This is a genomic window from Actinosynnema sp. NPDC023587 (assembly GCF_040640215.1).
Taxonomy (GTDB): domain Bacteria; phylum Actinomycetota; class Actinomycetes; order Mycobacteriales; family Pseudonocardiaceae; genus Actinosynnema.
The window spans coordinates 55957-104508 of the sequence record NZ_JBFABG010000017.1; the positions used below are offsets into that span (position 1 = coordinate 55957).

A 48552-nucleotide genomic window follows, 5' to 3' on the forward strand; every position below is an offset into this window, starting at 1 on the left:
CAAGGGCGGGCACACCCGCACCGCCGGCGGCGGGTGGGGGCTGGACGGGCGGCCCGAGTACCTGAAGTCGGCGTGCGAAGCGTCGCTGCGCCGGCTCGGGGTGGACGCGATCGACCTCTACCAGTTCCACCGGCCCGACCCGCAGGTGCCGATCGCCGAGTCCGTCGGCGCGCTCGCCGACCTCCTGGACGAGGGCAAGATCCGACTCGCGGGCGTGTCCAACTTCGACCCCGCGCAGATCCGCGAGGCGGACGAGGTGCTGGGCGGGCGGCTGGCGTCGGTGCAGAACCAGTTCTCGCCGGCGTACCGGTCGTCCGAGTCGGAGCTGGAGCTGTGCGCGCAGCGCGGCATCGCGTTCCTGCCGTGGAGCCCGCTGGGCGGGATCAGCGCCGCCGGCGAGCTCGGGTCGCGGTTCGCGGTGTTCGGGGAAGTGGGGCGCGCGCACGACGTCAGCCCCCAGCAGGTGTGCCTGGCGTGGCTGCTGGCGAAGTCGCCGGCGGTGGTGCCGATCCCCGGCTCGTCGCGCCCGGACAGCATCCGCGACTCGGCCGCGGCGGTGCACCTGGAGCTGTCCGACGAGGAGCTCAAGCGGCTGGACGGGTGACACGCGGATGCGGAACCTGACGAAAAGCCCGAAGATCTAGGCCGGACGCATCAACCGCCTAGGCTCATTGGGGGCGTCGATGACCCATCGACTCCGCACCTTGACCGCACAACTCGGCGCGGTGGCGATCACGCTGGCGATCGCTCCGGTGGCGCACGCGCTGCCCGAGGGCTCCGCGGACCACTACGCCGGATCGCAGATCGCGAAACACGAGGGGACGACCGGCACCCGCGCGGCGCGCCTGCCCGACGGCCGCGTGCCGGGCATGGACGTGAGCAGCCACCAGGGCGACGTGGACTGGGGGCGCGCCTGGGCCGACGGCGCGCGGTTCGCGTACGTGAAAGCCAGCGAGGGCACCGGGTACCGCAACCCGCACTTCATCCAGCAGTACGACGGCTCCTACCACGTCGGCATGATCCGAGGCGCGTACCACTTCGCCCTGCCCGACCGGTCCGGCGGGTGGGAGCAGGCCGAGTTCTTCGTCAACAGCGGCGGGGGCTGGTCGGGGGACGGCAAGACCCTGCCCGGCGCGTTGGACCTGGAGTACAACCCCTACGGCGACACCTGCTACGGGTTGAGCCAGGAGGCGATGGGCGGCTGGGTGCGGGCGTTCAGCGACCGCGTCCGCGAGCGGACCGGGCGCTACCCGACCATCTACACCTCCACTAGCTGGTGGAACCGCTGCGTCGGCTGGTCGGCGACGTTCGGCGCGACCAACCCGCTGTGGGTCGCGCACTACGCCGACCAGCTCGGCGCGCTGCCGAACGGGTGGGACTACGAGACGATCTGGCAGTGGCAGGCCGCCGGCCTGTTCCCCGGGGACCAGAACCTCTTCAACGGCAACGCGAACCAGTTGCTCCAGATAGCGCTGGGGTAGCCGTGCCACCCCGCGCCGGTGCCCGGTGGCGGGCCCTCCTGGGCCGCGCGACCGCCCTCGCCGCCTGTGCCCTGATCACCGCCACGCCCACCACCGCCGCCGTCCCCGCGCGCGTCGGCGACCACGCGATGGGGTCGCAGATCGCCGCGCACGAGGGCGGCGACCGGCGGGTCGTCCTCGACCCCGCCCGGTCCACCCGCGCCGTGGTCGAGGGCATCGACGTCAGCAGCCACCAGGGCGACGTCGACTGGTGGCACTGGTGGGGGCAGGGCAAGCGGTTCGCGTACGTGAAGGCGACCGAGAGCACGACCTACCGGAACCCGCACTTCACCCAGCAGTACGACGGCTCCTACCACGTCGGCATGATCCGCGGCGCGTACCACTTCGCGCTGCCCGACCAGTCCTCCGGCACCGCCCAGGCCGACTTCTTCGTCGACCACGGCGGTGGCTGGTCGGGGGACGGCAAGACCCTGCCCGGCGCGCTCGACATGGAGTACAACCCGTACGGGTCGATCTGCTACGGCCTGTCGAAGGAGTCGATGGTGGCGTGGGTGGCCGCGTTCCACGACCGCTACCACGCCCGGACCGGCCGCCACCCGGTCGTCTACACGTCCGCGAACTGGTGGAACCAGTGCGCCGCCGGGGACTTCAGCGCCACCAGCCCGTTGTGGGTGGCGCGTTACGCGTCCGGTGTCGGTGCCCTGCCCCACGCGTGGGGCTACCACACGTTCTGGCAGTACACGTCGTCACCGCTCGACCAGAACCAGTTCAACGGGGCCTACGACCGGCTCCAGGCGCTGGCGAACGGTTAGACGGGCACTGGCGGGGTGGACCGGCACGGGTTCCGGGGCTTCCGCCCGCGCGAGGAAGGGGTGGTCGGGGAGCACTCCGCGCTCCCCGACCACCCGCTCCGCGTCAGTCGAACAGGGCCGGGAGGGTGCCCTCCCAGGCCGCGCGCAGCTCGGCCAGGTCGAGCTGCCCGAGCTCCTGGAACTCCAGCGCGTGCGACTCCGGGTCCACCACGCCGACCTTGCGCCACGGCAGACCGCGCGCCGTGCACATGTCGGTGAACCGCAGCTCTTCCGTGCGCGGCACGGCGACCAGCACCCGGCCCGCGGACTCGCTGAACAGCTCGGTGAACAGGTCGCCCTCCAGGAACACCCGCGCACCGGTCTCGCCGATCAGGCAGGTCTCCACCAGCGCCTGCGCCAGGCCGCCCTCGGCCAGGTCGTGCGCGGCGGACAGCATGCCGTCCCGCGACCCGGCCACGAGCACCTCGCCGAGCAGCTTCTCCCGCGCCAGGTCCACCTTCGGCGGCACGCCGCCCAGGTGGCCGTGCACGACGTGCGCCCACTCCGAGCCGCCGAACTCCGCGCGCGTCTCGCCGAGCAGGAGGAGCGTCTCGCCGGCCTCCGCGCCCACCCCGGTCGGGATGCGGCGGCGGACGTCGTCGATGACGCCGAGCACGCCCACCACCGGCGTCGGCAGGATCGCCGTCGCGCCGGTCTGGTTGTAGAACGAGACGTTGCCGCCGGTCACCGGGATGCCCAGCTCGACGCAGCCGTCCGCGAGGCCCTTCACGGCCCGCTCGAACTGCCACATCACGCCCGGGTCCTCGGGCGAGCCGAAGTTCAGGCAGTTGGTGACCGCGACCGGCGTCGCGCCGCTCGTCGCCACGTTCCGGTACGCCTCGGCCAGCGCGAGCTGCGCGCCCGCGTACGGGTCGAGCCTGGTGTAGCGGCCGTTGCAGTCCGTGGACAGCGCCACGCCCCGGTGGGTGTCCTCGTCGATCCGGATCATGCCCGAGTCCGACGGCTGCGCGAGCACCGTGCCGCCGCGCACGTACCGGTCGTACTGCTGGGTGACCCACCGCCGGGACGCCAGGTTGGGCGACGCGGCCATGGTCTTCACCAGGGCCAGCAGGTCGTCCTTCGCGGGCCTGGGCAGCGCGTCCGGGGTGTTCGCGACCAGCTCGTCCTGGTCCGCCGGGCGCTCGATCGGCCGGTGGTAGACCGGACCCTCGTGCGCGACGGTGCGCGGCGGGACGTCCACCACGACCTCGTCGTCCCAGGTGATCACCAGCCGGTCGCCCTCGGTGACCTCGCCGATCTCGGTGGCGATCACGTCCCACCTGGCGCAGACCGCCATGAACGCGTCCACGTCCTCCGGCCGCACGACCGCGCACATGCGCTCCTGCGACTCGCTGGACAGCACCTCGGCCGGCGTCATGCCGGTGGCGCGCAGCGGGACCCGCTCCAGGTGCACGCGCATCCCGCCGTCACCGGCGGAGGCGAGCTCGCTGGTGGCGCAGGACAGGCCCGCGCCGCCGAGGTCCTGGATGCCGACCACGAGGCGTTCGCGGAACAGCTCCAGCGAGCACTCGATCAGCACCTTCTCCGTGAACGGGTCGCCGACCTGCACGCTCGGCAGCTTCTTGCGCTTGCCGGCCGTGTCGTCGAACGTCTCGCTGGCCAGCACGCTCACGCCGCCGATGCCGTCCAGGCCGGTGCGCGCGCCGTACAGGATGATCTTGTTGCCGGTGCCCGACGCGTGCGCCAGGTGCAGGTCCTCGACCCGCATCGCACCCACGCACAGGGCGTTCACCAGCGGGTTGCCCGCGTAGGTGGCGTCGAAGACGACCTCGCCGCCGATGTTCGGCAGGCCCAGGCAGTTGCCGTAGCCACCGACGCCGGCCACGATCCCGGGCAGCACCCGCCGGGTGTCCGGCGCGTCGGCCGGCCCGAACCGCAGCGGGTCCATCACGGCCAGCGGGCGCGCGCCCATCGCCAGGATGTCCCGCACGATGCCGCCGACACCCGTCGCCGCGCCCTGGTACGGCTCGACGTAGGACGGGTGGTTGTGCGACTCGGCCTTGAACGTGATCGCCCAGCCGTCGCCGATGTCCACCACGCCGGCGTTCTCGCCGATGCCCGCGAGCATCTTGGCGCGCATCTCGTCGGTGGTGGTGTCGCTGAAGTACTTGAGGTGCACCTTGGACGACTTGTAGGAGCAGTGCTCGCTCCACATCACCGAGTACATCGCCAGCTCGGCGTCCGTCGGCCGACGGCCGAGGATCTCGCGGATGCGGGTGTACTCGTCGTCCTTGAGGCCCAGCTCCTTGTAGGGCTGGTCCTGCTCGGGCGTCGCCTGGGCGTTCTCGACCGTGTCCGGGGTCATGCGCTCACCACCGCGTCGAGCAGGGACAGGAACAGGCCGAGGCCGTCGTCCGTCGGGCCGGTGAGGGCGTCGATCGCGTGCTCGGGGTGCGGCATCAGGCCGACGACCCGGCCGTTCGGGCTGGAGATGCCCGCGATGCCGTTGCGCGACCCGTTGGGGTTGTCGCCGACGTAGCGGAACACCACGCGGCCCTCGTCCTCCAGCTCGCGGAGGGTGTTCTCGTCGGCCTGGTAGCCGCCCTCGCCGGACTTCAGCGGAACCAGGATCTCGGCACCCCGGTCGTAGCGCGAGGTCCACGCGGTCTCGTTGTTCTCGACCCGCAGCCACTGGTCGCGGCACACGAAGTGCAGCTTGTCGTTGCGGGTGAGCGCGCCCGGCAGGAGGTGGGCCTCGCACAGGATCTGGAACCCGTTGCAGATGCCGAGGACCGGCATGCCCTTGCGGGCGGCCTCGACCACTTCCTGCATCACGGGCGCGAACCGGGCGATGGCACCGCACCGCAGGTAGTCGCCGTAGGAGAACCCACCGGGCACGACGACCGCGTCGACGCCCTTCAGGTCGTGGTCGGCGTGCCAGAGCGGTACGGCCTCGCCGTCGGCGTACTTGACGGCACGGGCGGCGTCGACGTCGTCCAGCGTGCCGGGGAACGTGATGACCCCGACCCTCATGCGTCGAGCCGCCTGACGACGAAGTCCTCGATCACCGGGTTGGCGAGGAAGGTCTCGGCGATCTTGGCGAGAGCGGCGTCGTCGACGTCGTCGGCGACCTCCAGCTCGAAGTGCTTGCCCTGGCGGACAGTGGTGATTCCGTCGAAACCCAGACGGGGCAGCGCGTTGGCCACCGCCTGTCCTTGCGGGTCGAGGATTTCGGGTTTCGGCATGACGTCGACGACGACTCGGGCCACGACAGGCTGCTCCAAGCTAGGAGGACTGGCGGTACTGGCAAAGCCTACCTGAGCTGGGTGTTCATCGACTTCGCAGGTGGTCGGGGGCACACGGTCACCTGCGATCACCCGATCGGGAAGCGCGGTACCGCACGCACTTCTGCTAATCTTCACCCAGCTTCGGCCCGTAAGCCGAGGAAGTGAGCACGGTCCACGTCCGGACGGACGTCGGCCGTGCTTCGCGCTTTCTACGGCAAATCGAGCCGGATGATCGAACCGATCGCGGGCCCGGCGCGACGGGCCCAGTCACCACCGACTCCGTGGCACCCGACCACCAGGTCCGGAATCCACAGCAGCGGCTCCGCGACGCTGTCGACGTGCTCGTAGACGAGGGACGTCTCGACGGCCTGCTTGCCCAACGCGTCGCGGATGGTCCGCAGGTCGTGCTTGTTCCGCGCATCACGGCTGTCCAGGACGAGCCGGCCGGCGCGCACGTCGAGCAGGTCGTCCACGAGCCGCGCCAGACAGGTCTGCCGCGCCCGTTCCTCGTCCTCCCGGCAGTCCGCCCGGTAGATGTCGACCCGGACACCCGACTCGATCAACCGCGCGAGGAGGAACTTCCGCCGGGTGGGCTTCTCCCGCCGGAAGTGCAATTCGCGCTGGCCCGGGAAGAGGAGGCCGCGCAGGTGTTTGCGCAGCCGGGAGAGGTCTTTCGGTTGGACGATCGCCACCGCCAGCAGGTAGGTGTCGTTGCGGCGGGATTCGTCTACGAACGCGTGCACGGTCACGTCCGCGCATCGGCACCCGGACGTCCCGCATGGACGGACATCACTCGAACGTGTGTTCGGTATTCCTCGCCACCTGGCACCCCGACCGCAATCCTGCGCGGGACGTTCGCTGTCGGCGTACCGGCTGGCGGGCGGCGGCGATCGCGCCCAGGGTGGGGATCATGCGGATCCTGGTGCTGGGCGGGACGGTGTTCCTCGGCAAGGCGATCGCCGCCGAGGCGGTGCGGCGGGGTCACGACGTGGTGTGCGCGGCGCGCGGCGAGTCCGGACAGGTACCCGACGGCGCGGCGCACGTGCTCGTCGACCGGAACGAGGGGCTCGGGCCGCTGGTCGGCCAGTCCTTCGACGCGGTGGTCGACCTCGCCACGATGGCCGTCTCCTGGGTCCGGGACGCGCTGCGCACCCTCGACGCCGGGCACTGGACGTTCATCTCAAGCTGCTCGGTCTACGCCGACCACGCCACCCCCGGCGGCACGCGGACGCTCCCGCCCCTCGAAGACGACCCGACCGCCGAGAGCACACCCGACCGGTACGGCTCGGTGAAGGTGGCCAGTGAGAACGCGGTCCGGGAAGCGCACGACGGCGCGTTCATCGTCCGCGCCGGCCTGATCACCGGTCCCGGCGACAAGAGCGACCGGTTCGGGTACTGGGTCAACCGGCTCGCGCAGGGCGGGCGGGTGGCCGTGCCGGACGTGTCGGACCAGGCGACGCAGCACGTCGACGTGCGCGACCTGGCCGCCTGGATCGTGGACAGCGCGGAGAACCGCACCGGCGGCACGTTCGACGCCATCGGCCCGGCCGACCCGCTGAGCCTGGTGCTCGGCGAGGTCGCGGGCGCGGTCGCGCCGCAGGGCACCGAGCTGGTGCGCATCCCGGAGGCCGTCCTCCGGTCGCACGAGATCACGCCGTGGTCCGGCCCGCGCAGCTTCCCGCTGTGGCTGCCGGACTCGCACCGGGCCCTGATGCTCCGCGACGCGCGTCCCGCGCTGGCGGCGGGCCTGCGGGTGCGCCCGACGTCCGAGACCGCGCGCGACTCGCTGGCGTACGAGCGCGCCCTCGGCCAGGACCGGCAGCGCCGGGCGGGCATCTCCCGCGAGGTCGAGGAGTCGCTGCTCGCGGCACTGGGCTGAGTCGCGCGGCGAGGAGACCCGGACACCCCGGGCCGGGCGGTCGACCGGGTGCAGACTCCGGAAAACGCGACAAAGGGGAAACGAATGCGACTCGTCCACTTCGGCCACTCGTGCGTGCTCGTGGACACCGGCACGGCCCGGCTGCTGTTCGACCCGGGCACCTGGTCGACCGGGTTCGAGCAGGTCACCGGCCTGGACGCGGTGCTGATCACGCACCACCACCCGGACCACCTGGACACCGCGCGCCTGCCCGACCTGCTCGCCGGCAACCCCGACGCCCGGCTGTACTCGGCCGAGGAGCTGGAGGGCGCGACCCCCGCCCGGCCCGGCGACGTGCTCACCGTCGCGGGTGCGTCCGTGCACGTCGTCGACGCGCCGCACGAGCAGATCCACCCGGCGGTCGAGGTGCCGGTGAACGTCGGCTACCTGGTCGACCACGGCGCGTTCTACCACCCGGGCGACTCGCTGACCGTGCCCGCGCAGCGGGTGGACGTGCTGGCCGCGCCCACCGCCGGGCCGTGGATGAAGCTGTCCGAGGCGGCGGACTTCCTGGCCGCCGTCGGTCCGCGCGTCGCGGTGCCGATCCACGAGGCGATCCTGGCCCGGACGGACCTGTACTACCGCGTGCTGGCCGGCACGGCACCCGAGGGCACGGAGTTCCGGGTGCTGCCGCGCGGCGAGTCGGTGGAGCTGTAGGTCGCCGCCTCGGCCCCGTGGCCCAGGGCCAGCTCGACGGACTCCAGCAGCACGTCGCGGACCCCGGGCCGGGCCAGGTCGGCCGCGTCCACGCCGATCCGCACGAACCCGCCGCGCCGGGCCGCCCGGCCCACGGCGAGCAGGTGGCCCCGGTGCTCGCCGACCATCCGCACCCGGCCGGCCCGCACGTCCCCGGTGCGCAGGTCGCGCACGCCGACCAGGTCCGCGCACACCGCGAACCGGTGCCGGCGCAGCGCGACCACCGTGCCGGGCGACGCGAGCCACCCCGGCGGCGCGAACAGGTCCGTGGCCAACCCGAGCCGGTGCGCCGCAGCTCGCGCCGCGACCAGCCGCAACCCGGCCTCGTGCGCGGGCAGCGCGGAGAACTCGGCCCGCCGGCGCAGCGACACCGCCCGGTGGCACGGGTCCGCGCTGTGGTCGAAGCCGTGCAGGACCAGCGCGTCCCGGCCGCGCACGCGGTCGCGCACCCAGTCCAGCGCCTCCCCCGCCCCGACCTTGCGCGGGGCGAGGAGCAGCGACACCGGCACCGAGCGCCGGTCGAGCTCCCCGGTCAGGTCGGCGCACCGGGCCAGCGTGCTCGGGCCGATGCCGGACAGCGAAACCACGAGGGTCGCGACCATGCCCCCCAGTGCGCCGCACCGGTGTGTCGGCGGCCTGACGACCAGGTGACGTGCGGTGACCGGGCGCGCGAACTTACCCGCCGATCCAGTCCGCGAACGACAGCCCGGTGATCCGCTCGTACGCCTCGACGTACCGGGCGCGGGTCGCCGCCACCACGTCGTCCGGCAGCGCCGGCGGCGGGGTGTCCGACGCCCGGTCCCACCCGGAGGCGGGCGAGGTCAGCCAGTCCCGCACGAACTGCTTGTCGAACGCGGGCTGCACCCGGCCGGGCTCGTACCCGTCGGCCGGCCAGTAGCGCGACGAGTCCGGCGTGAGCACCTCGTCGCCCAGCACGAGCGCGCCCGACCCGTCCAGGCCGAACTCGAACTTGGTGTCGGCCAGGATCACACCGCGTGACCGCGCGTACTCCCGGGCCGCCGAGTAGACGGTCAGGGTCGCGTCCCGCAGCCGCTCGGCGAGCTCCGCGCCGACCTCGCCGGCGACGTGCTCGAAGGACACGTTCTCGTCGTGCGAGCCGAGCTCCGCCTTGGTCGCGGGCGTGAAGATCGGCTCCGCCAGCTCCGACGCCTCGACCAGCCCGGCCGGCAGCGCGATGCCGCAGGCCGTGCCCGACACCCGGTACTCGGCCATCCCCGACCCGGTCAGGTAACCCCGGGCGACGCACTCCACCGGCACCATGTCGAGCTTGCGCACGAGCAGCGCCCGCCCGCGCACCGAATCCGGAATCCGGGGGTCGTCCCAGGCCACGAGGTGGTGGGGCACCAGGTCCGCGAACTTCTCGAACCAGAACACGCTCATCGCGGTGAGCACGCGCCCCTTGTCGGGGATCTCCGAGGACAGCACGTGGTCGAACGCGGAGATCCGGTCCGTCGCCACGAGCAGCAGCAGCTCCGAGTCCACCTCGTAGAGGTGGCGGACTTTGCCGGCGGCGACGGGGCGGTAGTCAGCAAGCTTCGACACGGCCCGCAGCCTACTTGCCGACCCGGACCGCACCACCGGCCGCCGAAGCCGCGCGTCCCAGGTCGTGGGCGGGTCTTCCCACCTGCGGCAAGATCTGCCCCATGCGTGCACCCGCACTGGTACTCACCGTGACCGCCGCCCTGCTCGCGGTCGCCTGCGCCCCTGCCGAAGACACACCGGTCGCCCCGACCGCCGTCAACGGCGTCGCGTGCAAGAAGGACACCCTGGCGACCCTGACGCCGGGCAAGATCACCTTCGGCACCGACCAGCCCGCCTACGCGCCGTGGTTCGTCGACGACGACCCGACCAACGGCAAGGGCTTCGAATCCGCCTTGGCCTACGCCCTGGCCGAGGAGCTCGGCTACGCCAAGTCCGACGTGGTCTGGACGCGGGTGCCGTTCAACGCGGCCATCCAACCCGGCAAGAAGACCTACGACGCCGACATCAACGAGTTCTCCATCACCGAGGAGCGCAAGCAGGCCGTCGACTTCTCCGCGCCCTACTACGACGTGGGCCAGGTCGCGGTCACGCTCAAGTCGTCCAAGGCCGCGTCGGTGAAGACCCTGGCGGACCTGGAGAAGGTCAAGCTCGGCGCGCAGGTCGGCACCACGTCGTTCGAGTCGGCCAAGCGGCTGTCCACCGAGCAGGACGTGGCGGTCTACAACACCAACGACGACGCCAAGGCCGCCCTGCGCGCCGGGCAGATCGACGCGCTGATCGTGGACCTGCCCACGGCGTTCCAGATCACGTCGGTGGAGATGGACGACGGCCAGATCATCGGCCAGATCCCCGGCGCGGACCGGCGGCCCGAGCAGTTCGGCATCGTGCTGGACAAGGGCAGTGCGTTGACCGGGTGCGTGTCCAACGCCGTGGAGGCGTTGCGCTCCAAGGGCAAGCTCGCCGCGTTCGAGCAGGAGTGGCTGACTTCGGCGGGCAGCGCCCCCGCGCTGAAGTGACGATCAGCGAGGTGCAGCGGGAACGCCTGGCGTACCGGCGTTCCCGCTCCCGGCGCTCGACCCTGGTCGCCCTGCTCTCGACCCTGGTGTTCGCCGCCGTCGCCTACTTCACGGTCACCCGCGCGCCGGGCTGGCCGCGCGTCCAGGACTCGTTCTTCAACCTGGACATGGCCTGGCGCTCGCTGCCGGCGGTGCTGGGCGGCCTGTGGCTGAACCTGCGGGTGCTGCTGGTGTGCGGCGCGCTGATCCTGGTGCTGGCGCTGGGCATCGCGGCGGTGCGCACGCTGCGCGGCCCGGTGTGGTTCCCGCTGCGCGTGCTCGCCACCGCGTACGTCGACCTGTTCCGCGGTCTGCCGCTGATCATCCTGCTGTACCTGGTGGGGTTCGGGCTGCCCGCGCTGCGGCTGACCGGCGTGCCCAACGACTACGTGGTCCTGGGGGGTGTCGCGCTGGTCCTGGCCTACACGGCGTACGTGGCGGAGGTGTTCCGGGCCGGGATCGAATCGGTCCACCCGTCCCAGGTGGCGGCGGCGAGGTCCCTCGGCCTCGGCCCGCACCGGACCATGCGGCTGGTCGTGCTCCCGCAGGCGGTGCGCCGCGTCGCGCCGGCGCTGCTCAACGACTTCGTCGCGTTGCAGAAGGACTGCGGGCTGATCTCCGTGCTGGGCGCGGTCGACGCGGTGCGCGCCGCCCAGATCGAGCAGGCGAAGTCGTTCAACTTCACGCCGTACGTGGTGGCGGGCCTGCTGTTCGTCCTGCTCGCGATACCGTCCGCGCGCTTCGCCGACAGCATGGCCAGGCGCGCCGAACAACGTCAGGGGGGCCGATGACCGCACCGGTCCTCAAGGTGCGCGGCGTGGTCAAGCACTACGGCGAGAACACCGTCCTCGCCGGCATCGACCTCGACGTGCACGAGCACGAGGTGGTCGCGCTGATCGGTTCCTCGGGATCGGGCAAGTCGACGCTGCTGCGCTGCGTGAACCTGCTGGAGGAGCTGGACGACGGCCGAATCCTGCTCGACGGCGTGGACGTCTCGGACCCCCGCGTGGACGCCGACGTCGCGCGCCGCCGGATGGGCATCGTGTTCCAGGCGTTCAACCTGTTCCCGCACATGACCGTGCTGGACAACATCACCCTCGCCCCGCGCGAGGTGCACGGCGTGCCCCGGGGGCGGGCGGAAGCCCGCGCGCGCGAACTGCTGGCCAGGGTGGGCCTGGCCGACCGCGCGGGCAGCTACCCGGACCGGCTGTCCGGCGGCCAGCAGCAGCGGGTCGCGATCGCCCGCGCGCTGGCCTACTCCCCGAGGCTGCTGCTGCTCGACGAGGTGACCAGCGCCCTGGACCCGGAGCTGGTCGGCGAGGTGCTGTCCCTGGTCCGCGAGCTCGCGGCCGGCGGCGCGACCATCCTGATGGCGACCCACGAGATGGGCTTCGCCCGGCAGGTGGCCGACCGGATCTGCTTCCTGGACGGCGGCAGGCTCATCGAGTCGGGCCCGCCCGACCAGGTGCTGGGCGCGCCCGAGCACGAGCGGACCAGGCAGTTCCTGAAGAGGATCATCGACGCCGGCAGGCTGTGAGCGGACCACCCTCGTGCCGCGCGCGCGGGCCCCCTACCCTGGCTACCCGTGATGGCCCGAAAGGCAGCCCGTGCGACCGCCGCCGCGAGCCTCGGTCTCGGCCTGCTGCTCGGCGGGTGCGGGAAGCCCCAGGCGTCCCCGACCCCGGCTCCGACCCCGGTCACCACGACCTCGCCGACGCCGAGTTCCGTCCCCGCCGTGGCCTCCATCTCGGTGCGACCGGTCCCGACCACGCCCCGGCCGGCGGTCGCCCCCACCACGGCCGAGCCGCCACCCCCGGCCCCGGAACCGCCTCCGGTCCAGGTCCAGCCGACGCCGCCGCCGGTGGAGCCCACGAAGCCGGACCTCGACGACGTGGCCCTCCGGGGCTTCCCGTGCCGGGACGAGGGCGCGGCGGCGGTCGACCCCACCGGACGCCCGCTGGTGTGCGAGCGGACCCGGCGGGGCCGGCTGGTCTGGGGCAAGCCCTAGAGGATCGGCTCCGGCGCGTACCCGGCGGCGGCCGGGAACTTCGCCACCACGTCCTCGACCTGGGCGACCACCGAGGCGACCTGCTCGCCGGCGACCCCCGTGAACGACAGCCGGTCGTCGAGCAGCGCCTGGAGCTCGTCGCGGTCCAGCGGCAGCCGGGGGTCGGCGGCGAGCCGTTCCACCAGGTCGTTCCCGGCCCCCTGCTCCCGCATGGCGAGCGCCACGGCGACCGCGTGCTCCTTGATCGCCTCGTGCGCGGTCTCCCGCCCGACCCCGCGCCGGACGGCGGCCATCAACACCTTGGTCGTGGCCAGGAACGGCAGGTAGCGGTCGAGCTCCTTGGCCACCACGGCCGGGTAGGCCCCGAACTCGTCGAGCACGGTCAGGAAGGTCTCCACCAGCCCGTCGAACGCGAAGAACGCGTCCGGCAGCGCCACCCGCCGGACGACGGAGCAGGACACGTCCCCCTCGTTCCACTGGTCCCCGGCCAGCTCGCCGACCATCGACAGGTAGCCGCGGAGGACGACCGCGAACCCGTTGACCCGCTCGCACGACCGCGTGTTCATCTTGTGCGGCATGGCGCTGGAGCCGACCTGACCGGCCTTGAAGCCCTCGGTCACCAGCTCGTGGCCGGCCATCAGCCGGATCGTCTTGGCCAGGCTCGACGGCCCGGCCGCCGCCTGCACCAGGCTCGACACCACGTCGAAGTCCAGCGAGCGCGGGTAGACCTGCCCGACGCTGGTCAGCACCTTCTCGAACCCGAGGTGCCCGGCCACGGTCTCCTCCAGCTCGGCGAGCTTCGCGCGGTCGCCGCCCATCAGGTCCAGCATGTCCTGCGCGGTCCCGACCGGTCCCTTGACGCCGCGCAGCGGGTAGCGCGCGATCAGCTCGTCGAGCCGGTGGAAGGCCGCCAGCGTCTCGTCGGCGGCCGAGGCGAACCGCTTGCCCAGGGTCGTGGCCTGCGCGGCGACGTTGTGCGACCGGCCGGCCATGACCAGATCGGTGTGCTCGGCGGCGAGCCGGACGAGCCGGACGAGGACCGCCGCGACCTTGCCCCGCACCACTTCGAGCGACCGCAGGACCTGGAGCTGCTCGACGTTCTCGGTGAGGTCCCGGGACGTCATGCCCTTGTGCACGTGCTCGTGCCCGGCGAGGGCGTTGAACTCCTCGATCCGGGCCTTCACGTCGTGCCGGGTGACCCGCTCCCGGGCGGCGATGGACCCGAGGTCGACCTGGTCCAGCACCCGTTCGTAGTCACTTACGGCCTCGGCCGGCACGGCGACCCCGAGCCCGGCCTGGGCCCGGAGCACAGCAAGCCACAACTGCCGCTCCAACACGATCTTGTGCTCGGCGGACCACAGGGTGGCCAGCTCGGCAGAGGCGTAGCGACCTGCGAGGACGTTGGCGATGCGCGGCTTGCTAGTCACCGCCCAAGCCTACCCAGCGCCCCGCCCGACCCCGTCCCCGCCGCCTTCACCGCCCGGCGGTCCGCCGACCGGCGAGCGCCGACCGCAGCCTTCCGCCGCCGCGTCCCACCACCCCGGCTCACCGGTCCCGGCGCGAGTTGAGCCGCGCCGCCTGACGGGTCAGGTGGTCGCGCTCCGCGAGGGTGGCGGCCTGGTGGGCCGCCTCGGCGTACAGCCGGGCCGCGGTGTCCAGGTCGCCGTCGCGCTCGTGGAGGTGCGCCGCCACCGCCGCGTACCGGGGCAGCGAACCGTCCAGCGCCGCGAGCGCCGCCAGCCCGGCGCGCGCCCCGTCCGCCTCCCCCACGGCCACCGCCCGGTTGAGCCGGACCACCGGGCTGCCGGTCAGGCGCGCGAGCTCGTCGTACCACTCCACGATCTGCACCCAGTCCGTCTCCCGCGCCGTGGGCGCATCGGCGTGCAGCGCCGCGATCGCGGCCTGGGCCTGGAACTCGCCGAGCCGGTCGCGGGCGAGGGCCGACTGGAGGATCGCGACGCCCTCGGCGATCGACGCGGTGTCCCACCGGGTGCGGTCCTGCTCGGCGAGCGGCACCAGCCGGCCGTCCGGTGCGGTCCGCCCGGCGCGCCGGGCGTGGTGCAGCAGCATGAGGGCGAGCAGCCCCGCCACCTCGGGGTGGTCGATCGAGGCCGCGACCTGGCGGGTGAGCCGGATCGCCTCGGCCGCGAGGTCGACGTCACCGGAGTAGCCCTCGTTGAAGACCAGGTACAGCACCCGCAGCACGGTGGCCACGTCGCCGGGCCGGTCCAGCCGCACCCCGGAGACCGTGCGCTTGGCCCGGCTGATGCGCTGCGCCATGGTCGCCTCGGGCACCAGGTAGGCCTGGGCGATCTGGCGGGTGGTCAGCCCGCCGACCGCCCGCAGCGTGAGCGCCACCGCCGACGACGGCGTCAGCGACGGGTGCGCGCACAGGAAGTAGAGCTGGAGCGTGTCGTCCACCGCGGCACCGGCCGGCGGCACCTCCTCCACCGAGTCCTCGCGCCGGCGGCGGGCGGTGTCCGCCCTGGCCACGTCGAGGAACCGCCGCCAGGCCACGGTGACCAGCCAGCCCTTCGGGTCGCGCGGCGGGTCGTCCGGCCACACCCGGACCGCCTCGACCAGGGCGTCCTGCACGGCGTCCTCGGCCGCCGCGAAGTCGGCTCCGCGACGGACGAGGACGCCGAGCACGGCCGGGGTGAGGCTCCGCAGCAGCGCGTCGTCCACCGGCGAGCTCACTCCGTGATGGTGGGCGGCTCGGCCAGGAACGGCCGCAGTTCGAGCCACTCGTGAATCGGCGTCCCGCCCGCGCCGGGTGCGGCCGACAGCTCCCCGGCCAGCTCCACGGCGCGTTCGTGGCTGTCGACGTCGATCACCATCCAGCCGGCGATGAGGTCCTTGGTCTCGGCGAACGGCCCGTCGGTGATCGGCGGGCGGCCCTCGCCGGCGTACTGGACGAACATCCCCTCGGGGGCGAGCGCCTGGCTGTCGACGAACTCGCCGGTCTCCACCAGCCGCGCCGCGAAGTCGCGCATGTACTGGATGTGCGCCGCGACCTCCTCCGGCGTCCACTTGTCCATGGTCACGTCGTTGACCGGGGACGGCGCGCCGCGGTAGTGCTTGAGCAGCAGGTACTTGGCCATGGTGTCTCTCCTCGGTGCCGACGCCCCATTGTGGTCGCGTTCTGCCCCTGGGACGGAGCCGGTCCCCGGTTCTCGACATCGACGCGGGAACTTTTTTCCGGACCCGTGCCCCTGGGCGGACGACGGGCGCGGCACACGGAGCCGACGCCCGCCGCCCAGGGGGAGGAGTTCGGCGGGGGACCGAGTCGACCGGACGGGATCAGCGCAGGTCGAGGCGGGGATCGGTGGCCAGGATCAGGAGCTGGTCGAGGGTCACCGGCACGACGTCCCGGGTCTTCCCGCCCTGCGCCGGGTCGTAGTTGTAGCCGGTCACCTGGACCACCGTGCCGTCCGCCCGGAAGTGCGCCACCGAGTGGCTGACCACGTCCGGCGACGACCCGCTGCTCGACGTGGCGAACTCGACCACGCTGCCGTCGGCCCGCTTCTGCTGGTGCTCGCACCTGACCCCGGCGCAGAAGTCGTCCCTCGTGAAGGCGGTGGGCGGGCCGGTCAGGCGCACCACGACGCCCCCGCTGCCCTCGTCGTCCTCGAAGTGGACGAACCCGCTCGCCAGCCCGGCCGCCGGTTTCGCGCGGTCGTCGGCGAACTCCACCCGGACGTCCCACACCCCGGGCACCACCGCCGCGAACCGGTCCGCCAGGTAGCCGGACAGCGCCGTCAACCGCCTGGACGCCGGGTCCGCCGACGTGGTCACCCCCGGCGGTGCCACCGACGCCGGCACCGAGGACGTCGGCTTCGCGAACGACGACGGCGACGTCCCGGACGGCACCGCGCCCACCGGCGCGGTGGTCAGCACCCGCCCGGTCAACGCGTCGACCTGGACGACGTCCCGGGCCGAGAGCACGCCGGGCAACGACAGCACGGTCCCCATCAGCACGACCGTCGCCGCACCGACCGCCACCAGCGCCCGTCGCCTCCTGCGCGCCGCGCGCACGCCCTGCGCCCGCTCGATCAGCGCGTCGGCGTCGAAGTCCAGCGGTGGCTCGTCGCCGACCGCCGCGCGCAGGCTCTTCCGCAGCTCCGCTTCACTCATGACGCCACCACCACCCCCCTGTCGAGCTCCTCCACGGCGGCCCGCAGGGTGACCAGTCCCCGCGCGGTCTGGCTCTTGACCGTCCCCTCCGTGCACCCCATGGCCACCGCGACCTCGCTGACCGGCAGGTCCTCGAAGTACCGCAGCACGAGCACCGCCCGCTGCCGGGGCGGCACGCGCAGCAGCGCGGCGTGCACCAGGTCGCGCGCCCACAGCCGTTCGCCGGCCAGTTCCGGGTCGGCCGAGGAGTCCGCCACCTCGGGCAGCTCGCCGTCGCGCTGCTCGGCCCGCCGCCACGGTCTGCGCTTCTCGTCCAGCCACGTCCGCAGCAGCACCTTCCGCGCGTACGCCGAGGGGTGGTCGCGCCACTCGACCCGGTGCCACGCCTGGTAGAGCTTCAGCAGACTGGTCTGCATCAGGTCTTCTGCGGTGTGCCAGTCGCCGCAGAACAGGAACGCGGTCCGGCGCAGCGCGGCGGCGTGGCCGACCGCGAAGTCGCGAAACGCCTGTTCGTCGGCCCTGCGCATGCCCACCCCTTCCGGCCCCCACCTCTAATCACGTCCGAGGGGGCTCCGGGGTTGCACCCCGCCGCGGGAATCAGCGGGACGACATGGCCTTGGCCAGCATCCGCCGGGCCGCCGCGCGCGGGTCCGGGCTGATCTCGATCAGCGCGTTGACCACGGCCCCGTCCACGAGGGCGATCAGCTCCTCGACCCGCTCGCGCCCGACCGGCTGCCCGGCCCGGCCGAAGATCTCGGTCAACAGCCCGTGCAGCTCCCCGCTGAGGCGGCGCATCAGGGGCCGCAGGTACGGTCGCCGGCCGGTCGCCACCAGCCGCTCGTAGCGCAGCAGCACCGCTTCCGCGTCGCGCTCGCCCGCAGGGGGGCCCAGCAGCAGGTCCAGCACCAGGTCGATGAACGCCTCGCCGCCGCACGCCACCACGTCCAGCTCGGCCAGGCGCACCTTGCCGTAGGCGAGCTCGGCCTCGCCGTGGAACTCCAGCGCGGCGGTGACCAGGTCGTCCAGCGAGTCGAAGTAGTACGTGGTCGACGCGAGCGGCAGGCCCGCGCGCTCGGCCACCGCCCGGTGCCGGACCGCGTCGAAACCGCCGTCGACCAACAGGTCCGCGGCGGCTTCGACCAGCGCCTGGCGGCGGCGCTCGCCCTTGGGCGTTGCGGCTGTCATTCGGGGAAAGGTACTAGTGCCCGCCACCGGCCAGGTTCAGGCCGATGACGCCGCTGACGATGAGCCCGAGGGACACCAGCTTGAGCGTGGACACCCCGTCGCCGAGCCAGATCATCCCGATCACGGCGGTGAGCGCCGCGCCGATGCCGGTCCACACCGCGTACGCCGGTCCGGCGGGCAACTGCTTCATCGCCCACGCCAGCCCGCCCAGGCTGATCGCGGCGCACACCGCGAACGCCACCGTCCACCACAGCCTGCTGAAGCCGTCCGACAGCTTCAACGACACCGCCCAACCGGCTTCGAAGAACCCGGACACGATGAGCACGACCCACGCCACGGCAACCCCTCCGACCAGATTGGCACGAGCGTACCAAATTACTGGCACACAAGTACCACTCTGCGCCGCGGGACACCACCGGGCAACGCCGGGCCACCCGTCCGAGGACATCCGCCCCCATCGGGGGAGCGGGCTCAGAACCGGGCCGCGACCCGGGCCGCGAGATCGGTCAACCGCGCCTCGAACGGCCCCGCCACCGACCCCTGGGCGGGCTCGCTCAGCACGAAGACCGTCCCGTCCCGGGCGGGCGCGCGCCCCTCGGCGGGCGAGGAGGAGGCCAGGGCCTGCACCCCCGGCGGCACCAGGACCACCGACACGACCCCGTACACGCCCTGGTCGTCGCGCACCAGGTAGCCGGCACCGCGCGCCCCGGTCGGGCAGTTGGCCACCGCGTGCGAGGGCTGGAGCCCTTCGGCGGCCGGGAGCTCGTCGGCGAGGGCGACGGCGAGCTCCCGGTCCACCTCCTGGCACCCGGAGGCACCACCGGTCGTCGGACGACCGGTCGTCCCCGATGTCCCGTCCCCCTGCGTAGACGGATCTTCGGGGATGCTCTTGGGCGGCAGTCCGCCGCTCACGTCGGGTACGGCGAGCGATTCACCCCGCCGAGGCTCGGGGACCGCCATCGGGCTGAGGTTAGGGGACGCGGCGCTCTCAGCGGAACCCGCAGACGTACTGACGTTCTCGCGCGGCACCAGGTTGGCGTAGGTCACCACACCGCCGAGCGCGACGACCACGGTCAGCGCCGAACCGAGGGCGAGCCGCGTGCGCTTCCGCGCGGTCTCCCGCGCCGACGCCGAGCGGACGTTGCCCACGTCGAAGGACGGGGGCGGCGCACCGTTCGCCGCGTCGCGGAACAGGTCCGCGATCCTGCGCTCGTCCACCTACTCCCACCTCCCGGTCACGACGCCGGCCTCAGGTCGTCGATCGTGTCGCCCAGCGCTTCGCGCAGGGCCACCAGACCGCGCGAGGTCTGGCTCTTCACGGTCCCCTCGGAACACCCGAGCGCCACGGCTGCCGCCGCCACGTCCAAGCCTTCCAGGAACCGCAGCACGAGCACCGCCCGTTGCCGGGGCGGAACCCGCTTCAAGCCCGCGACCAGAGCCTCCCGCGTGGCCACCGAGTCGGCGATCTCCCCGTCGTTGGCGGGAGTCTCCGGGACCACGTCCACGAAGCGCTCCCGACGCCAGGGCCGTCGCGACTCGTCGATCACCGCGCGCACCAGGGTTCGGCGGACGTAGGCGTCCAGGGCCTGCTTGTCCCGGACCTTGCGCCACTTCCGGTGCAACGCGACGAACGCGGTCTGCGCGAGGTCGTCCGCGCGGTGCCAGTCACCACAGAGGAGGAACGCCGTTCGGCGCACGGCCTCCCGGCGAGCCGCGAAGTACTCCGCGAACTCCTGCTCGTCGCGCTGATCCACGCGGACTCTCTCCGCTCGTCGTGCTTGCACTTACCGGACGGAACCGGGCGGCCCTACGGTTGCACGGCGGGTGCCCGAGACTTGCGTCACCCCCATCGTGGTGCGCCGGGCACCAACCGGTAAGCCCTTGCCCGGTGTGATGTGATCCATTCGTGACCCTGCCAGCGCCCCTGGACTTCCGTTCCGACACCGTCACCCGACCGGACCAGGACATGCGCCTGGCCATGTCGGCCGCCGAGGTGGCCGACGACGTGCTCGAACACGACCCGACGATGAAAGCGCTGGAAGAGCGGGTCGCCGACCTGCTCGGCGTGGAGGCCGCCCTCTGGGTGCCGTCCGGCTCGATGGGCAACCTGATCGCGCTCACCGCCCACCTGCGCCGCGGTGACCGGTTCCTCGCCCCGCGCGGCGCGCACGTGCTGGACAACGAGCTCGGCACCGCCGCGTGGATCGCCGGCGGGATGCCGCACCCCCTGGAGTGGGCGGAACCGGGCCGGGTCACGGCGGACGCCGTCCGCGCCGCCGCCGGTGCCGACGGGCCCTACTACACGCTCAGGACCACGCTGCTGTGCCTGGAGAACACGCACAACGGGGCGGGCGGCGCGGTGACCCCGCCCGACGAGCACGCGTTGCTGGTGTCCGCCGCCCGGGAGACCGGCCTGAAGGTGCACCTCGACGGCGCGCGGCTGTGGAACGCCTCGATCGCGCTCGGGGTGCCGCCGGCGGCGCTGACCGTCGGCGTCGACACCGTGCAGGTGTGCCTGAGCAAGGGCCTGGGCGCGCCGGTCGGGTCCGTGGTGGCGGGCACGGCCGCGTTCGTCGTGGAGGCGCGGCGGATCCGGAAGATGCTCGGCGGCGGCGTGCGGCAGGGCGGCGTGCTGGCCGCCGCCGGGCTGGTCGGCCTGGACCGGCTCGACGACCTGGCCGCCGACCACGCCAACGCCCGGACGCTGGCCAGGGGCCTGGCCGAGCTGGGCTGGCAGGTGGACGAGCCGGCGACCAACATCGTCATGGCCGGCGTGCCGGACCTGGACGTGACGCTGACCGGGCTCCGGCACCTCGGGGTGTTCGCGGGGCCGATGGCGGGGAAGGTGCGGTTCGTGACGCACCGCGACGTGAACGCCGCCGACGTGGCCGAGGCCCTGCGCCGGATCCAGTCGGTGAGCTCGTGAGCCGCTGGGTGGTGTTCGACTACGGGAACGTGATCAGCGAGGCCAACACCAACCTGGACCGGCTGGCCGGGATGCTGGGCGTGCCGCCGGACCGGTTCGCCACCCCCTACTGGGCCTTCCGCGACGCCTACGACCACGGCTCGCCCGAGGTCGAGTACTGGCGGTCGGTCGGCCGCGAACTCGGCGTCGAGGTCAGCGCGGAGCGGGCGGTCGACCTGACCGCCGTGGACACCGAGGGCTGGCTGGTGACCTCACCCGCCGCGCTGGCGCTGATCGGGGAGCTGGCGGCGGCCGGCGTCCCGCTGGCGCTGCTGTCCAACGCGCCGTCGGCGTTCGGCCGGATCGTGGCGCGGCAGCCGTGGACGTCGCACTTCCGGCACCTGGTGTTCTCCGGCGACCTCGGCGTGGTCAAGCCCGCGCCCGCGATCTGGACCGCGCTGGCCGACCTGCTCGGCACCCGCGACTGCGTGTTCTTCGACGACCGCGAGGAGAACACCGACGGCGCGACCGAGGCGGGCCTCGTCGGCGTCCACTGGCAGGGTGCGGCGCACGCCCGCGACCGGCTCGTCGACCTCGGCGTGCTCCCCTGACCGCCGCGCCCCCACCGTCCCGCCTCCGCGCGCGACCCCACCCGGAGCCCCCGGTTCAGCTCTTGGCGGCGCGCAGCTCGGCCCGCAGCTCCGCCAGCTCGGCCCGGACCGACCGCAGCTCCGCCACCGTGGCCTGCTCGGCCTCGACCACCTGCCCCTCGACCCCGCTCAACCGCTGCACCAGCCAGGACGCGATGGTGCCGGTGATCACGCCGAGCAGCGCGATCCCGCCGATCATCAGCAGCGCGGCGACCAGCCTGCCCTCCCACGTCACCGGGTAGCGGTCGCCGTAGCCGACGGTGGAGATCGTGGTCAGCGTCCACCAGGCGGCGTCGCCGAAGGTGGTGATGGTGGCGTCGGGGTGGCCGCGCTCGGCGTCCAGCACGGCCAGCGACGCGGACAGCCCGACCAGCGTGGTGACGCCGGCGACGTACACGCCGATCTGGTGCCGCACCTTGCCGGAGAACCGGCGGTTGAGCACCTTGAGCACGGTGAGCAGGCGCAGCACGCGCAGTTGCCGGACCATCGGCAGCAGCACCGCGAGCAGGTCGAACAGGTGCGTGGCGACGAACCGGCGCTTGTCCGCGGCCAGCGCCAACCGCGCGCCGTAGTCGACCGCGAACACCAGCCACACGACCCACAGCACCACTTCCAGGACCCCGTGCAGGCCCGGCGTCGAGCGGTTGTCGAGCACCTCCCAGGCGTAGGCCACCAGGAAGACGACGGCCAGCGCCGTCAGCGGCCACTCGGCACGCCGCTCCCAGCTCGTCAGGCGGCGCTCATCAGTCTCCGACACCGCCCCATGGTGACCCCTCGGCCTGCGCTGTTCCAACCAACCCGGAATTCGGGCGGCTGCTAGCGCGGCCCCTTGATGCCCTTGCGCCCGCCGCTCTTGATCGCTCCGTAGGCGGCCGTCGCGAGGAACAGCACCCCGCCGATCACCGCCAGCCACACCAGACCCTTGACGACCGCGCCGACCAGCGTCAGCACCAGCCAGGCCGCCAGCAGCCACAGGATTATCTTGACCATGTCCCCTCCAACGCACGACGTGACGTGCGGGTTCCTGATCAGAGCCAGCCCTTGAGCCGCCGCAGCGCCTCGTCGATGTCACCCGGGGCCCCGGCGAACGACATCCGCACGAACTCGTGCCCGTGCACCGGGTCGAAGTCTATGCCCGGGACGATCGCGACACCCGTGTCGTCCAGCAGCCGGCGGCAGAACGCCATCGTGTCGTCGGTCAGGTGCGAGACGTCGGCGTAGGCGTAGAACGCGCCGTCGGCGGGGGCCACCTGGTCGATCCCGAGCCCGGCCAGCCCGGCGAGCAGGACGTCCCGGTTGCGCCGGTAGCCGTCGACCAGCCGCGCGGTCTGCTCGTAGGACTCCGGCTCGAACGCGGCGACCGCCGCGTGCTGCGCCAGCGCGGGCGGGCAGAGGGTGAAGTTGCCGGTCAGGCAGTCGACCGCGCGCCGCAGCGCGGGCGGCAGCAGCATCCAGCCCAGCCGCCAGCCGGTCATCGCGAACGCCTTGGAGAACGAGTTGACCACGATCGCGTCCCGCGAGGTCTCCCACGCGCACGCGAGCGGCGCGCCGTAGCTGATGCCGTGGTAGATCTCGTCGCTGACCAGGCGGGTGCCGTGCTCGGCGCACCACTCGGCCAGGCTCCGGAGCTCGGCCGGGGCGAGCACCGTGCCGGTCGGGTTCGCCGGGCTCGCCACGACCAGGCCGTCCAGCGGCCCGGCCTCCGCGAGCATCGCCGCGGTCGGCTGGAACCGGGTGTCGGGCCCGCACGGCAGCTCGACCACCTCGCACCCCAGCGCGCGCAGGATGTTCCGGTACGCCGGGTAGCCGGGGCGGGCCAGCGCCACCCGCGCCCCGGCGTCGAAGGACGCCAGGAACGCCAGCAGGAACGCGCCGGACGACCCCGTGGTGACCACGACGTCCTCGGGCGAGACCGCGAGCCCGTACTGGCGCTCGTAGTGCCCGGCCAGCGCGGTCCGCAGCTCGACGATCCCCAACTGCTCGGTGTAGCCGAGCGGCTGCTCCCGCAACGCCTTCTCGGCGGCCCGCAGCACCGGTTCCGGCGCGGGGCTCGACGGCTGGCCCGCCGCCAGCGAGACGACGTCACCGTGCGTCCGCTGACGGCGCGCGGCGGCGGACACGATGTCCATGACGTGGAACGGCGGCACATCGGCCCGTGCGGCGACACCCAGCATGGTCCCAGGCTAGTAGCCCTGGTAGCCGCCACCGCCCGCCATCGCCTTGAGGCCGGGGTGGCCCTCGAAGCCGCCGTAGCGGGAGAACGTGTAGCGGACGCCGGCGACGATGTTGTCCACCGGGTTCCAGATGTCGTCGTGACCGGGCAGCTTGTGCGCCTGGAACGTCGGGTCGATGCACTGCATCAGGCCCTTGGACGGCGTGCCCTTGGCCGCGTTGGAGTCCCAGTCGTTGAGCGCGTGCGGGTTGCCGCCCGACTCCTTCTCGATGATCGTCCAGATCTGGTTGATGTTCGCCTCGGTGACCGGGATGCCGGCGGCCTGGAGGATCTTGATCGCTTCCCGGATCCACTGGTCGACGTTGCCGGGCGGCGGACCGCTCGACGGCGGGCCACCGCTGGACCCGAGCCCGGTCATCCCGCCGCCGCCACCGCCACCACCGCCTTGCGAACCACCACCGCCACCGCCGCCGGACCCGCTGCCGCCCCCGGACGAGGGCGACTGCGACTGCGCCGGTTGTGGTTGCGGTTGCGGCTGTTGCTGCGGTGACGGCTCGGCCGACGACGTGTGCGTCACCGGTTCCGGCGTCGGGTTCCAGACGATCGCCTGGCCCGGGACCGGCACGAAGGACTGCGTGCCGGGGTCCGCCATGGTCGAGAACGCGGGCGTGATCGAACCGGGCCGCCCCCTCAGCGCGCCCAGCGCCGTGCCCAGCGCCTGGTCGGCCTGCTCGATCACCGGCCGCGCGTCGCCGGTCGCCTCCGCGACCAGGCCCCGGATGGCGTTGTCGACGTCCGCCGGCGGCATCCCCTGGTTCTGCGCGCGCAACTGGCGCACCCGACCCAGCACGGTCTCACAAATGCGCCCGATCGACGTCTTCGCCGATTCCAGGGCCGCCGCGGCCGAATCCAGGTCGCCCGCCGCCGCGGTGAGCGCCTCGTTCAGCGCGGTGCCGCCCTTGGTGAATTCGCCCATGTAGGCCACGAATCCGTCGGCGGACCCGCCCTCCCACGCGTTGTCGAGCTGCCCCACCCGCTGGGCGATGTCGTTGCCCGATTCCGCGCTCTTCGAAGCGGCCTGCCGCCACCGGTTCGCGATCTCCCGGACGGCCTCCGGCCGGGCCTTGTCCACCTTGTCCGCGAGCTGCGCCAGCGCCTGCCCACCGGGCAGGGCCGCGACCTCGTCCACCGCGCTCATCAGCTCACACCGTCCGGAACGACGCCGCGTTGGCGTCCTCGACGTCGACCACCGCGCCCTGGATCCGGTCCAGCGCGCGTTCCACCTCGCCCAGCAGCGATTCGGCCGCCGCGAACTCCGCGCCGGCCTTGCCGTCGAGTTCGGCGGCGGCCGAGGAAAGGCCGCCCGAATTCGCCAGCTTGCCGAAGATGTCCGGTTCGGGGTAATGCCCGGAGAACCCGTCACCCACCGCGCCGAATTGACCCGCCTGGGCACCGACCGTGCTCCGGCACTGCTCCATCGCCTCGGCGTTGAACTTCGCGACCGCCATTCGCCACACCTTAGGGTTTTCGAGTCGCGGGCACCCCCGCTATGGATGAAGTCCGGCCGGCAGCACGGTGATCCGCCGACGCCCCTCGGCGTCGACCGCCGCCGTGCTCCGGTAGCAGCGCCGGCAGCGCATCCACATCGAGCCCGCCGCCCCGGGCCAGGCCCGGCGCGGTCAGCTCGTGCCACGGCGCGGGCTCGTCCGCCACGTGCCGGACGAGCGGCATCGCGCCGAGGCCGAGGTGTTCCCGGGCAGCGCGGAAAGCGCTCGCGCTGAACGTCGCGGTGACCACCAGACGTCACTCCCGAATGACGGCGGGTACTGCTCCGGCACCGGTGTTGACGCCGCGACCGCCGTCGCGGTTCCCGCTAGACCTCCTGGACCAGCTCCCACACGCACGCCGCGAGCCGCGCGTTGTCGATCGGGGTGATCGTGCTCCAGCTCCGGCCGTCCGAACTGGGCCGCACCAGGTGCAGGTAGCGGCCGGACGTGGTGTCGTGCCACGACACCACGCGGTCCGCGCGCACCGGCGGGCCGCCGCGCTGCGCGCGTTCGGCACCGAACTGGCCACGGGTGCTCATGCCGTCGCACATGCCGGCCAGCTCCTGCGCCTCGTGCAGCGGCAGCCCGTGGCGCTCCAGCGCGAGCACCAGCTTCTCGGCGTCCCGCCCGGCCTCGTCGGAAGCCGCGCGCAGCACCTCGTTCGGCAGGCTGATCGACCGCCCGTACCCCGCCGGCACCTCCCCGGCCACCGACACCGCGGCCTCCGCGAGCGCCGAGGCGCGGGCCTCGATCAGCCACACCTCGTCCCCGTCCACCACGGCGAGGATCGCCTCGTCACCGGAGGCCGCCGCCAGCCCCTTGATCTTGCGGCGGTCCACCCAGATCCAGAGGTCCACCGACAACCGCGGGTTGGCCAGCAGCGCGAAGGTGTCCGCCAGCTCCGGCGTCAACCGCCGCCCGGCCGCCAACCCGCGCTGCGCCAACGACTCCCAGGCGCGCTCGACGAACACGCCCCGTTCGGTGTGCGTGGTGCCGGGGCTGGGCACGTCGAGCGCGACGTTGCGCCGGGAGTGCCGCTCGGCCTCCCACGCGACGTCGAATTCCAGCGCGGAGAGGACGACCGTGCCCGCCGCCGTCACTTGTTCTCGGGCTCGTCGCCGATGACCGACTGGACGACCATCCGCTCGTCGCCGAAGACGTCGTCGGAGTCGACGCCGTACTTGCGGACGTGCTCGCCGTCCTCCTCGCCCTCACCGCTCTTGGCGGCGGGCTGGAGCATCGAACCACCCGCACCGGCCTTGGCCCCGGCTCCCGCGCGCGCCTCGGCACCGGGCCGCGACGGCACCCGCTCGTCGGGGTCGATCGCCCCGAGCGTCGCGGAGATCCCGGCCTTGCCGGCCAGCACCCCCGGCACCGCCCCCGCGCCCCGGGCACCGCCCTTGGGCACCGCCTCGCCGCCGGGCTTGCCACCACCGGGCAGGCCCGCCGAGGACGGGTTGCGCACGACCTTGCCACCCCGGGCCGTGGCCGCCACGGCACCGAGCGCCGCACCGCCCGCCAACCCGAGCCCCAGGCCGAGCCCGAGGTTCGACCCGCCGACCTTGCCGGACACCACCGGCGCGACCGGCGTGCCGCCCTGGGCACCGGGCAGCGGCGAAACGCCGGTGCTCCCGCCGCCGGGCAACTGGCCCGGCAACTGACCCGGCAACTGGCCGGGCAGGTGCCCCGGCAGGTGCCCCGGCAACTGGGGCGGCAACCCGACCGACCCGCCGACCACCTGGCCGGAACCGCCACCGGGCAGCGAACCGGGAACACCGCCGTGCGCACCGGGGATGCCGCCACCGAACTGGTGCACCGGGGCGACCGGCGTGGACACCGCGGAGGACGTCGCGGTGACGTCGAACTCCCGGGGCTTGGTCATGCCCTGGTACCGGTCGAGCGAATCCCGACTGGCGTCGACGTACTGGTCGAACCCGCGGATGACCTGCTCGCGCGCCGCCTGCGTCGCCTTGACCTCTTTGGCGTGATCGGTCTCGTACCCGAAGAACCCGCCCGCGTCGTCCCAGAAACTCGTCTCGGTGTCGCCGCTGAGCTTGCCCGCCTCCGGCATCCCGTTGCGGGAGTTGCTGTAGTTCGCACCCTGGATGGCGGTCGCCTGCGAGTTCTGCTGCCCGGCTTCGGTGCCCGAGGTGGCCACGTCGGCGGAAACCGTCACGGCCTTGCCGGAGTTCTCGCCGGCCGCGCCCTCCCAGTCGATGTCGAGCTTCTTGAGCTGCTCGCGCAGCGTGCTGTCGACGGTTTCGAGGCTGGCGGCGAGCGTTCGCAGCGAGTGCGAGGCGTCGCTGAACCGCTGCGCGGCGTCGCTGCCCGTGAACTGCTGGAGGAGCTGCGACAGAGCGCCGTTGTCGCGCCCCTCGAACCGGTGATCCTTGAGCTGCCTGAAGTCGGTCACGACTTCCCCCTCACTTCAAGGTCTGCAAGGTCGTGAGCGCCACCTCGGCACCCTTGGCGGCGTTCTGGCACATCTGGTCCTGGGTGAAGTCACGGCTGGTGGGCAGGAACTGGGCGACCAGTTGCTGGCCGTCCGCCACGTCGACCGCCACCGTGCACTCGACGCTGGACGTCCCGCTGAAGGTGACCTGCACGGCGGGGTAGTCCCCCACCTTCTTCGGGGAGGTGTCGAGGTTGCCCGAGTCGGTCCAGTAGCCGACGCCCTCGTTGGTGACCAGGGCGATGTTGTACGAGAAAGCGGGCAGCACGCCCGGCCCGGTGCGTTGGCTGCAAGCGGGCGACTTCGTACCCTTGATCACCTCGGACGGGCGGTTGTCCGTCTTCTCGGTGCCCAACTGCTTCTGCTTGTCCGCCGGGATCAGAGCGCACGGGTCGACGCCGTCGAGGGTGAGCGCCTCAGGCCGGTCGGAGGCGGGCGTGGTGGTGGTGCCCGCCGACGAACTCCCCGCGGTGGGGGTCGTCGGGGCGGCGGTGGTCGGATTGCCCTTCTCGCCCGCGGTGGTGCAACCCACCACCAGAGCGGTCGCCGCACCGGCGACGACCGCGAACTTAACGAGACGCACCAGCCGCTCCAAACGCAGACTTGATCTCGTCCTCGGTGAACCCGTACTGCGCGGCGGCGGCGCGCAACTGGCCGACGAGACCGGTCAGGCTCCGGATGTACGCGCTGATCCGCTCGGCGTAGGAATCCGGGTGCTCCAGCAGGCGGTCGTTCCACGCGGAGGCGACGTCCTGGTTCACCTCGTCGAGCCCGCCCAGGGTGATCCGCATGCCGATCACGGCTTCCTGGTGGGCGTAGGTGAGGTCGTCCACCTGGTGCTGGATGAGCTTGGCCGCCTCCAGCACGGTCTCGCGCGAGACGCTGAACTTCTGACCCGCCCCCGGCGAGCCGGCCACCGTGTCGTTCAGGCGCTTCTCCGCCGCGAACATGTGGCCGACCGCACGACCGATGGCCCCACCCGCTCCGGCGACGGCTCCCAGTAGGCCGTTCTCCTCTGCCACGACGTCCATCCCCCGTACAGTCGGTAACGGTTTGGTCCCCGATCGCAGGCTACCAACGACCGCGTGAACCGGGTCTGAGGTTCGACGAAAGCGAGGGCGGACAGGTTCCGCCCTCGCTCGGATGTCGTAATAACGGGTGGTGTGGATCACCCGGTGGACGGACGCTACGGGACGTCGATCTCGCCCTTCGCCGCGCGCAGCGCGATGTCCGTCCGGTGGTGGGAGCCGGTCAGGTGGACCGCCTCGACCCGGCGGTACGCCTCCGTTCGGGCGTCGGTCAGGGTTTCGCCCGTCCCCACGACGGACAGCACGCGGCCTCCGGTCGACACGACCGCTCCGTCCTCGCGGCGGCGGGTGCCCGCGTGGAGGACGCCCTCGGCGTCACCTCCGGTGATGACGTCACCCGTCCGGGGGCGGCCCGGGTAGCCCTCGGCGGCCACGACGACGGTCACCGCGTAGCCGTCCGCCCACTCCAGCGGCTCGGCGGAGGACAGCTTCCCCTGGGCCGCCGCCAGGAACAGGCCGGCCAACGGCGTGCGCAGGAGGGCCACGACGGCCTGCGTCTCCGGGTCGCCGAACCGGCAGTTGAACTCGATGACCTGCGGGCCGTCCGACGTCAGCGCGAGCCCCGCGTACAGCAGGCCGGTGAACGGCGTCCCGCGCGCGGCCAGCTCGTCCACGACCGGTTGGACGCACGTCGCCACGATGGTCGGCACCAGGTCGTCCGACGCCCACGGCAGCGGCGCGTACGCGCCCATGCCGCCGGTGTTCGGGCCGGAGTCGTCGTCGCCGACCCGCTTGAAGTCCTGCGCGGGCAGCAGGGGCACCACGGTGGCACCGTCCACCAGGCAGAACAGCGACACCTCCGGCCCGTCGAGGAACGACTCCAGCAGCACCGGGTGGCCGTGGTCGAGCAGCGTCATCGCGTGGGCCCGCGCCACCGCGCGGTCGGTGGTGACCACGACGCCCTTGCCCGCCGCGAGACCGTCGTCCTTCACCACCCAGCGCGGCCCGAAGTGGGTCAGCGCGGCGTCCAGGCGGGCGGGGTTGTCGATCACCTCGGACGTCGCGGTGGGCACGCCGGCGGCGGCCATCACGTCCTTCGCGAACGCCTTGGAGCCCTCGATCCGGGCCGCCTCGGCGGACGGGCCGAAACAGGGGATGCCGGCGGCGCGCACGGCGTCGGCCGCACCCGCCACCAGGGGCTGTTCCGGCCCGACCACGACGAGGTCGGCCTTCCACTCCCGGGCCAGCGCGGTGACCGCTCCGGGGTCGCCGACGTCGACCCCGTAGATCTCCGCCAGGCCCGCGATCCCGGCATTGCCGGGTGCGCAGGCCAGCGCGATCACCGAAGGGTCCCGCGACAACGCGAGGGCAAGGGCATGTTCACGGGCGCCAGACCCGATGACCAGGACACGCACGGTGGGGAAGCCTAGATGACCCGACCGGTCAACCGCCGAACGCGTCCAGCGAACCGACGTGCAGGGGCACCGGGTCGGTCAGCGCGGCCTTCTCCTCGACGATGTCCCGGGCCGCCGGGTGGATCTTCTCCAGCTCGGACTTCCGGTCGAACAGCAGCCGGGTGACGGCGCACGCGCTGCCCTCCGGGAAGTCCGGCCGCACCAGCAGCACGTTGGGCACCACGACGGTGGGCACGTCGGCGGGCCGGCCGTAGGTGGCGGCCGGGATGGTGCCCCGGTCGTAGACCGGGTTGACCTCCTTGAGCTTGGGCAGCAGCGGCGTGATGTCGAGGAACTCGACCTGGTCCTCCAACGACGTGGTGATGTCGGTGATCTGCGCCGTGGGCAGCCCGCCGGACCACACCAGGCCGTCGAGGCTGCCGTCCTTCATGCCGTCGGCGGTCTTGGCCAGGTCGAGCCGCTGGACCTCGACGTCGACGGCCGGGTCGAGCCCGGCGGCGGCGAGCAACCGGTTGGCGATCACCTCGGTGCCGGACTTGGGCGAGCCGGTGGAGATCCGCTTGCCCTTCAGGTCGGCGACGGAGTCGATGCCGCTGGAGGTGCGCACCAGGACCTGGGTGTAGTTCGGGTAGAGCCGGCTGAGGGCCCGCACCTGCTGCGGCTCGCCCTCGAACGCGCCCTTGCCCTCGACCGCGTCGGCGGCCGAGTCGGCGAGCGCGAACGCCACGTCGTAGTCGCCCGCGACGAGCTGCTGGATGTTCTGCACGGACGCGCCGGTCTCGGCGGCCGTGGCCTTGAGCCCGGTGTGGTCGCTGATCAGCTTGGCCAGCCCGCCGCCGACCACGTAGTAGACGCCGCCGGAGTTGCCGGTGGCGATGGTGATCCGCCCCTCGGGGGCCTGGCAGGCGGCGGCCGGAGCGCCGTCGTCGGTGGCGCGCTTGCCACCGCACCCGGCCGCGACCAGCGCGACCGCGAGCACGGCGACCGGGATCTTCCAGCTACGCATCTCGTTCCTTTCCCCGCAGGAGGACTTTCGGCAGGAGCACGTGCACGGCCACCGCGACCAGCAGGAGGGCCAGGCCGATGACGACGGAGACCGGTTGCAGGTAGAGCAGGGCGACCGCGGCCGGCAGGCAGAGCAGCCGCTCGGGCCACCGGGCGGGGCCGAACATCCAGCCGCCGGTGAGCACGGCCAGCGCGGCCACCCCCACCACCGAGACCGCGAACGCCCACAGCACGTCGACGAACGAGGAGCGCAGCAGCAGTCCGGCCCCGTTGTCGGTGAGCACGAACGCGAGCGGCACCAGGAAGGCCGGCAGCGTGTACTTCCAGGTGCGCCACATGGTCTTCATGACGTCGCCGCCGGTGATCGCCGCCGCCGCCACCGCGGCCAGCGCGGTGGGTGGCGTGACCTCGGACAGGACCGCGTAGTAGAAGATGAACATCGCGGCTTCTTCGCGGGCCACCCCGAGCTCGGTCAGGGCGGGCCCGATGACCACCCACGAGATGATGAAGGACGCCGTGACCGGCACGGCCAGCCCCAGCACGCTGACCGCCACCGCCGCGAGGACGACCGTCACGAACAGCACCACGGCGGGATCGGACGACACCACCCCGGCGAGGTCGACCAGCGCCGACGCGAGCTCCTGGCCCAGCCCGGTCTTGGTGATGGTGGAGGTGATGACACCGGCCGCCGCGCACACCGCGATCACCGGGAGCGCGCCGCGCACGCCGAGCGCCGGCGACTCCACCATCGCCCGCGCCCACCCGCGCACGTCACGCCGCCGGGCCACCAGCGCGAACGCCGCCGCCACCCCGGTCGCGTACACCACGGCCGAGTACACCGGGACGTCCAGCGCCAGGAAGACCACGATCACCGCGAGCGACAGGAAGTGGTACCCGCCCCGCTTGAGCACCGCCCACGCGCCGGGCACGTCGACGTCCACCGGTTTCGCGCCGAACCGCCGGGCGTCGACCTCCACCGCCAGCGCGATGCCCAGGTAGTAGAGCAGGGTGGGCACGATCGCCCAGACCAGCACCTGGAGGTAGGAGGTCTCCAGGTACTCCGCGATGATGAACGCCGCCGCGCCGAGCGTGGGCGGCGACAGGATCGCCCCGATCCCCGACGCCGCGAGCAGGCCGCCCGCGTTCTCCCTCGGGTACCCGGCCTTCTTCAGCATCGGCCAGGTGACCGCGCCCAATGACACGGTCGTGGCCGTGCCCGACCCGGACACCGTGCCCAGCAGGAAACCGGCGGCGGCGGCGGTGCGCCCGGGAGCGGTCCGGGATTTCCGGAACGCCGCGAAACTGATGTCGACGAAGAACGCACCCGCTCCGGAGGCGTTCAGCACGGCCCCGTAGATCGTGAACAGCACGATATAAGTGGCGGCCACGTCCAACGGCGTCCCGTAGAACCCGGTCGCGTCGTTGTAGAACCCGTTGATGATCTGGTCGAAGTCCACCCCGGCGTGGGAAACGGCCCAGGACTGCGGCAGATAACCGCCGTAGTAGGCGAAGGCGAGAAAACCCAGGCACACCACCGGCAACACCCACCCGGTGGTCCGCCGGCAGGCTTCCAGCACCAGCAGCAGGAGCAGGGACCCGGCCACGACGTCCAGGACGGTCAACTGCCCCTGCCGGTCCAGGAACGCGTCGAACCCGCCGAACAGCGGATAAGCACCGACCACGAACGCCAGCAGCGCCGGCACCCAGTCGAGCGGGCCGGGAGCGCCGTCCCCGCCGCGCCGCCCCCGGTAGCACAGGAAGACCAGCGGCAGGGTCACCGCCAGGAAGATCACCAGGTAGTACTGGCCGCCTTTCGCGAACGGCCAGAAAACTTGTTTGAGGACTAATAACGCGATACCCAGCGTGGCCGCCCGGACGCCGATCTCCCACCGCCGGGGTAATTCCCGGGACGGGCGTTCCTCGTCGTACTCGGCGATCAGCTCGGCGACCTCGGCCGGTGCTGTGGTCGACACGCGCACCCCTTCGTGTCGCGCGGAATTCCGATACGACCGAAGTTACTTGTGCCGCCGGTCACCGCAGTAGTCCGACCACCTAAAGGGACTGTAAAGAACCCCGCACCGGACGCGCTCGGGCGGGGATCGGCGCGCGCCGGACCGGCGCGCGGCGGTTCACACCACCCGGGCGTCCACGTAGCACCACCGCCAGTCCTCGCCGGGCTCGAACGAGCGCATCACCGGGTGCCCCTCGGCGTGGAAGTGCGCGGTGGCGTGCCGCCGAGGGCTGGAGTCGCAGCAGGCGACGTGCCCGCAGGTGAGGCACATCCGCAGGTGGGCCCAGTTCCGCTCGCCGGCGGCCAGGCAGTCCGCGCACCCCTCCGACGAGGACGGCGAGACCGCCCCGGGCAGTGCGTCGACGTGAGGACAGGTCATACCGGCCATCATCACGCAAGATTGCGCCATGCACGGTCCGGAACTGATCCTGCTGCTCCTCGGGGCGCTGCTGGTGACGGCAGTCGCCAAGCGCTTCGCCGCTCCCGCCCCGCTGGTGCTGGTGGCCACCGGCCTGGCCGTCTCGTTCATCCCCGGCCTGCCGGCGTTCGAGCTCGAACCCGAGCTGGTCCTGGTCCTGGTGCTGCCCCCGCTGCTCTACTCGGCGGCGCTGGACAGCTCGTACCACAACATCCGCGCCAACACGCGCCCGATCGGCCTGCTCGCGGTGGGCCTGGTGGTCGCCACGACGGCCGCCGTCGGCTGGGTCGCCCACCTCGCCCTGCCCGCGCTGTCCCTGCCCGCCGCGCTGGTCCTCGGCGCGGTCGTCGCGCCGCCGGACGCCGTCGCGGCCGTGGCGATCGGCCGGCGGCTCAACCTGCCCCGGCGCACGATGACGCTGCTCACCGGCGAGAGCCTGATCAACGACGCCACCGCGCTGACCGTCTACAAGGTGGCCGTCGCCGCCGCCCTGGGCACGACGGCCACCTGGTTGGACGGCACCCGCACGTTCGTGGTCAGCGCGGGCGGCGGCGTGCTGGTCGGCCTGGTGATCGGCGTCGGGGTGCGCACGATCCGGGCCCGGCTGCACGACGGCGTGATGGAGAGCGCGCTGGGCATGCTGGTCCCGTTCGGGGCGTACCTGTTCGCCGAGGAGCTCGGCGCGTCCGGTGTGCTGGCCGTGGTCGTCGCGGGCCTCTACATCGGCCACCAGGCCCCGAAGAGCTCCTACTACACCCGGCTCCAGGACACGGCGGTCTGGCGCTCGGTGGACGTCCTCCTGGAGTCCTTCGTGTTCGCGCTGATCGGCCTCCAGTTGAGGACCACCGTGCTGGCCGTCGAGATCACCGCCGCACTCGTCTGGGGCGCGGCGGCCGTCCTGGTCACCGCCGTCGCGGTGCGCTTCCTGTGGATGTACCCGGCCGCCTACCTGCCGCGCCTGCTGTCCAAGCGGGTCCGCGAGCGGGAGCGGGCACCCGGCTGGCGCGGCGTGACCGTGCTGTCCTGGGCGGGCATGCGGGGCGTGGTGTCGCTGGCCGCCGCGAGCGCCCTCCCGCTCGACCTGCCGGGCCGGGAGGTGATCGTGTTCTGCGCGTTCGTGGTCACCGTCGGCACGCTCCTGATCCAGGGACTGTCCCTGCCGTGGGTGATCCGCAAGCTCGACTTCCAGGGCGACGAGGAGCAGGCGGACGCCCTGGCCGAGGCCCAGGTGCAGCACGCCGCCGCGCGGGCCGCCGTGGACCGGCTGGACGAACTCGTCGAGGGCGGCGACGAGACCCCCGACCACGTCGTGGACCGGCTGCGGATCATGACCGAGCACCGGGGCAACGCCGCCTGGGAACGGCTGGGCCGCCAGGAGGACGAGAGCCCCGCCGCCGCGTACCGCCGGTTGCGCCGCACCATGCTGGAGGCCGAGCGGCAGGTCTTCGTGGAGGCCCGGGACAAGCGGCAGATCGACGACGAGGTGCTGTTCCGGGTGCTCCGCGAGTTGGACCTGGAGGAGGCGGCCATCGCGCGCGAGTGAGCCCGCGCCACGCGTTCACGATGACGTGGCCCGCACTTCACCCGGTCGTGACGAGGACGTCGCGGAGCGCAACGAGGCTCCGCGGGTCTGGTCCGCGCAACAGGGAGGTCGACGATGGCGCGCACGAGGATCGTCTGGGCGGCGCTCGCCGCGCTCGCGGTGGCCGGGGTGGTGACCCTGCCCGCCGCGTCGGCGCACGGCGGCGACGCGGCGGGTGCCCACCGGCCCCGGGGCCCGGTCGTCATCGGGCACCGGGGCGCGTCGGGCTACCGGCCCGAGCACACGCTGGGCTCGTACGAGCTGGCCGCGCGGATGGGCGCGGACTACGTCGAACCCGACCTGGTGTCCACGAAGGACGGTCGGCTGGTCGCGCGGCACGAGAACGAGATCGGCGGCACGACCGACGTCGCGGGCAAGCCGGAGTTCGCGAACCGCAAGACCACCAAGGTCGTCGACGGCGCGCGGGTCACCGGCTGGTTCACCGAGGACTTCACGCTCGCCGAGCTGAAGACGCTGCGCGCCGTCGAGCGCATCCCGGACACCCGACCGCGCAACGCGCTCTACGACGGCCGCTACGAGATCCCCACCTTCCAGGAGGTGGTCGACCTCTCCAAGCGGCTGTCCCGCGAGCTCGGCCGGGACATCGGCCTCTACCCGGAGACCAAGCACCCCACGTACTTCCAGGACATCGGGCTCCCGCTGGAGCCGAAGCTGGTCGACGCGCTGAACCGCAACGGCCTCAACCGGCCCGGCGCGCGGGTCTACGTGCAGTCCTTCGAGGTGGCCAACCTCAAGGCGCTCAAGAAGGAGCTCCGCGTCCCGCTGGTGCAGTTGGTCAACTCCTCGGGCGCGCCCTACGACTTCGTCAAGGCCGGCGACGAGCGCACCTACGACGACCTGGTCACGCCGGACGGCCTGCGCGGAATCCGCACCTACGCGGCCGGTGTCGGCGCGGCCAAGGACCGGATCGTCCCGCGCGACGCCCGGGGCTTCCTGCTCGCGCCGACCACGCTGGTGCGCGACGCCCACCTGCGCGGCCTGGTCGTGCACGCCTGGACGTTCCGCAACGAGAACACGTTCCTGCCGGCCGACTTCCGCTCCTCGCCCGACCCGGCCGCGTACGGCCGGGCCTTCGAGGAGTACGCGAGGTTCTACGCCACCGGCCTCGACGGCGTGTTCGCCGACAACCCCGACACCGCGGTCGAAGCCCGGAACGCCCGCTAGCCCGCGTTCCCCGCGTCGACGGCGGTGACGCGACCGGGCCGGTTCAGCCCGTCGGCGTCAGCACGGCGTCCCCCGGCACGGCCCGCTCCGCCCGGAGCAGGCCGCGCCGGGCCAGTTCCGGCCGGACGCCCTCGCCGAACCAGTAGGCCTCCTCCAGGTGGGGGTACCCGGAGAGCACGAACTCCTCCACGCCCAGCGCGTGGTACTCCTCGATCAGGTCGGCGACCTCCGCGTGGCTGCCCACCAGCGCGGTGCCCGCACCGCCGCGCACCAGGCCGATGCCGGCCCACAACCCGGGGTGGACCTCCAGCCCGCGCACGCCCTTCGACAGGTCGCCGCCGTGCAGCGCGACCATCCGCTGCTGCCCCACGGACTGGCTGGCCCGCAACTGCTCCTGCGCCCGCTCGACCTGGACGGGGTCCAGCGCCTCCAGCAGCTTCCCGGCTTCGCGCCACGCTTCCGCCGACGTGTCCCGCGAGATGGTGTGCACCCGGATGCCGAACCGGATCGGCCGGTCGCCCGCCAGCGCGCGCACCCGCCCGATCTTCTCGGCGACGAGCGCCGGCGGCTCGCCCCACGTCAGGTACACGTCGGCGCGCCGCGCCGCCACCGGCAGCGCCGCGTCCGAGGAGCCGCCGAAGTAGATCGGCGGCACCGGGTCGGGCGGGGCGGACAGCGTCGCGCCCGCGACCTGGTAGTGCTCGCCGGCGAAGTCGACCGGCCGGCCCGCCCACACCTCCCGCACGACGTGCAGGAACTCGTCGGTGCGCGCGTAGCGCTGGTCGTGGTCGAGCCAGTCGCCGAACCGCCGCTGTTCGAGGGAGTCGCCGCCGGTCACCACGTTGAGCAGCAACCGGCCCCGGGAGATCCGCTGGTAGGTGGCCGCCATCTGGGCCGCCAGGGTCGGCGACAGCACACCCGGCCGGAAGGCCACCAGGAACTTCAGCCGCGACGTGCGGGACAGCAGCGCCGCCGTGGTCAGCCAGGCGTCCTCGCACCACGTCCCGGTGGGCGTCAGCACGCCCTCGAACCCGTTGCGCTCGGCCGCCACCGCGACCTGCTCCAGGTAGTCGATGTCCGGGCCGCGCGACGCGGGCCCGCCGGGGGACCGGCTGGCGTGGAAGCGTTCCACGACCGTCCGCCCGTCGCCCGAGGTGGGCAGGAACCAGTGCGGCACCACGCTCATGACAGCTCTCCCTGGGATCGTCCGGCCGCGGGCTCGCCGGAACCGCCCCGCACCCGCTCGTGCGGCCGAGTTTTCGGTGCGGCACAAGACAAGTCAACGGAGAGCCGGACCGTCCCGGATCGTGAAAGTGCCTCCGACCCCGACAACGTCGGGAGCGGAGGCACCGTGCCGGAGAACGGCTCCGGGGAGGAACGGGGTCAGGCGGCGGGCGGGTGCGCGGCGGGAAGCCCGGTCACGCCAGCACGTCGTGGCGCACGATCGTCTGGTCGCGGCCCGGACCCACGCCGATGGCGGAGATCCGCGCGCCGGAGATCGACTCCAGGTGCTCCACGTACGCGCGGGCGTTCGCGGGCAGCTCCTCGAACGCCCGGCAGTGGCTGATGTCCTCGAACCAGCCGGGCAGCTCCTCGTACACCGGGACGGCGTGGTGCACGTCGGTCTGCGTCATCGGCATCTCGTCCACGCGCTCGCCGTCGATCGTGTAGCCGACGCAGACGGGGACCTTCTCCAGCCCGGACAGCACGTCCAGCTTGGTGAGGAAGTAGTCGGTGATGCCGTTGACCCGCGACGCGTAGCGCGCGATCACCGCGTCGAACCAGCCGGTGCGCCGCGAGCGCCCGGTGGTGACGCCGAACTCGCCGCCGGTCTTGCGCAGGTGCTCGCCCATGTCGTCGTTCAGCTCGGTCGGGAACGGCCCGGAGCCGACGCGGGTGGTGTAGGCCTTGAGGATGCCGATCACGGTGGTGATCCGGGTCGGCCCGATGCCGGAGCCGGCGCTCGCGCCGCCGGAGGTCGGGTTGGACGACGTGACGAACGGGTAGGTGCCGTGGTCGACGTCGAGCAGGGTGCCCTGCGAGCCTTCCAGCAGCACGATCTCGCCGCGCTCCAGCGCTTCGTTGAGCAGCAGGCGGGTGTCCGCGATGCGGGAGGCGAACTTCTCGCCGTGCTCCAGCACGCTGTCCACGACCTGCTCGGGGTCCAGCGCCTTGCGGTTGTAGACCTTGACCAGCACCTGGTTCTTGAAGTCCAGGGCGGCTTCCACCTTCTGCCGCAGGATCTTCTCGTCCAGCACGTCCTGGGCGCGGACGCCGACGCGGGCGATCTTGTCCTGGTAGCACGGGCCGATGCCCCGGCCGGTGGTGCCGATCTTGGCCTTGCCCAGGTACCGCTCGGTGACCTTGTCGATCGCCACGTGGTAGGGCATGATCAAGTGCGCGTCGGCGGAGATGAGCAGGCGGGAGGTGTCCACGCCCTGCTGCTCCAGGCCGGCCAGCTCGTCGAGCAGCACGCCGGGGTCGACCACGACGCCGTTGCCGATCACGCTGGTCACGCCGGGGGTCAGGATGCCGGACGGGATGAGGTGCAGGGCGAACTTCTGGCCGTCGGGCAGCACGACGGTGTGCCCGGCGTTGTTGCCACCCTGGTAGCGGACCACCCACTGGACGCGCTCACCGAGCAGGTCGGTGGCCTTCCCCTTGCCCTCGTCACCCCACTGGGCACCGATCAGCACTACGGCCGGCATGTGAAACTCCAAGCGGTTCGACGGGGTGTGAGCGGAGCCTACGACGGCTGAGCCGTCACCTGCCGGTGCTCAAGGGTAGACCAGGAGATGAACGTGCGCGGAATCGTGTTGGCCTGCGGAAACTCGCAGTCGCCACTGATCACTGACGGTGACCGGTTCGTGGTGCGGCGGGTGCCCGCGAAGCCGGGAAAAGCCGAGGTGGACCCGGTTTTCGCGGATTTGGGTGACGCGCGTCTCATCGTGCACGGGACCGACGCGGACCTCAACGCCGTGGTGTTGCGATTGCTTCGGACCGACCACCTGACCGGAGCAGTGCTGGGGTACGTGCCGACCGACGAGGACTCCGCGGTGGCCCGGTTGTGGGGGCTGCCGACGGACCCCGGACGGGCGCTGGACCTGACCCTGTCGGGTGATCCCGATCGCGTCCCGCTGGTGCGCGACGACGTGGGCGGCGTGCTGGTCGGCCTCGGCTCGCTCGGACCGGTGCGCGGTGTCGGGTACGCCGACGACACGGTGGTGCTGCGCGGCCAGGCGAGCCGGCTGGAGGTGACGCCCGACCCGGAGAACGGCCTCGGGCTGGTCGTGAGCGTGATCCACAAGCGGTTGCTGGTGAAGAAGGTGAAGACGACCGCGGGGCGCGCCTTCCAGCTCGGGTGCCTGCCGGTCCAGGTGACCGTGGACGGCGTCGCGCACCCGCGCCCGATGGGCAAGTGGACCTGGTACCGCCACACGGAGGAGCTCCGGCTGGTCCGCGGGCTGCACTGACCCAAGCGTTCGTGCGCCATCCACTGGTGTGTCACCCGGAGGTGTTGAGCAGGCAGGGCGATGAACCCAAGGTGATTCCGACAGCTTCCCACTAGGAAGGTCGGAATCATGGCCACGGTTGACAAAGCCGCTTCGCTCCCGATCACCCTGCTCCTGGTCGGTGCGCTCGCCCTCGGCACGGCCACCCCCGCGCTCGCCACCCCGCCCGGCATCCCCGGCACCGCCACCGCCCACTCGGAACTCGCGGCCCTGCCCGTCGCGGCGGAGGGCTCCATGGCGGGTTACTCGCGCGAGAAGTTCCCGCACTGGAGCGCCGTCTCCGGCGCGTGCAACACCCGGGAGACCGTGCTCAAGCGGGACGGTGCGAACGTGGTCACCGACTCGTCCTGCGCGGCCACTTCGGGCCGGTGGTCCAGCCCGTACGACGGCGCGACCTGGTCGGCGGCGTCCGATGTGGACATCGACCACGTCGTGCCGCTGGCCGAGGCGTGGCGCTCCGGCGCGTCCTCGTGGACCACCGCCAAGCGGGAGCAGTTCGCCAACGACCTGGCCGGCCCGCAGCTCATCGCGGTGACCGACAACGTCAACCAGGCCAAGGGCGACCAGGACCCGGCCGCCTGGAAGCCTCCGTCGACCTCCTACTGGTGCACGTACGCCAAGATGTGGGTGCGCACGAAGTACCGGTGGGGCCTGAAGCTGAACTCCACCGAGAAGACCGCGTTGCAGTCGATGCTCGGAAGGTGCTGATGGCCGACTACTCGTCCCCGATCGTGGCCGGACCCGGTGGTGTGATGACCGACGAGGTCGGCGTCGTCACCGGCGACCTGGAACTGCGCACGACCCTCGCGGACGGCGTCGTGCGGGCGAGGGTGCGCTACGAGGGCGCGGACGAGTGGTACGCCGTCACCGGGGCCGCGTGCCGGGTGGCCGACCCGCGCGACCACGCCGGCGTGCACCAGGTGCTCCTCGGCGTCCTGCACCGGCCCCTGGGCTAGCCGTCGTCGCCGCCCCACGACGGGGGTGGCGACGACCGGGGGGCGGTTCACCCGGCGGCCGGCACCTGGCCGTCGCCGCCCCGGGACAGGGGCGGCAGCGAGCCCGCCGCCTCGGCCCGGGTCAGGCCGGTGGCCTGCAACAGGTCCACCGCGACCGAGCGCACCTGGGCGAGCACCACCCTGGTGGAGAACCCGTCGCCGCCGAGCTGGTGCGTGGTGGCCGCCGCCACGGCGTCCCGGACCGTCGCGCGGGCCTGCACGGGTTCGTCACCGCGGGCCAGCTCGACGCGCAGCAGGTCCAGCGCGTCGGAGTACCGGCGCAGCACCTCGGGCAGGACCTCCGGCATCCGCTCGCCGTCGCGCAGCGCCGCCAGCGCCCGCCGGGCCAGCACGCGGGTGTTGCGCAGCGCGTAGTCCACCGGTGCGGCGGTGGCCCGGTACCGGGCCAGCTCGTTCCTGCGCCGCCAGCGGATGGGCGCGATGGTCGCGATCTCGCCACCGGCCCGCAACGCGGACGTGAAGTCGTCCACGGCCTCCTGGCTGGACCGCAGCCGGGCCAGCACGCCCGCCGCCCGCACCGCGTCCCGCTCGGCCACCGCCGTCGCCACGCCGCGCAGCGCGGCGGTCAGCTCGCCGAACACGACCTTGGCCTGCCGGTGCGCCACGGTCAGCGGGTTCGCGGGCAGCAGCGCCGTCACCGCGAGCCCGACCAGGCCGCCGACCAGCGCGTCCACCATCCGGTCCAGGCCACCGCCGGCGCTCGGCGGCAGCAGCGTGGCCACCAGGACGGCGGACGAGCCGGACTGGAGGGCGATCACCGCGCCGCCGTCCAGCAGCACGGCGGTGGACATAGCCAGCGCCACGACCAGGGCGATCTGCCACGGGCCGGACCCGATCAGCGAGATCAGCACGTCCCCGACGCCGACGCCCACGGACACGCCCACGACCAGCTCCACCACCCGCCGCAGCCGCTGCCCGAGCGACACGCCCAGGCAGACGACGGCGGCGATCGGCGCGAAGAACGGGTGCGCGTGACCGACGACGGAGGTCGCCACCAGCCACGACAGCCCGGCGGCGAGCGCCGCCTGGCCGATCGGCAGGGCGGTGCCCCGCCAGCGTTGCAGCCGGCGCAGCGCCTCGTCGCGCACGGCTCCCACGGATCAGCCCAGGCCGAGCGCGGCGGGTGCCGCCGGGTCGCTGTCGGCGAGGAACTTGCGGCAGCGCTCGAACTCGTCCGCCTCGCCGATGCCGTCGGCGGCGCGGGCCAGCGCGGCGAGCGCGCGCAGGAAGCCCTGGTTGGGGCGGTGCGCCCAGGGCACCGGGCCGAAGCCCTTCCAGCCGGCGCGGCGCAGTTGGTCCAGGCCGCGGTGGTAGCCGGTGCGGGCGAAGGCGTAGGCGGTCACCGGGTCGTTGGTCTGCAACGCGCGTTCGGCGAGCAGCGCCCAGGCTTCGCTGAAGTCCGGGTAGGCCCGGACGATCTTGGCCGGGTCGGTGCCCGCCTCGGCGGCGGCCTGCGCCTCCGGCCGGTCGGGCAGCAGCGTCGGTTCGGGGCCGAGCAGGTTCTCCATGCGCTCAGGATAGGAATACCCGGAGGGTGGCAGCGACCAGTCCCAGCACGACCGCGGTCACCACGATGCCGGCGACGACCTTCTTGCCCATGGCTTTCGACACTCCCCGGACGCTCCCGGCCCGCCGACGGGTTCTCAGCGAACTCTCAGCCCCGCACCCTGCCGTGCTAGCCCGAAAGGGGCAACAAGGCTCACCCCTTCGCGCCAGGCGACCGTTGAACGTGCTGGTCACCACAACCCCCTAGGGGATGTCCCGGCAAAGACCAGGGGAGCCCTCCCTTCCCGGCCGCCCGGCCGGGACGCATCATGTTCGGGTGAAAACGGGGGCAACCGAACGCGTCGCGCAGTTCCGCGACCAGTACTGGGAGCGGGGCGAGCCGGGGCGCGCGACCCCGCCGGCGCTCGTCGCCGGGTTGTACAAGCTGTGGCTGCTCGGGCTGCTGCTGAAGCTGCTCGGGTCGTCGTGGGACGTCGCCTGGCACTTCAAGTGGCTGCGCGACGAGCTCGCGCCGCCCCACGTCCTCAACACGGTCGGCACGGTGATCGTCGTCGCGCTGACCCTGTTCCACACCTACACCGGGTACGGCGCGGACCGGCGCGCGCTGCGGCTGATGCAGTGGGGCACCGGGATCTTCCTGGTGGCGCTGCCGATCGACCTGATCAACCACCGGATCAACGGCCTGGACATCACGTCGTGGAGCGGGTCGCACGCGCTGCTCTACCTCGGCACGGCGATCATGCTGGCGGGTGCGCTGCGCGGCTGGCTCGCGCTGTTCCCGGAGTCCCGGTGGCGGCTGCCCGGCCTGGCCGCGCTGTGGTTCTTCTTCCTGGAGAACGCGTGGTTCCCCAACCAGCACCAGGAGTACGGGGTGCTGGAGATCGCGTCCTGGGACCGGGGCGACCCGTACGCCGAACCGATCCTGCTCCAGTTCGCCGCCGACCAGATCGGCCGGCCGGTGGACCGCGAGTCGATCGTCCAGTTCTCGCTGCCCATCCCGGACTGGGTGTATCCGGTGTGGGGCCTGGTCGCGGCGGCCCTCGTGCTCGTGGTGGCGCGCCGGACCACCGGCCGGCGGTGGGCGGCCACCGCGATCGCGGCCGGGTACGTGGCCTACCGGTGCCTGATCTGGCCGCTGCTCGCGGGCGCGGACTTCCCGCTCTCGGCGGTGCCGGTGTTCCTGGTGCTGATCGGGCTCGCGGTGGACGCCGCGCACCTGGGCCGGGTGCCCGCCCCGGTGGCGGCGGTGCTCGGTTCGGCGGCGGTGACCGGCCTGGGCTACGGCGGCATCTGGGTCCAGCAGTCCCTGGACGCGGCCCCGCCGATCCTCCACACCTCGGCGGCGGTCACGTTCGCGGTGCTGGCGGCGCTGTGGCTGGGCGGGGACGCCGTGCTCCGCCGGCGGCGAGCGGTGCCGGCCCACCCCGCGCGGGCGGGGGCGACCCCCCGCTGAGCCCGGGTTCGCAGCTCGCACCGTGCGCGCGGGCCCGGTCGCCGGTCGCCGGTAAAGGCGATCCGCCTCGACGACGGCTTCGCGGGGCCCGGAGAACGCGGCAGCGCCCGACCGGAACCCGGTCGGGCGCTGTCCGGTGCGTGAGAGGTCAGCCGGCGATCATCCGACCGGAGGACTTCAGGTGCTCGCACGCCTGCGCGATGCGGGCCGCCATGCCCTGCTCGGCCGCCTTCAGGTAGCTGCGCGGGTCGTAGACCTTCTTGTTGCCGACCTCGCCGTCCACCTTGAGCACGCCGTCGTAGTTGCTGAAGAAGTGCCCCACGATCGGGCGGGTGAACGCGTACTGCGTGTCGGTGTCGATGTTCATCTTGATCACGCCGTACGCGAGCGCCTCGTGGATCTCCTCCAGCAGCGAGCCGGAGCCGCCGTGGAAGACCAGGTCGAACGGCTTGGAGCCGGCCGGCAGGCCCAGCTTCTCGGCCACCACGTCCTGACCCTGCTTGAGGATCTCCGGCCGCAGCTTCACGTTGCCCGGCTTGTACACGCCGTGCACGTTGCCGAACGTCGCGGCGACCAGGTAGCGGCCCCTCTCCCCGGTGCCGAGGGCGTCCACCGTCTTCAGGTAGTCCTCGGGCGAGGTGTAGAGCTTGTCGTTGATCTCGTTGGCGACGCCGTCCTCTTCACCGCCGACGACGCCGACCTCGATCTCCAGGATGATCCGGGCCTTGGCGGCGGCGTCCAGGAGGTCGGTGGCGATCTTGAGGTTCTCGTCCAGCGGCACCGCCGAGCCGTCCCACATGTGGGACTGGAACAGCGGGTTCAGGCCGCGGTCGACGCGCTCCTGGCTGATCGCGATGAGCGGCCGGACGAAGCCGTCGAGCTTGTCCTTGGGGCAGTGGTCGGTGTGCAGCGCGATGTTCACCGGGTACTTCTCGGCGACCACGTGCGCGAACTCGGCCAGTGCCACCGCTCCGGTGACCATGTCCTTGACCTTGGTGCCGGACGCGAATTCGGCACCACCGGTCGAGACCTGGATGATCCCGTCGCTCTCGGCCTCCGCGAAGCCGCGCAGGGCGGCGTTGAGGGTTTCGGACGAGGTGACGTTGATCGCGGGGTAGGCGAACTCGTTCGCCTTCGCCCGGTCAAGCATCTCGGCGTAGACCTCGGGGGTGGCGATGGGCATCGTGTGGTCCTCCTCGGGTGCCCGGAACGCGGTGTCGCGCAGCATCCTACGGGCACCGCCCGGCGAACGAAGTTGATCACCTGCATAGTGGGGTCATGGCGATCGCACGGTGGAACGGCGAGATCATCGCCGAGAGCGACAAGACCGAGGTTGTAGAGGGGAACCACTACTTCCCCCTGGAGGCGGTGCACGCCCAGTACCTCAGGCCCTCGGACCACACGTCCGTGTGCCCGTGGAAGGGCACCGCGAACTACTACACGCTGCACGTCAACGGCGAGGAGAACCCCGACGCCGCGTGGTACTACGCGGAGCCCAAGGACGCGGCGGCCGGGATCAGGGGCCACGTGGCGTTCTGGAAGGGCGTCGAGATCACCGGGTGACGGTGTCGCGGGGGCGGTCCGTCGAACCGCCCCCGGGCGTTACTCGGCGAGGGCGGCGGCCAGCTCGCGGAACTGCGGCGAGTCCTCCAGGTGGTCGCCCAGGACCTGCACGGACACGTGGTCCGCGCCCGCTTCGCGGTGTTCCCGCAGCCGGTCCGCGACCCGCTCCGGGGAGCCCCACGCGACCAGCGCGTCGACCAGCCGGTCGCTGCCGCCGTCGTCCAGGTCGTCCTCGGTGAAGCCGCCCCGCAACCAGTTCCTGGTGTAGTTCGCCAACCCGAGGTACAGGGCCAGGTTCTCCCGGCCGACCGCCCGCGCCCGGTCCGCGTCCTCCTCCAGCACGACGTGCTGCTCGGGCGCGAGCACGGTCGCGGCCCCGATCTCGGCGCGCGCCAGCGCGGTCTGCTCGGGCGTCACCAGGTAGGGGTGGGCGACGCTGGTGCGCGCGGCGGCCAGCCGGAGCACGCGGGGGCCGAGGGCGGCCAGGGCCAGCCGGTCGCGGGGGACGTCGAGCTCGTCGAGGTAGTGCACCAGCTTCTGGTAGGGGCTGTGATAGACCTCACCCACGTGCTCGCGGTGGCCCGCGCCGACGCCGACCAGGAACCGGTCGGTCCAGGCCAGGTCGCGGTAGCCCGCGTTGACCTCCGCCGCCGGGGTGGTCCAGACGTTGAGGATGCCGGTCGCGACGACCAGCCGGTCGGTCGCGTCGAGCACCTCGGCGACCAGCCCGAGGACCCCGCCGTCCGGGGCTCCACCCAGCCACAACGCGCCGAAACCCAGTTCCTCCAGCTCGGCCGCCCGCGCGGCGCGGCCCTCCCAGCGCGAGGCGGGTGCCCACACGCCGAACCTGCCCAGCTCAACGGTCATGTCGTCCCCTCTCGAACTACCCGGTCGACCACAGCCAACCGGCGGGTCCCACCATTTAGTCCTGCCTGTGACGTTCGGCGCGACCGCAGATCGTGGGGTTGGGTTCCTCCCATGACGAATCTGGGAACCAGCGACCTCGACGTGTCGCGGCTGTGCCTGGGCGGGAACGTGTTCGGCTGGACCGCCGACGAGGACGACTCGTACGCCGTGCTGGACGCGTACGCGGCGGCCGGCGGCGACTTCGTGGACACCGCGGACGCGTACTCGGCCTGGGGCGACGGGCACGTGGGCGGCGAGTCGGAGACGATCATCGGCGGGTGGCTGCGGTCGCGCGGCAACCGGGACCGGGTGGTCGTGGCGACGAAGGTCGGGATGCTCGGCGTGGGCGGCCTGGACAACCTCCGCGCGGACACCGTCGCCACGGCGGCGGAGAACTCGTTGCGCCGGCTCGGCGTGGACCACATCGACCTGTACTACGCCCACCAGGACGACCCGGACACCCCGCAGGAGGAGACCGCGGCGGCGTTCGACGCCCTGGTCAGGGCGGGCAAGGTGCGCTACGTCGCGGCCTCGAACTTCACCGCCGAGCGGCTGACGTCGGCGCTGGCGGTGTCCGAACGCGAGGGCCTGGCGAAGTACGTGGTGTTCCAGCAGCACTACAACCTGGTCGAGCGGTCCTACGAGGGCGCGCTGTCGGCGGCCGTGGCGGCGGGGGGACTGTCGTCCACGCCCTACTTCTCGCTCGCGAAGGGCTTCCTGACCGGCAAGTACCGGCCCGGGGTCGCGGTGGAGAGCACCCGCGCGACGGCCGCGTCGAAGTACCTGGACGAGCGCGGCCTCCGGGTCCTCGACGTGCTGGACGAGGTCGCGGCGGCGCACGGCACGACCGTGGCGGCGACGGCGCTGGCGTGGCTGGCGGCCCAGCCGACCGTGGCCGCGCCGATCGCCAGCGCGCGGACCGCCGGGCAACTGGCGGACCTGCTGCCGGTGCTCGACCTGGAGCTGAAGGCGGACGAGATCGCCCGGCTCACGGCCGCGAGCGAGCCGGAGGCGGGGTAACCCGGCAGCGGCCCACTCGCGGGACCGGCACCCCGGCGGCCGGGCGGGCCGCCGGGGTGCGCGAGCGCTAGTCCCTCAACCAGCTACCCAGCACGGTCTGCCACTCGTGCACGCGCGTCTCGGCCACCACGCCGGCGGGCGTGTACGGGTCGGCGGCCAGCACCTCGCGCAGCTCGGTTTCGTCCGCCACCTCGTACACCAGCACCGCACCGGACTGGTCGGTGTAGGGACCGGACACCAGGAGCCTGCCCTGGTCGACCAGGGTCGCCAGGTAGTCCCGGTGCGCGGGCCGGGCCGCCAACCGGTCGTCGACGTTGTCCCCGAACACCAGCTCGACCACGAACCTGGCCACAGTCCACCTCCGCGAGACGCCTACGCTGCGCCCGAAGCTACCGGTCGACCGGGTACCGTCGTTTCCGTGGTCGGTTCGGAGCAGAGCAGCGGCGGCATCGCGCGTGTGCAGGACACGCTGACGAACCTGCGCATCCAGGACGGCACCCCGCAGCCGCCGTCCGGTCCGCTCACCCTGGAGGACCTGTACCGGCAGCACCGGATGCGGCTGGTCCGGCTCGCCCTGCTGCTGGTGGACGAGCCCGCGACGGCCGAGGACGTGGTGCAGGAGGCGTTCACCGGCCTGCACCGGAACTGGTCCAACCTGCGCGACGCCCAGGCGGCGGTCGGCTACCTGCGCACGGCGGTCGTGAACGGTTCCCGCAGCGTGCTGCGCCGCCGGAAGACCGCCCGCGACTACACCCCGCCGCACATCGCGAACGCGCGCTCGGCGGAGAGCCTGGCCATGCTCACGGCCGAGCACCAGGCGGTCGTCGCGGCGCTCTCCCAACTGCCGCCGCGCCAGCGGGAGGTGCTCGTCCTGCGTTATTACGGTGATTTGTCCGAAGCGGAGATCGCCGAGGCGACCGGCATCTCGAAGGGCACCGTGAAGAGCACCGCGAGCCGTGCCCTGGACGCCCTCCAGAAGATCATGGCCGGCCGCTAGGCGGCCCACCCCCTCATCGCGGCGCGCGCACCCGGGCCCGGGTGCGGTGGTGGCGAAGAAGACCGAAACCGTGGGATGGGTGTCCTCGCCCGACGGTGGCCACCCTCCGGGAACCGGGTACCTGCCACC

55 protein-coding genes (1 of these 55 only partly in view) are annotated in these 48552 nt (G+C 72.7%); 20 read left to right on the forward strand and 35 right to left on the reverse strand.

What is annotated here, in order from left to right; all coding sequences use genetic code 11:
• From AB0G01_RS30960 to AB0G01_RS30970, 3 genes are all read left to right on the forward strand, one after another.
• A protein-coding gene (locus AB0G01_RS30960; RefSeq protein WP_360952873.1) for an aldo/keto reductase crosses the window boundary here: on the forward strand, nt 1-604 show its 3' portion. It extends 242 nt beyond the left edge of the window; 604 of the gene's 846 nt are visible here — the last part of the coding sequence; its start codon lies beyond the left edge, outside the window; it ends in the stop codon at nt 602-604.
• Between the two features lie 79 nt (nt 605-683).
• On the forward strand, nt 684-1481 hold the full coding sequence (locus AB0G01_RS30965) for a lysozyme (RefSeq protein ID WP_360952876.1): 798 nt from the start codon (nt 684-686) through the stop codon (nt 1479-1481).
• Nucleotides 1482-1483: 2 nt separating this feature from the next.
• Complete coding sequence (locus AB0G01_RS30970; RefSeq protein WP_360952879.1) at nt 1484-2293, forward strand: lysozyme; 810 nt, start codon at nt 1484-1486, stop codon at nt 2291-2293.
• A gap of 103 nt (nt 2294-2396) precedes the next feature.
• Here AB0G01_RS30970 and purL read toward each other — a convergent pair whose 3' ends face one another.
• The 4 genes from purL to AB0G01_RS30990 all read right to left on the reverse strand — a co-directional run bounded on the left by purL (nt 2397) and on the right by AB0G01_RS30990 (nt 6323).
• Nucleotides 2397-4658: a phosphoribosylformylglycinamidine synthase subunit PurL gene (gene purL / locus AB0G01_RS30975; RefSeq protein WP_360952882.1), complete on the reverse strand. Its 2262-nt coding sequence runs from the start codon at nt 4656-4658 to the stop codon at nt 2397-2399.
• Entirely contained in the window at nt 4655-5326 is a 672-nt protein-coding gene (gene purQ / locus AB0G01_RS30980; RefSeq protein ID WP_360952885.1) for a phosphoribosylformylglycinamidine synthase subunit PurQ, read from the reverse strand. The genes purL and purQ overlap by 4 nt, the downstream gene beginning before the upstream one ends.
• Nucleotides 5323-5562: a phosphoribosylformylglycinamidine synthase subunit PurS gene (gene purS, locus AB0G01_RS30985; protein WP_360727202.1), complete on the reverse strand. Its 240-nt coding sequence runs from the start codon at nt 5560-5562 to the stop codon at nt 5323-5325. Before purS ends, purQ begins: the two co-directional genes overlap by 4 nt.
• Nucleotides 5563-5789: 227 nt before the next feature.
• Nucleotides 5790-6323: a hypothetical protein gene (locus tag AB0G01_RS30990; RefSeq protein WP_360952888.1), complete on the reverse strand. Its 534-nt coding sequence runs from the start codon at nt 6321-6323 to the stop codon at nt 5790-5792.
• Nucleotides 6324-6490: 167 nt separating this feature from the next.
• On the opposite strand from AB0G01_RS30990, the gene AB0G01_RS30995 reads away from it, so the two are divergent.
• Together AB0G01_RS30995 and AB0G01_RS31000 are read left to right on the forward strand one after the other, a co-directional pair.
• A complete protein-coding gene (locus tag AB0G01_RS30995) occupies nt 6491-7459 on the forward strand; it encodes an NAD-dependent epimerase/dehydratase family protein (RefSeq protein ID WP_360952891.1) in 969 nt (322 codons plus the stop codon).
• Nucleotides 7460-7543: 84 nt separating this feature from the next.
• Nucleotides 7544-8155 carry an MBL fold metallo-hydrolase gene (locus tag AB0G01_RS31000; RefSeq protein ID WP_360952894.1) on the forward strand — a complete coding sequence of 204 codons (612 nt, stop codon included), beginning with the start codon at nt 7544-7546 and terminating at the stop codon, nt 8153-8155.
• Here the strand turns inward: AB0G01_RS31000 and AB0G01_RS31005 are convergent.
• Nucleotides 8077-8796, reverse strand: coding sequence for a DUF2334 domain-containing protein (locus tag AB0G01_RS31005; RefSeq protein ID WP_360952897.1), 720 nt, complete (start codon nt 8794-8796; stop codon nt 8077-8079). The two genes, AB0G01_RS31000 and AB0G01_RS31005, sit on opposite strands and share 79 nt — an antisense overlap.
• A 73-nt stretch (nt 8797-8869) precedes the next feature.
• The gene (locus tag AB0G01_RS31010) at nt 8870-9757 is read right to left on the reverse strand and encodes a phosphoribosylaminoimidazolesuccinocarboxamide synthase (protein ID WP_360952900.1); all 888 of its coding nucleotides are present in this window, start codon (nt 9755-9757) and stop codon (nt 8870-8872) included.
• A 101-nt stretch (nt 9758-9858) separates the two neighbouring features.
• Here AB0G01_RS31010 and AB0G01_RS31015 point away from each other — a divergent pair, with 101 nt between their 5' ends.
• Genes AB0G01_RS31015 through AB0G01_RS31030 form a run of 4 tightly spaced genes read left to right on the forward strand, consistent with a single transcriptional unit; the run spans nt 9859 to nt 12760 of the window.
• Nucleotides 9859-10713, forward strand: a complete 855-nt coding sequence (locus tag AB0G01_RS31015) for an ABC transporter substrate-binding protein (protein WP_360952903.1) — start codon at nt 9859-9861, stop codon at nt 10711-10713.
• On the forward strand, nt 10674-11543 hold the full coding sequence (locus AB0G01_RS31020; protein ID WP_360952906.1) for an amino acid ABC transporter permease: 870 nt from the start codon (nt 10674-10676) through the stop codon (nt 11541-11543). Before AB0G01_RS31015 ends, AB0G01_RS31020 begins: the two co-directional genes overlap by 40 nt.
• Entirely contained in the window at nt 11540-12289 is a 750-nt protein-coding gene (locus AB0G01_RS31025; RefSeq protein WP_360952909.1) for an amino acid ABC transporter ATP-binding protein, read from the forward strand. The genes AB0G01_RS31020 and AB0G01_RS31025 overlap by 4 nt, the downstream gene beginning before the upstream one ends.
• Before the next feature lie 51 nt (nt 12290-12340).
• Entirely contained in the window at nt 12341-12760 is a 420-nt protein-coding gene (locus AB0G01_RS31030; protein ID WP_360952912.1) for a hypothetical protein, read from the forward strand.
• On the opposite strand, the gene purB is transcribed toward AB0G01_RS31030, so the two are convergent.
• The 9 genes from purB to AB0G01_RS31075 form a co-directional block, all read right to left on the reverse strand.
• Nucleotides 12757-14187: an adenylosuccinate lyase gene (purB, locus tag AB0G01_RS31035; protein ID WP_360952915.1), complete on the reverse strand. Its 1431-nt coding sequence runs from the start codon at nt 14185-14187 to the stop codon at nt 12757-12759. The two genes, AB0G01_RS31030 and purB, sit on opposite strands and share 4 nt — an antisense overlap.
• A gap of 118 nt (nt 14188-14305) precedes the next feature.
• Nucleotides 14306-15445, reverse strand: a complete 1140-nt coding sequence (locus tag AB0G01_RS31040) for a DUF6596 domain-containing protein (RefSeq protein ID WP_360953043.1) — start codon at nt 15443-15445, stop codon at nt 14306-14308.
• An 8-nt stretch (nt 15446-15453) separates the two neighbouring features.
• Nucleotides 15454-15861, reverse strand: a complete 408-nt coding sequence (locus tag AB0G01_RS31045; RefSeq protein WP_360952918.1) for a YciI family protein — start codon at nt 15859-15861, stop codon at nt 15454-15456.
• Nucleotides 15862-16060: 199 nt separating this feature from the next.
• On the reverse strand, nt 16061-16894 hold the full coding sequence (locus AB0G01_RS31050; RefSeq protein WP_360952921.1) for a hypothetical protein: 834 nt from the start codon (nt 16892-16894) through the stop codon (nt 16061-16063).
• Nucleotides 16891-17421: a SigE family RNA polymerase sigma factor gene (locus tag AB0G01_RS31055; protein WP_360952924.1), complete on the reverse strand. Its 531-nt coding sequence runs from the start codon at nt 17419-17421 to the stop codon at nt 16891-16893. The genes AB0G01_RS31050 and AB0G01_RS31055 overlap by 4 nt, the downstream gene beginning before the upstream one ends.
• A 70-nt stretch (nt 17422-17491) precedes the next feature.
• Nucleotides 17492-18079, reverse strand: coding sequence for a TetR family transcriptional regulator (locus tag AB0G01_RS31060; RefSeq protein WP_360952927.1), 588 nt, complete (start codon nt 18077-18079; stop codon nt 17492-17494).
• 13 nt (nt 18080-18092) lie between these two features.
• Complete coding sequence (locus AB0G01_RS31065; RefSeq protein ID WP_360952930.1) at nt 18093-18416, reverse strand: multidrug efflux SMR transporter; 324 nt, start codon at nt 18414-18416, stop codon at nt 18093-18095.
• A gap of 134 nt (nt 18417-18550) precedes the next feature.
• A complete protein-coding gene (locus AB0G01_RS31070) occupies nt 18551-19297 on the reverse strand; it encodes a hypothetical protein (protein ID WP_360952933.1) in 747 nt (248 codons plus the stop codon).
• A gap of 17 nt (nt 19298-19314) precedes the next feature.
• Nucleotides 19315-19833 carry a SigE family RNA polymerase sigma factor gene (locus tag AB0G01_RS31075; RefSeq protein ID WP_360952936.1) on the reverse strand — a complete coding sequence of 173 codons (519 nt, stop codon included), beginning with the start codon at nt 19831-19833 and terminating at the stop codon, nt 19315-19317.
• Between the two features lie 152 nt (nt 19834-19985).
• Between AB0G01_RS31075 and AB0G01_RS31080 the strand changes: the two genes are divergently transcribed.
• Both AB0G01_RS31080 and AB0G01_RS31085 read left to right on the forward strand, forming a co-directional pair.
• Nucleotides 19986-21005, forward strand: coding sequence for a GntG family PLP-dependent aldolase (locus AB0G01_RS31080; protein WP_360952939.1), 1020 nt, complete (start codon nt 19986-19988; stop codon nt 21003-21005).
• On the forward strand, nt 21002-21595 hold the full coding sequence (locus AB0G01_RS31085) for an HAD family phosphatase (RefSeq protein ID WP_360952942.1): 594 nt from the start codon (nt 21002-21004) through the stop codon (nt 21593-21595). Before AB0G01_RS31080 ends, AB0G01_RS31085 begins: the two co-directional genes overlap by 4 nt.
• 55 nt (nt 21596-21650) lie before the next feature.
• Here AB0G01_RS31085 and AB0G01_RS31090 read toward each other — a convergent pair whose 3' ends face one another.
• The 13 genes from AB0G01_RS31090 to AB0G01_RS31150 form a co-directional block, all read right to left on the reverse strand.
• Nucleotides 21651-22391, reverse strand: a complete 741-nt coding sequence (locus AB0G01_RS31090; protein WP_360952944.1) for a potassium channel family protein — start codon at nt 22389-22391, stop codon at nt 21651-21653.
• A gap of 59 nt (nt 22392-22450) precedes the next feature.
• Nucleotides 22451-22624, reverse strand: a complete 174-nt coding sequence (locus tag AB0G01_RS31095) for a hypothetical protein (RefSeq protein WP_360952947.1) — start codon at nt 22622-22624, stop codon at nt 22451-22453.
• A 38-nt stretch (nt 22625-22662) separates the two neighbouring features.
• Nucleotides 22663-23808, reverse strand: a complete 1146-nt coding sequence (locus tag AB0G01_RS31100) for a pyridoxal phosphate-dependent aminotransferase (protein ID WP_360952950.1) — start codon at nt 23806-23808, stop codon at nt 22663-22665.
• Between the two features lie 9 nt (nt 23809-23817).
• A complete protein-coding gene (locus AB0G01_RS31105) occupies nt 23818-25005 on the reverse strand; it encodes a WXG100 family type VII secretion target (RefSeq protein WP_360952953.1) in 1188 nt (395 codons plus the stop codon).
• Between the two features lie 4 nt (nt 25006-25009).
• Nucleotides 25010-25315, reverse strand: coding sequence for a hypothetical protein (locus tag AB0G01_RS31110; RefSeq protein WP_360952956.1), 306 nt, complete (start codon nt 25313-25315; stop codon nt 25010-25012).
• A 365-nt stretch (nt 25316-25680) separates the two neighbouring features.
• Nucleotides 25681-26454: an ESX secretion-associated protein EspG gene (locus AB0G01_RS31115; RefSeq protein ID WP_360952959.1), complete on the reverse strand. Its 774-nt coding sequence runs from the start codon at nt 26452-26454 to the stop codon at nt 25681-25683.
• Nucleotides 26451-27767 carry a hypothetical protein gene (locus AB0G01_RS31120; RefSeq protein ID WP_360952962.1) on the reverse strand — a complete coding sequence of 439 codons (1317 nt, stop codon included), beginning with the start codon at nt 27765-27767 and terminating at the stop codon, nt 26451-26453. Before AB0G01_RS31120 ends, AB0G01_RS31115 begins: the two co-directional genes overlap by 4 nt.
• Nucleotides 27768-27777: 10 nt before the next feature.
• A complete protein-coding gene (locus AB0G01_RS31125) occupies nt 27778-28389 on the reverse strand; it encodes a DUF3558 domain-containing protein (protein WP_360952965.1) in 612 nt (203 codons plus the stop codon).
• Entirely contained in the window at nt 28376-28837 is a 462-nt protein-coding gene (locus tag AB0G01_RS31130) for a hypothetical protein (protein ID WP_360952968.1), read from the reverse strand. Before AB0G01_RS31130 ends, AB0G01_RS31125 begins: the two co-directional genes overlap by 14 nt.
• 155 nt (nt 28838-28992) lie before the next feature.
• Nucleotides 28993-30249 (reverse strand): phosphoribosylamine--glycine ligase, encoded by a 1257-nt coding sequence (purD, locus tag AB0G01_RS31135; protein WP_360952971.1) that lies wholly within the window; start codon nt 30247-30249, stop codon nt 28993-28995.
• Between the two features lie 28 nt (nt 30250-30277).
• Nucleotides 30278-31255 (reverse strand): TAXI family TRAP transporter solute-binding subunit, encoded by a 978-nt coding sequence (locus AB0G01_RS31140; RefSeq protein WP_360952974.1) that lies wholly within the window; start codon nt 31253-31255, stop codon nt 30278-30280.
• Entirely contained in the window at nt 31248-33227 is a 1980-nt protein-coding gene (locus AB0G01_RS31145; RefSeq protein WP_360952977.1) for a TRAP transporter fused permease subunit, read from the reverse strand. Before AB0G01_RS31145 ends, AB0G01_RS31140 begins: the two co-directional genes overlap by 8 nt.
• Before the next feature lie 156 nt (nt 33228-33383).
• A complete protein-coding gene (locus AB0G01_RS31150) occupies nt 33384-33644 on the reverse strand; it encodes a UBP-type zinc finger domain-containing protein (protein WP_360952980.1) in 261 nt (86 codons plus the stop codon).
• A 28-nt stretch (nt 33645-33672) separates the two neighbouring features.
• Here AB0G01_RS31150 and AB0G01_RS31155 point away from each other — a divergent pair, with 28 nt between their 5' ends.
• Nucleotides 33673-35226 carry a Na+/H+ antiporter gene (locus tag AB0G01_RS31155; protein WP_360952983.1) on the forward strand — a complete coding sequence of 518 codons (1554 nt, stop codon included), beginning with the start codon at nt 33673-33675 and terminating at the stop codon, nt 35224-35226.
• 114 nt (nt 35227-35340) lie between these two features.
• On the forward strand, nt 35341-36450 hold the full coding sequence (locus AB0G01_RS31160; RefSeq protein WP_360952986.1) for a glycerophosphodiester phosphodiesterase: 1110 nt from the start codon (nt 35341-35343) through the stop codon (nt 36448-36450).
• 43 nt (nt 36451-36493) lie between these two features.
• Here the strand turns inward: AB0G01_RS31160 and AB0G01_RS31165 are convergent, their stop codons facing one another.
• Nucleotides 36494-37636 (reverse strand): LLM class flavin-dependent oxidoreductase, encoded by a 1143-nt coding sequence (locus tag AB0G01_RS31165; protein ID WP_360952989.1) that lies wholly within the window; start codon nt 37634-37636, stop codon nt 36494-36496.
• A gap of 232 nt (nt 37637-37868) precedes the next feature.
• The gene (locus AB0G01_RS31170; protein WP_360952992.1) at nt 37869-39158 is read right to left on the reverse strand and encodes an adenylosuccinate synthase; all 1290 of its coding nucleotides are present in this window, start codon (nt 39156-39158) and stop codon (nt 37869-37871) included.
• A 93-nt stretch (nt 39159-39251) separates the two neighbouring features.
• Between AB0G01_RS31170 and AB0G01_RS31175 the strand changes: the two genes are divergently transcribed.
• The 3 genes from AB0G01_RS31175 to AB0G01_RS31185 all read left to right on the forward strand — a co-directional run bounded on the left by AB0G01_RS31175 (nt 39252) and on the right by AB0G01_RS31185 (nt 40918).
• Complete coding sequence (locus AB0G01_RS31175; protein WP_360952995.1) at nt 39252-39923, forward strand: hypothetical protein; 672 nt, start codon at nt 39252-39254, stop codon at nt 39921-39923.
• Between the two features lie 108 nt (nt 39924-40031).
• The gene (locus tag AB0G01_RS31180; RefSeq protein ID WP_360952998.1) at nt 40032-40670 is read left to right on the forward strand and encodes an HNH endonuclease family protein; all 639 of its coding nucleotides are present in this window, start codon (nt 40032-40034) and stop codon (nt 40668-40670) included.
• Nucleotides 40670-40918, forward strand: coding sequence for a hypothetical protein (locus AB0G01_RS31185; protein ID WP_360953001.1), 249 nt, complete (start codon nt 40670-40672; stop codon nt 40916-40918). Before AB0G01_RS31180 ends, AB0G01_RS31185 begins: the two co-directional genes overlap by 1 nt.
• A 47-nt stretch (nt 40919-40965) precedes the next feature.
• On the opposite strand, the gene AB0G01_RS31190 is transcribed toward AB0G01_RS31185, so the two are convergent.
• Both AB0G01_RS31190 and AB0G01_RS31195 read right to left on the reverse strand, forming a co-directional pair.
• Nucleotides 40966-42075 (reverse strand): FUSC family protein, encoded by a 1110-nt coding sequence (locus AB0G01_RS31190; RefSeq protein WP_360953004.1) that lies wholly within the window; start codon nt 42073-42075, stop codon nt 40966-40968.
• Nucleotides 42076-42078: 3 nt separating this feature from the next.
• Complete coding sequence (locus tag AB0G01_RS31195) at nt 42079-42486, reverse strand: DUF3151 domain-containing protein (RefSeq protein ID WP_360953007.1); 408 nt, start codon at nt 42484-42486, stop codon at nt 42079-42081.
• Nucleotides 42487-42800: 314 nt separating this feature from the next.
• Here AB0G01_RS31195 and AB0G01_RS31200 point away from each other — a divergent pair, with 314 nt between their 5' ends.
• The gene (locus AB0G01_RS31200; RefSeq protein WP_360953010.1) at nt 42801-43937 is read left to right on the forward strand and encodes a hypothetical protein; all 1137 of its coding nucleotides are present in this window, start codon (nt 42801-42803) and stop codon (nt 43935-43937) included.
• Between the two features lie 148 nt (nt 43938-44085).
• Here the strand turns inward: AB0G01_RS31200 and fbaA are convergent, their stop codons facing one another.
• Nucleotides 44086-45120 (reverse strand): class II fructose-bisphosphate aldolase, encoded by a 1035-nt coding sequence (gene fbaA, locus AB0G01_RS31205; RefSeq protein ID WP_360953046.1) that lies wholly within the window; start codon nt 45118-45120, stop codon nt 44086-44088.
• Between the two features lie 95 nt (nt 45121-45215).
• Between fbaA and AB0G01_RS31210 the strand changes: the two genes are divergently transcribed.
• Nucleotides 45216-45500, forward strand: a complete 285-nt coding sequence (locus tag AB0G01_RS31210) for a DUF427 domain-containing protein (RefSeq protein ID WP_360953013.1) — start codon at nt 45216-45218, stop codon at nt 45498-45500.
• Between the two features lie 39 nt (nt 45501-45539).
• Here the strand turns inward: AB0G01_RS31210 and AB0G01_RS31215 are convergent, their stop codons facing one another.
• Nucleotides 45540-46367, reverse strand: a complete 828-nt coding sequence (locus AB0G01_RS31215) for a TIGR03620 family F420-dependent LLM class oxidoreductase (RefSeq protein ID WP_360953016.1) — start codon at nt 46365-46367, stop codon at nt 45540-45542.
• A gap of 111 nt (nt 46368-46478) precedes the next feature.
• Between AB0G01_RS31215 and AB0G01_RS31220 the strand changes: the two genes are divergently transcribed.
• Nucleotides 46479-47426 (forward strand): aldo/keto reductase, encoded by a 948-nt coding sequence (locus AB0G01_RS31220; protein ID WP_360953019.1) that lies wholly within the window; start codon nt 46479-46481, stop codon nt 47424-47426.
• Between the two features lie 67 nt (nt 47427-47493).
• Here the strand turns inward: AB0G01_RS31220 and AB0G01_RS31225 are convergent, their stop codons facing one another.
• Nucleotides 47494-47778 carry a YciI family protein gene (locus AB0G01_RS31225; protein WP_360953022.1) on the reverse strand — a complete coding sequence of 95 codons (285 nt, stop codon included), beginning with the start codon at nt 47776-47778 and terminating at the stop codon, nt 47494-47496.
• Between the two features lie 66 nt (nt 47779-47844).
• Between AB0G01_RS31225 and AB0G01_RS31230 the strand changes: the two genes are divergently transcribed.
• Nucleotides 47845-48423 (forward strand): SigE family RNA polymerase sigma factor, encoded by a 579-nt coding sequence (locus AB0G01_RS31230; protein ID WP_360953025.1) that lies wholly within the window; start codon nt 47845-47847, stop codon nt 48421-48423.
• Nucleotides 48424-48552: the final 129 nt, after the last annotated feature.

Excerpts from the sequence above, each read along its gene's own strand:
- AB0G01_RS31030 (WP_360952912.1), top strand. The coding sequence starts at position 12,341 with ATGGCCCGAAAGGCAGCCCGTGCGACCGCCGCCGCGAGCCTCGGTCTC.
- AB0G01_RS30965 (WP_360952876.1), top strand. The coding sequence starts at position 684 with ATGACCCATCGACTCCGCACCTTGACCGCACAACTCGGCGCGGTGGCG.
- AB0G01_RS31215 (WP_360953016.1), bottom strand. The coding sequence starts at position 46,367 with ATGACCGTTGAGCTGGGCAGGTTCGGCGTGTGGGCACCCGCCTCGCGC.
- AB0G01_RS30995 (WP_360952891.1), top strand. The coding sequence starts at position 6,491 with ATGCGGATCCTGGTGCTGGGCGGGACGGTGTTCCTCGGCAAGGCGATC.
- AB0G01_RS31015 (WP_360952903.1), top strand. The coding sequence starts at position 9,859 with ATGCGTGCACCCGCACTGGTACTCACCGTGACCGCCGCCCTGCTCGCG.
- AB0G01_RS31000 (WP_360952894.1), top strand. The coding sequence starts at position 7,544 with ATGCGACTCGTCCACTTCGGCCACTCGTGCGTGCTCGTGGACACCGGC.
- AB0G01_RS31165 (WP_360952989.1), bottom strand. The coding sequence starts at position 37,636 with ATGAGCGTGGTGCCGCACTGGTTCCTGCCCACCTCGGGCGACGGGCGG.
- purL (WP_360952882.1), bottom strand. The coding sequence starts at position 4,658 with ATGACCCCGGACACGGTCGAGAACGCCCAGGCGACGCCCGAGCAGGAC.
- AB0G01_RS31180 (WP_360952998.1), top strand. The coding sequence starts at position 40,032 with ATGGCCACGGTTGACAAAGCCGCTTCGCTCCCGATCACCCTGCTCCTG.
- AB0G01_RS31050 (WP_360952921.1), bottom strand. The coding sequence starts at position 16,894 with ATGAGTGAAGCGGAGCTGCGGAAGAGCCTGCGCGCGGCGGTCGGCGAC.
- AB0G01_RS31220 (WP_360953019.1), top strand. The coding sequence starts at position 46,479 with ATGACGAATCTGGGAACCAGCGACCTCGACGTGTCGCGGCTGTGCCTG.
- purQ (WP_360952885.1), bottom strand. The coding sequence starts at position 5,326 with ATGAGGGTCGGGGTCATCACGTTCCCCGGCACGCTGGACGACGTCGAC.
- AB0G01_RS31105 (WP_360952953.1), bottom strand. The coding sequence starts at position 25,005 with ATGAGCGCGGTGGACGAGGTCGCGGCCCTGCCCGGTGGGCAGGCGCTG.
- AB0G01_RS31210 (WP_360953013.1), top strand. The coding sequence starts at position 45,216 with ATGGCGATCGCACGGTGGAACGGCGAGATCATCGCCGAGAGCGACAAG.
- AB0G01_RS31170 (WP_360952992.1), bottom strand. The coding sequence starts at position 39,158 with ATGCCGGCCGTAGTGCTGATCGGTGCCCAGTGGGGTGACGAGGGCAAG.
- AB0G01_RS31110 (WP_360952956.1), bottom strand. The coding sequence starts at position 25,315 with ATGGCGGTCGCGAAGTTCAACGCCGAGGCGATGGAGCAGTGCCGGAGC.
- AB0G01_RS31140 (WP_360952974.1), bottom strand. The coding sequence starts at position 31,255 with ATGCGTAGCTGGAAGATCCCGGTCGCCGTGCTCGCGGTCGCGCTGGTC.
- AB0G01_RS31055 (WP_360952924.1), bottom strand. The coding sequence starts at position 17,421 with ATGCGCAGGGCCGACGAACAGGCGTTTCGCGACTTCGCGGTCGGCCAC.
- AB0G01_RS31130 (WP_360952968.1), bottom strand. The coding sequence starts at position 28,837 with ATGGACGTCGTGGCAGAGGAGAACGGCCTACTGGGAGCCGTCGCCGGA.
- AB0G01_RS31195 (WP_360953007.1), bottom strand. The coding sequence starts at position 42,486 with ATGGAGAACCTGCTCGGCCCCGAACCGACGCTGCTGCCCGACCGGCCG.
- AB0G01_RS31185 (WP_360953001.1), top strand. The coding sequence starts at position 40,670 with ATGGCCGACTACTCGTCCCCGATCGTGGCCGGACCCGGTGGTGTGATG.
- fbaA (WP_360953046.1), bottom strand. The coding sequence starts at position 45,120 with ATGCCCATCGCCACCCCCGAGGTCTACGCCGAGATGCTTGACCGGGCG.
- AB0G01_RS31155 (WP_360952983.1), top strand. The coding sequence starts at position 33,673 with ATGCACGGTCCGGAACTGATCCTGCTGCTCCTCGGGGCGCTGCTGGTG.
- AB0G01_RS31005 (WP_360952897.1), bottom strand. The coding sequence starts at position 8,796 with ATGGTCGCGACCCTCGTGGTTTCGCTGTCCGGCATCGGCCCGAGCACG.
- AB0G01_RS31095 (WP_360952947.1), bottom strand. The coding sequence starts at position 22,624 with ATGGTCAAGATAATCCTGTGGCTGCTGGCGGCCTGGCTGGTGCTGACG.
- AB0G01_RS31025 (WP_360952909.1), top strand. The coding sequence starts at position 11,540 with ATGACCGCACCGGTCCTCAAGGTGCGCGGCGTGGTCAAGCACTACGGC.
- AB0G01_RS31100 (WP_360952950.1), bottom strand. The coding sequence starts at position 23,808 with ATGCTGGGTGTCGCCGCACGGGCCGATGTGCCGCCGTTCCACGTCATG.
- AB0G01_RS31045 (WP_360952918.1), bottom strand. The coding sequence starts at position 15,861 with ATGGCCAAGTACCTGCTGCTCAAGCACTACCGCGGCGCGCCGTCCCCG.
- AB0G01_RS31060 (WP_360952927.1), bottom strand. The coding sequence starts at position 18,079 with ATGACAGCCGCAACGCCCAAGGGCGAGCGCCGCCGCCAGGCGCTGGTC.
- AB0G01_RS31160 (WP_360952986.1), top strand. The coding sequence starts at position 35,341 with ATGGCGCGCACGAGGATCGTCTGGGCGGCGCTCGCCGCGCTCGCGGTG.
- AB0G01_RS31150 (WP_360952980.1), bottom strand. The coding sequence starts at position 33,644 with ATGACCTGTCCTCACGTCGACGCACTGCCCGGGGCGGTCTCGCCGTCC.